We start from the raw sequence: 54,757 nt of genomic DNA, 5'->3' as shown, positions 1-54,757 counted from the left end.
TGCAGGGGCCCGCCGCGAGCCTGCGAGTGGTGGGGGGCAACGAGGTCCTTCACCAGGCCTGCGGCCTCGATGAGGCGGGCCTGCTCGCGGCACCACGGGGACCAGTCGTCGTGCTGCTGGGTCTCCTGCCGGTCGCGGAAGGTGGCCCAGTCCAGCACCTCCCACTCGCCGACCTCGCTCGGGTCGGGGGTGGGCGTGCCGGTGAACCGTCCCAGGTAGACCGGGCAGATCTCGTTCTCCACCACGCCGCGGAACTCCGCGCGGTAGCGGTAGGAGGGCACCGCGGGCCGGAGGTCGGCCACGCCGAGGCCCAGCTCGAAGTCGGCCCGCCGGGCGATCGCCTCGGCGTCGACCTCCCCCGGCCCGGGGTGCCCGCACACCGTGTTGGTCCACATGCCGGGGAACGTCGCCTTCGTCTGCGCCCGGCGGGTGACCAGCAGCCGGCCCTCGTCGTCGAAGAGGTAGGCGGAGAAGGCCCGGTGCAGCGGCGTCTCGCCGTGGTGGACCAGCGGCTTGGGCATCGTGCCGATCGCCGTCCCCTGCTCGTCGACGAGGACGATCAGCTCTGCCGTCGGAGATGCCACCACGCCCTCCATCGTCCCCGACGCGCGCACGACGTGCGCGGACGGCCCCGACCGCCGGGTGCGCGGGTCCGACGCAGCGGGCACTGTGGGCTCCATGGACAGCTTCTCCCGCGGCGACCTCGTCTTCGACGTCCGTGACTCCGGCCCGGCCGACGGCGTCCCCGTCGTCCTGCTGCACGGCTTCCCGCAGGACGCCGGGGCGTTCGACCGGCTGAGCCCGGTGCTGCACTCTGCCGGGCTGCGCACGCTCGCCCCCGACCAGCGCGGCTACTCCCCCGGCGCCCGGCCGGAGGGGCGGTCTGCCTACGTCATGCGCGAGGTGGTGGACGACGTGCTGGCCCTGCTGGACGCCGCCGGCCTGCAGAGCGCCCACGTCGTCGGGCACGACTGGGGCGGGATCGCGGCCTGGGCGCTGGCGGCCTGGCACCCGTGGCGGGTGCGCACGCTGACCGCGCTCTCGGTGCCGCACCCCGCCGCGATGGGGCAGGCGATGGTGCACAGCGACCAGGCGCTCCGCTCGGCCTACATCGGCTTCTTCCAGCTGCCCCTCGTGCCGGAGCGCGTGCTGCTGGCCGGTGGGGGCGCGTTGCTGCGGCGGATGCTGCGGCAGGGCGGGCTGCCGGCCGACCTCGTCGAGGAGTACGCGACCCGGATGCAGCAGCCGGGCGCGCTGACCGCCGCACTGAACTGGTACCGCGCGATGCCGTTGGCCGCCCGCACCCCGGTGGGCGCGGTGCGGGTGCCGACGCTGCACGTGTGGGGCGCGGGCGATGCCTTCCTCGGCCGGGCGGCGACCGAGGCGACCGCCGAGTTCGTCGACGCGCCGTACGCGCTGGAGGTCCTCGACGACGTCGACCACTGGATCCCCGAGCTGGCCGCCGAGCGCACCGGGGAGCTGATCACCGCCCACGTCCGCACCCGTGCCTGATGGTCGGGAGCCGGCCCCTACGGTGACCGGGTGACCCTGGAGCTGACCCGAGCGGACGTGCTCGGCTTCCGCGTGCGCGCCCAGCAGCTGGACCGGCCGGCGGGCACGCTCGCCGACACCGCCGTCCTCGACCTGGGCGTGCAGGACACCGGCGCCGACGCCGGCCGGTGGGCGCTGGCGGTCCGGGGCGTCGAGGACGCCGACCCCGCCGACCTCGCGCTGGTGTGGACGATCCGGGGCGCCCCGCACCTCTACCGCCGGGCCGACCTCCCCGGGGTGGCCGCGGCGACGGCGCCGTTCTCCGACGCCGACGCGGGCAAGCGGATCTTCGACGCGGCCAGGCCGCTCAAGGCCGCCGGCATCCCGAACCTGTCCGCGCTGGACGAGGTCGCGGCCGCGATGCGGGCGGTGGTCACCGCCCCGACGATCAAGGGCGAGATGTCCCGGCAGCTCACCGAGCGACTGGACCGGCCGTACCTGCGCGACTGCCGCCCCTGCAACGCCGTCCACGTGCACGAGCAGACCTTCCGGCTCGCCGCCCTGCGCGCCGGGCTGGAGCTGCAGCCGGACACCTCTCCCCCGGTGCTGCAGCCCGTCCCCGGCCTCACCGCCGCCGACACCGTGCCCGCGCACCTCGACGTGGTCCGGGGCTACCTGCGGCTGCACGGCCCGGCCACCCGCCAGCAGGTCGCCGGCTACCTGGACGCGCCGGTGGCGGACGTGGCGGCGCACTGGCCCGAGGACGCCGTCGAGGTCACCGTCGAGGGCCAGCGCCGGTGGGTGGTCGCCGCCGACGTCGACCGGCTGCACGCCGGCCCGACCCGCAGCACCCGGCTGCTCGGCCCGTTCGACCCGTACCTGCAGACCCGCGACCGGTCGCTGCTGGTGTCCGACGGGGCGCGGGCCAAGGACCTGTGGCGCACGCTCGGCCGCCCCGGCGCGGTGCTCGTGGACGGGGAGGTCGCCGGCACCTGGCGGCCGCGCAAGCGCGGTGCGCAGCTGACCGTGCAGGTCGAGCCGTGGTCCCCCGTCCCGCGCACCGCGCTGGAGGAGCAGGCCGCCCGATTGGCCGCCGTCCGCGGGTGCCGGCTGGCCGGGGTGGAGGTCAGCGGTTGAGCGGTGCACGTGTCCGGGTAGCGGTCCTGCATGGCTGAGCTGACCAGCGGACTCCTCCCGGGCATGACCGTGGCGATCACCGGCGCCAGCGGCAACGTGGGCACGGCGCTGCTGCGCGCCCTCGCCGACGCCGGGGTGGGTGAGGTGCGCGGGCTGGCCCGGCGCCGTCCGCCGGAGACCGAGCCCTACGCGGGGGTGCGGTGGTTCTCCGCCGACCTCGGCTCCCCGGACAGCGAACCGGTGCTCGCCGAGTTCCTCGCCGGGGCCGACGCCGTCGTCCACCTCGCCTGGGCGCTGATCCCCGACCGGCGGCCCGACGTCCTGCAGGCGGTGAACATCGAGGGCACCCGGCGGGTCCTGGCCGCGGCCGGGGCGGCCGGGGTGCCGCACGTGGTGCACATGTCCTCGATCGGCACCTACGCCGCCGGGCCGCAGGTGCACCCGGTCCGCGAGGACTGGCCCGCCACCGGCGTGCCCAGCTCGCAGTACAGCCGGCAGAAGGTCGAGTGCGAGCAGATGGTCGCCGCGTTCGACGCGGAGCACCCCACCACGACCGTCTCGGTGACCCGGCCGACCCTGGTGCTGCAGCCCGACGCCGCCAGCGAGATCGGCCGGTACTTCCTCGGGCCGCTGCTGTTCCCCGCGGCCCGGGCGGTGCCGGGGGCGGTGGCCAAGCTGCTCCCCCTGCCGCTGCCCAGCTCCCTGCACCTGGGCTTCGTGCACAGCGACGACGTCGCCGACGGGATCGCCCGCATCCTCGACCGGCAGGCGCCGGGACCGTTCAACCTGTCCGCGCCTCCGGACCTCGACGCCGACGGGATCGCGCACGCGCTGGGGGTCCGCCGGGTGCCGGTGCCCGCCGTCGTGCTGCGCACCGGGATGCAGGCCGCGTTCCTGGCCCACGTGCTGCAGATCGAGCCCGGCTGGCTGGACCTCGGCATCGGGGTGCCGCCGCTGGACACCACCCGGGCGCGCTCGCTGCTCGGCTGGCGGGCCACGCACAGCGGCGGTGACCTGCTGCGGGAGTTCGTCGCGGCGCTGGGCAGCGGCGCGGGCCACACCGGCCCGCTGCTGCACCCGGGCACCGGTCCCGAGCACACCCCGGCCTAGTAAAGGACCCCCTCGCCCCCCACCGCTCGCAAGCTCACGGCGGGCCCCTGCGAGGGGGCCGGCTGATTCGCATGACCTATCCCCGGGGCATGCCGGCGGCGCGCAGCAGGGCGCCGCCGATGATCACCTTCTGCACCTCGCTGGTGCCCTCGTAGAGGCGGTACAGCCGGGCGTCGCGATAGAAGCGCTCGACCGGCGTGGTCCGCAGGTAGCCCAGCCCGCCGTGCACCTGGACGGCGCGGTCGGTGGCCCGGCCGACCATCTCGCTGCAGAAGAGCTTGGCCGACGACGGGCCCACCGAGGTGTCCTCGCCCGAGTCGTACCGGGCGGCGACGTCGATGACCATGCTCCGGGCCGCGAGCAGCTCGGCATGGGTCTCCGCGATCATCGCCTGCACCAGCTGGAACCGGCCGATCGGGGCGCCGCCCTGCTTGGCGGTGGCGGCGTAGGCGACGGACTCGTCGAGCACCCGCTGCGCCATCCCCACGCAGAGCGCGGCGATGTGCAGCCGGCCGCGGGAGAGCACGGTCAGCGCCTTGGCGTAGCCGCGGCCCTCCTCCCCGATCAGGGCGTCGGCAGGCACCCGGACGTCGTCGAAGAAGACCTCGGCGGTCCAGGCGCCGGACTGGCCCATCTTCTTGTCGTGCGGGCCGACCGAGACCCCCCGGGCGGTGGCATCGACGACGAAGCTGGAGATGCCGCGCCCGCCCCGCTCCGCGGGGTCGCTGCGGGCGAAGACGACGAAGAGGTCGGCGATCGGCGCGTTGGTGATGTACCGCTTGCCGCCGGAGATCACCCAGCCGTCGCCGTCCCGCCGGGCGGTGGTGCGCAGGCCGGCCGGGTCCGAGCCCGCCTCGGCCTCGGTGAGCGCGAAGGACCCGATCAGCTCCCCGGCGGCCAGCCGCGGCAGGTAGGCCTTCTTCTGCTCGTCGCTGCCGAACCGGGCGATCACCTGACCGGCGATGCCGTTGTTGGTGCCGAACAGCGAGCGGAAGGCCGGCGTCGTGTAGCCGAACTCGAAGGCCAGCTGCACGTCCTCGCTCATCGTGACGCCGAGGCCGCCGTGCTCCTCGGGCAGGGCGTAGCCGAACAGCCCCATGTCGGCGGCCGCGCCGCGCAGCTCCTCGGGGATGCGATCGGAGAGGTCGATCTCCTCCTCGCGGGGCACCACGACCTCGCGGACCAGCTGCCGAACGGCGTCCTTGACCTGGGCGAAGACATCAGCGTCCATGCCGGACATGCTGGACCCCCGGCCGCGACGATCGCGACCGGGGGTCCAGGACGGCAGAAGTGGCCACTTCTGCCCTCAGGGCATCACGCCAGGGCGTCGAGCTTGGCCATCTCGTCGGCCGTCAGGGTGAGCTGGGCGGCGCCCAGGTTCTCCGTCAGGTGGTCGACGGACTTGGTGCCCGGGATGGGCAGGATGACCGGCGACTTCTGCAGCAGCCAGGCCAGCGCGACCTGGGACGGCGTCGCGTCGAGCTCCGCAGCCACCGCCGCGACAGGGCTGTCGGGCTTGGCCAGGTCACCGGTGGCGATCGGGAACCACGGGATGAAGGCGATGCCCTGCGCCTCGGCGTACTCGAGCACGTCCTGGGACTGCCGGTTGGTCAGGTTGTAGAGGTTCTGCACGCTGGCGATCGGGGTGATCTCCTGCGCCGCCCTCAGCTCGTCGACGGAGACCTCGGAGACGCCGATGTGCCGGACCTTGCCCTGCTCCTTGAGGTCGGCGAAGGCGCCGAGCTGGTCGGCCAGCGGCACCTGGGGGTCGATGCGGTGCAGCTGGATGAGGTCGATCCGGTCGACCTGGAGGTTCCGCAGCGACAGCTCGACCTGCTGGGTGAGGTACTCGGGCCGACCGCACGGCGGCCACACGCCCGGGCCGGTGCGGGTGAGGCCGGCCTTGGTGGCGATGACCAGTCCGTCGGGGTACGGGAAGGCGGCCTCGGCGATGATCTGCTCGCTGACCTGCGGGCCGTAGGAGTCCGCGGTGTCGATGAAGTCGACGCCCTGCTCGAGGGCGGCCTTCACGACGGCGAGAGCACCTGCGCGGTCGGCCGGCTCACCCCAGACGCCGGGACCGGTGAGCTGCATGGCGCCGTAACCCAGGCGGTGGACGGTGAGGTCGCCGCCGAGGTCGAAGGTGAGCTGCGTGGTGGACGTGGTCATGGGGGTCCTCCTGGTGTCGTCGTCGCCCCGGGTCGGTGCCACCGGGGTCCCGTTGCGCACAAGCGGGTGAGGACGCCGACCCTTCCCGCACCACCGCGATGTGATCGGCGACACGACCCGGTGATGGTGCAGGGTGGGAGCGGTTGGGCCGGCCCGCCGCTGGACATGTCCGGAGGCGTCGGCCGGTCGGGAGCAGGCACAGGGCGGGACCGGGGACGGTCGCCGCGGGAGAGGATCGACGTGGGTGAGCTGGTGGTCGTCCGGCACGGGCAGACCGAGTGGAGCACGAGTGGGCAGCACACCGGCCTCACCGACCTGCCGTTGCTGCCCGGAGGTGAGGACGACGCCCGCCGGTTGCGCCCGGTCCTGGCCCAGCGGCACATCACGCACGCCTTCGTCAGCCCGCTGACCCGGGCCCGGCGCACCGCCGAGCTCGCCGGGCTGTTCGACGACGGCATCGAGACCGCGGTGGACCCGCACCTGGTCGAGGTCGACTACGGCCGCTGGGAGGGCCGGACGACCCCCGAGATCCGCGCCGAGCTCGGACACCCGTGGTCGCTGTGGGAGGACGGCACCGAGCCCGGCGACACCCCCGGCGAGAGCCTGGACCAGGTCGCCGAGCGGGTCGACCGGGTGCTGGGGCGGGCCCGCCCGCTGCTGGCCGACGGCGACGTCGCCCTGGTCGCGCACGGGCACGTGCTGCGCATCCTCACCGCCCGCTACCTGGGCCTCGGGCCGGAGAAGGGCGCCCTGTTCCCGCTGGCCACCGGGCGCTACGGCGTCCTCGGCTCCGAGCACGACTGGCCCGCGCTGACCGGCTGGAACACCGGCTGCCCGTGACCGAGGAGCCGCTGCCCACCCACGCGAGCAGCGGCGTCGTCCGCGTCGGCGACACGGTCCGCCGCCCCTCCGGCCCGTGGACCGACTCCGTGGACGCCCTGCTGGCGCACCTGCACGGCGTCGGGTTCCGCGGCGCGCCCCGGCCGCTCGGTCGCGACGGTCAGGGGCGCCAGGTGCTGGAGTACCTGCCCGGTGTGGCGGGGTCCCCCGACCCGGACTGGACCGACGCGGATCTCCGGGAGCTCGGCGGTTTCCTGCGTCAGCTGCACGAGGCGACAGCGTCGTTCCCGCCACCCGCAGGAGCCGTCTGGCAGCGCGCCATCGCCCCCGATCGGGAGGACCTCGTCGTCCACAACGACCCGGCGCCGTGGAACCTGGTGCGCAGCCCAGCAGGTTGGGCGCTGATCGACTGGGACTTCGCCGGCCCCGGGTCGCGGCTCTGGGACCTCTCTTACGCCGTGCAGACGGCCGTCCCGCTGCATGCCGGCCGGCCGGTGTCGGCCTCGTTGCCCGGGCTGCGTGCGATGGCCGAGGGCTACGGCCTGGACGGCGCCGGACGCGCCGGCCTCGTCCCGTTGCTGCACCGCCGGGTCGCCGCCATGGTCGAGCTGCTCCGCGACGGTGCCGCCTCGGGCGAGCAGCCGTGGGCCCGCATCTGGACCGAGGACGGCAGCTACTGGCAGCGGACCGCCGACCACCTGGCCGAGCACCGCGACGACTGGGCCGCGGCGCTGGGCTGCTGAGTCCGGCCCGCTGGGTCCAGGGTCAGGCGAGGACGAGCTCCGGCTCGGACTCCGGCTCGGGCCGCACCGGCCGGCCGAACAGCCAGCCCTGCCCGAGGTCGGCGCCCACGGCCCGCGCCTGCTCCGCCGTCCGCTCGCTCTCGATCCCCTCGGCGACGACCAGGCCGCCCTGCACGTGGGTCAGCTCGATGAGCGCCCGGGCGATCGCGTTGGGGCCCGGCTCGTGCAGCCGGGCGACCAGGGTCTTGCTCAGCTTCAGCACGTCGGGCCGGACGACGGAGACCAGCGCGAGGCTCGACCAGCCGACGTGCACGTCGTCCAGCGCGATCCGCCAGCCCAGCGAGCGGTGGTGCTCCAGCACCGACAGCAGGTGCTCCCGGTCGGTGACCGCGTGCGAGGCGACGACCTCGAACACCAGCTGCCGGGGGTCGATGCCGCTGTCGTGCACCACCGCCTCGGTGCTGGCCAGGCAGACCGACGGCCGGTGGACGGCGGCGGGGTTGGAGTTCACGTACAGGTCCGCGCCGCCCAGCCAGCCGGCGGCGCCGGTGATCGCGGCCTCCCGGGCCAGCCGGTCCAGCCGGCGCAGCCAGCCGGCCCGCTCGGCCAGGAAGAACAGGTCTCCGCCGCCGACCTCGCGGCCGTCGACCCGGCCGCGGAGCAGCGCCTCGTGCCCGACCATCCCGCCGCTGGCCAGCGACATGATCGGCTGGTACACCGGCCACAGCACCGCGTCGGTGAGCAGCGACATCTCCACGGTGACGCCGCGGCGGGCGAGCTCCACCGCCAGGGTCGGCGCGGTGAGCAGCCGGGTGGCGAGGGCGACGCCGTCGGCGGGCGGGTCGGTGGTCACCCGCACGGCCTCGGTCTCCGCGGTGGTGAGCTCACGCGCCAGCCGCTGCAGCAGCCGGTCGATCCGCCGGCCGCCCTCGTCGTCGACGATGTCGAGCAGCCCCGGTGCGGTGCCGATCCGCAGGCCCATCGCCCCGGCGACCCGGGAGATGCTGGGCAGCACGTGGCTGAGCGTGCTGGCAAGCAGCAGCCGGCGGGCACGCTGGGGGGTCTCCCACGAGGGACGCACGACGTCGACAGGACCGGTCACCGCAGCAGGATGACCGACCGCCGAGCCGCCGCCCGGCAGGCGCGCGGGCGGGACCGTGCAGCGTTGCGCTCACTGGTCGGGACCTGAGATGAGACATGAAGATCAACACGTCTACTGTTCAGCTGTGCCCAACCAGAACGCCTCCGACGGTGGACGACCGGGTCGCGGAGGCCGCCCTCGTGACCCGTCCCGGGACGGCGCCATCCGGGCGGCGATCCTGCAGGTGCTGGCCGAGTCCGGCTACGCGGGCCTGACCATGGACGCGGTGGCCGCCGCGGCCGGCGTGGGCAAGGCGACGATCTACCGCCGCTGGCGCACCAAGTCCGACCTGGTCACCGATGCCGTCGCCGAGCTGAGCTCGATGTCGATCGACACCCCGGACACCGGGTCGCTTGAGGGGGACCTGCGGGTGCTGCTGCACTCGCTGGTCGGCGCGGTCAACGGCCCGCTCGGGGCGGCCACCCTGTCCCTGCTGTCGGCCCTGCCGCACGAGCCGGGGCTGCGCGAGGCGTTCCACAGCGGCCCGATGGGCGTCTGGAGCACGACGTTCCGCGAGGTCTGGGAGCGGGCCGAGGCCCGCGGCGAGGTCCACCAGCCGATCGCCGGGACGGCGGTCTCCTCGACAGCCAGCGCACCGATCCTGCAGCGCTGGCTGTTCAGCGGCGAGCCGGTGCCGGAGGCCTTCGCCGACGAGCTGCTCGCCGACGTCGTCATGCCGCTGATCACCGCGCGCAACGCCGCCTGAGGCTCAGACCGCCTCGACCGCCGACCGGAAGCCGCGCAGCCGCAGGCTGTTGGCGACCACCAGCACCGAGGACGCCGCCATCGCCAGCCCGGCCAGCACCGGGTTGAGGAAGCCGAGCGCGGCCAGCGGCACCAGGGCGACGTTGTAGGCGAACGCCCAGAACAGGTTGCCGCGGATCACCGCGAGCGTCCGCCGGGACAGCCGGACCGCGTCGACCGCGGCGTCCAGGTCGGACCGCACCAGGGTCAGGTCGCTGGCCTCGATCGCCACGTCGGTGCCCGAGCCCATCGCCAGCCCGAGGTCGGCCTGGGCCAGCGCCGGCGCGTCGTTCACGCCGTCCCCCACCATGGCGACGACCCGGCCCTCGGCCTGCAGCCGGCGGACCACGTCCACCTTGCCGGCCGGCAGCACCCCGGCCACCACCTCGCCGGCGTCCAGCCCGACGGCCCGGGCCACCGCTGCGGCGGCGCCGGCGTTGTCCCCGGTGACCAGCACCGGGGACAGCCCGAGCGCGCGCAGCCGGCCGATCGCCGCGGCGCTGCTGGGCTTCACGGTGTCGGCGACGACGAGCACGCCGCGCACCTCGCCGTCCCAGGCCACCCGCACGGCGGTGCGGCCCGCGGCCTCGGCGGCGTCGACCACGGCGGCCAGCCCGGCGGGGAGCGCCTCCCGGCCGCCGACGACCACCGGACGCCCCTCGACGGTGCCGCTGACGCCCAGCCCCGGCCGGCTGACGAACGCCTCGACCGGCGGGAGCGGGCCTCCGGCCGCGGCGACGATCGCGCGGGCGATCGGGTGCTCGGAGCCGGCCTCGACGGCGGCGGCCAGCCGCAGCGTGTCCGGGGAGCCGGCGGCGTCCACCAGGCTCATCTGCCCGGTGGTGACCGTGCCGGTCTTGTCCAGCAGCACGGTGTCGACCCGACGGGTGCTCTCCAGCACCTCCGGGCCCTTGATCAGCACGCCGAGCTGGGCGCCGCGGCCGGTGCCGACCAGCAGCGCCGTGGGGGTGGCCAGGCCCAGCGCGCACGGGCAGGCGATGACCAGGACGGCGACGGCCGCGGTGAACGCCGCCGTGGCGTCGCCGGTGGTCAGCAGCCAGCCGAGCAGGGTGCCGAGCGCGACGAGCAGGACGACCGGGACGAAGACCGCGGAGACCCGGTCGGCCAGCCGCTGGACCGGCGCCTTGCCGCTCTGCGCGGCGGTGACCAGGCGCCCCAGCTGGGCCAGCGTGGTGGCGTCGCCGACCCGGGTCGCCTCGACCACGAGCCGGCCGCCGACGTTGACGGTGGCACCGGTGACCCGGTCGCCGACGGAGACCTCCACCGGGACGCTCTCGCCGGTCAGCATCGACAGGTCGACGGCGGACGTGCCGGTGACCACGACACCGTCGGTGGCCACCTTCTCCCCCGGCCGGACGACGAACCGGTCGCCCACGACGAGCTGACCGATCGGCACCCGGTGTTCGGTTCCGTCGCGCAGCACGGCGGCGTCCCGGGCACCCAGCTCCAGCAGCGCGGTCAGCGCGGCACCGGAGCGGCGCTTGGCCCGCGCCTCGGCGTACCGGCCGGCGAGCAGGAAGACGGTGACGGCGGAGGCGACCTCGAGGTACAGCTCGTCGCTCCCCGTGCCCCGCTCGGGCAGCAGCTGGAAGGTCATCGTCATGCCGGTCATCCCGGCGTCGCCGAGGAACAGTGCCCACAGCGACCACAGGTAGGCGGCGGTGATCCCGATCGAGACAAGGGTGTCCATCGTGCTGGCGCCGTGCCGGGCGTTCAGCACGGCGGCGCGGTGGAAGGGCCAGGCGCCCCACACCGCGACCGGGCTGGCCAGCGTCAGCGCCAGCCACTGCCAGTCGTCGAACTGCAGCGCGGGCACCATCGACAGCAGCAGCACCGGCAGCGCCAGCGCCGCGCTGACTGCCAGCCGCTGCCGCAGCGCCGCCTCCGGGTCCGCGGCGACGGGCTCGTCCTCGACCGTCGGCGGCGCCGGGAGGGCGGCGGCGTAGCCCGCGGCCGCGACGGTCTCCAGCAGCCGGTCGGTGCCGACCCGCGCCGGGTCGAACCGGACGGTGGCCGCCTCGGTGGCGTAGTTGACGCTGGCCTGGACGCCGTCGAGCTTGTTGAGCTTGCGCTCGATCCGGTTCGCGCAGCTGGCGCAGGTCATGCCGGTGATGTCCAGGCGGACCTCGTCCAGCGGCGTGGAGCTCTCGGACGGGGCCGCCTCGGGGCCGGCAGTCACGCGGGCTGGGCGGTGTAGCTGCCGGCCTCGGCGACGGCCGCCTGCACCTGCTCGGCGGTCACGTCGCCCACCACCTGGAGGCGTCCGGTGGCCAGGTCGACGTCGACCCCGCTGACGCCGGGGAGCTCGGTGACCTCCTCGGTCACGGAGGCGACGCAGTGCTGGCAGGTCATGCCGCTGACGGTGAAGTCCAGGGTGGACACGGGGGTGCTCCTCTTCGGTGGGGTTCAGGACCGGACGAGCCGGGCGATGGCGGCCGAGGCCTCGGCGATCTTCGCCTCGGCGGCCGCGCCGTCGTCGTCGGCGCTGCTGGTCACCGCGTCCCGGACGCAGTGCCCGAGGTGGTCGTCGAGCAGGCCGAGGGCGACCGCCTGCAGGGCCTTGGTCGCCGCGGAGACCTGGGTGAGGACGTCGATGCAGTAGGTGTCCTCCTCCACCATCCGCGCGATGCCCCGGACCTGGCCCTCGACGCGCTTGAGGCGGGCGAGGACCTGCTCCTTGTTGTCGGCGTAGCCGGTCATGCCTGCAAGGGTACCCCCCAGGGGTACCTATCACCAGCCGCGGGTGCCGGGCTCCCCCTTGAACGGGCCGACCACCTCGGCGGTGATCCAGCCGCCGTAGAAGTCGCCGGCCTGGGCGCGCACGGGCTCCCCGTCGACGCTCGCCCCGTCGACCCGGCTGGGGTAGAACGCCAGCGCGCCGCGCAGCTGCTCGTAACCGGCGGTGGGCTGCTCGTAGGACCAGGCGACCGAGGAGTGCCGGACGCCGTCGACGACGGCGTCCCAGTAGGTCGCGGTCCCCTTGAACTCGCACCACGACGAGCCCGCGGCGCGCTCGAGGACGCCGGGGGCGACGTCGTCCCGGGGCACGTAGAACACCGGGGGGTGGCTGGTCTCGCAGACGCGGACGGCGCGGTCGGTGGTGGCGACGACGCGGCCGCCGAGGACGACCTCGATCCGCCGCCGGGTCACCTCGGCCGACGGCGGGCGCGGGTAGTCCCAGACGGACTCCTGACCGGGGCCGGTCGGGTCGGGCTGTGGGTGGCGCACTCCCCGATCGTGCGCCACCGAGAGCGCTCGGGTCAGCGGCGGACGCGCCGGACGATCTTCCGGGTGACGACGAAGGTGACGGTCAGGCCGACCGCGCCCATGATCGCCATGCCGGGCGGGCTCTGCAGGAACGCCTGCGCCTTCTCCTTGGCCTGGTCGCTCAGGCGCTTGGGGCTGGTTCGGAACGCCAGCTCGTCCAAGGTGGCCGCCAGCGACTCGCGGGCGGCGTCGATCTCGTTCTGGATCTGCTCAGGGCTGCGCGGCACGCGCGACAGCCTGCCAGATCGTGTGCCGAGCGGCCCGGTCAGCGGTCCACGAGCACCCGATGGGGTGCACCGGGGCGCCTCCTCGGCGTGCTCAGCCGCCCCGCCGCGGGGACCGCCGTCCGCAGCCGGCCGCCGGCCACTCGACCACCTGGACCTCCCCCGGTCGCAACGCGGCCCACGCTCGCTGCGCCTCCCGCAGCGCCGCGGCCGCGGCGGTGAGCTGATCGGGCCGGTGACCCGTGGCCCCGATCTCCGCGGGGAGCACCTCGGCGCCGCGGGCCAGCCGGGCGACGACGTCCGCCAGCCCCTCCGCGTGCTGGACCCGTGCCGCCCGTTCCCGCTTGAGCGCGGCGGACCGCTCCCCCGCGTGCGGCGGCTGACGGCCGGACACGTGCCGCATGCTGTTCCAGACCACGCCGTCGGCGACGCAGCCCCAGATGCCGTCGGTCACCCGCAGCTCGGTCTCGACGAGCGCGTGGACCAGGTCGTGCGGCAGGTCGGCGCCGCCGCCGGCCCCGCGCATCTCGAACACCACGCCGTCGTCCCGCTCGACCGACGTCTCGACGGGACGGCGGTCGGCCAGCCGCCGGACGGTCAGGCGCACACCTCGAGGCTGCGCGGACGGTCAACCGGTTTCCCGCGCCCGCCTCCTAGACTCCCGGCCACGCGGGAGTGGTGTAACGGCAGCCACGCCAGACTTAGGATCTGGTGCCTTCGGGCGTAGGGGTTCGACTCCCCTCTCCCGCACGCGAGGTCTTGCCCGCCCCGGGCGTCCCGGAGGACCCTGCGTCCGCATGGGCGTCTACAGCCGGCACCTCCGGCCGCGGCTGCACGACCGGCTCCTCGCCGACACGGCCACGTCCGACGTGCGGGAACGCGTCTGCGCCGGGCTGTCCGGGGACGTGCTGGAGATCGGGTTCGGCTCGGGGCTCAACCTCCCCCACCTGCCGCCGGCGGTCACCGGCGTGTGGGCGGTCGAGCCGTCGGCCACCGCGGTGCGGCTCTCCGCTCCCCGCCGGGACGCCTCGCCGGTCCGCGTCGAGGTCGCCGGCGACGACGCCCAGGCGTTGCCCTTCCCCGACCACCGGTTCGACGCGGCACTGTGCACCTGGGTGCTGTGCAGCGTCCCCGACCGCCGTCGGGCGCTGGCCGAGGTGGCCCGCGTCCTCCGCCCCGGCGGCCGCCTGCACTTCGTCGAGCACGGGCTGGCCCCGGACCCGCAGGTCGTCCGGTGGCAGCGGCGAGCCAACCCGCTCAGCCGCGCGCTGTCCGGGTGCGAGCTGGACGTCGACGTCGCCGGGCTGCTCGCCGTCTCCCCGCTGACGGTGACCGAGCTGACCAGCTGGTACCTGCCGGGCGCACCGCGGTCCACCGGCTTCCTGTCCGCGGGCCGGGCGACCGCCTGAGCTCAGCCGAGGTCGACCCGCAGGTCCAGCTGGACCGACGGCGCCTCGGGGTCGTCGGCGTCCACGACCCCCAGCAGGTGCACCGCGCCGTCGCGGGCACCGCGCAGCGCCAGGCCCTCGACCTTCTGCACCCGGCCGTGCACCTCCGGGATCGCGGCGACGGCCACGACCGCGTCGCCGTCGACCAGCACCAGCGCGGTGCCGACCACCGGACCGTCGTCGACGGCGTTGGGGGTGTCCTCGGCAGCGGCGCTGAGCAGCAGCCGCCCGTCGGGCAGCGCGACGGCGTCGGTGACGGCCAGGCCGACGCCACCGACCTCCCCGAGGTCGTACGTCCGCGGGGCCGCCACGGCCACCGCGTCCGGGTCGGCCCGGCCGAGAACGACCTCGACCAGGTCCGCGACGGCCACGTCGATGCTGGCCGAGGGCAGCCCGGCGGCCAGGTTGCCGCGCTGGAACCAGCGCAGCGTCGCCCCGGACCGGCCGGCCCCCTCCAGGTTCAGCTGGTCGAGAGGGACGCCCAGCCGCGCGGCGACCCGGGCGTAGAGCGGGTCCAGGTCGGCAGCGGAGACCACCGGCCGGCCGTCGACGAGGCGGACGAGCACCCCGCGCATGCGCCGCCCGGTGGAGCCGGAGCCCAGCAGCAGGACGGCCGGGAGCCCGTCCACCTCCGCCGGGCACGCGACCTCGAGGTCCGGCTTCAGGGGCTTGGTCCCGGCCGCCTCGGTGAACCGGTCGTGCCCCTCGACGGCGGGCAGCAGCCGCAGCGGGTCGACCCGGCCGGCGTGCTGCCAGGCGGCCGAGGTCGCGTCGTCCTGCGCGATGAGCCAGCCCGCGCCCAGCGGTGCGAGGGCCGACGCCGCGGTCACCGGCGAGCCGTCGTCGAACCACAGCGCCCGGACGTCGTCCACGAAGACCTGCACCCGGTCCACTGTGCCGGGCCCGGCGGCCGGTCGCGCGCCCAGCTCAGTCCAGGTCGTCGTCCGCCCAGCCCTGCATCGCCTCGGCGCGGAACTGCGCCATGAACTGGTCCCGGGTGATCCCCCGCCGCTCCGCCTCGCGCTCGCACAGCATGGCGATCACCAGGGACGCGTGCCGGACGACGTCGGCGCGGGTGTCCTGGTCCAGGCCGGCGAACACGGTCGTCCACGCGCGCCAGTCGCCGTCCCCGGCCGCCTCGGCCATCTCCAGGACGAGGCCGAACCGGCGCAACGCCTCCAGGTCGGCCATCAGCTGCGGTCCAGCACCTCGGCGACCACCGGCAGCAGCGCGGTGAACGCCTGTCCCCGGTGGCTGACCGCGTCCTTCTCGGCGGGCTCCAGCTCCGCCGCGGTGCGCGCCGAGCCGGCGGGCAGGAACACCGGGTCGTAGCCGAAGCCGTGGGTGCCCCGCGCCTCCCGCAGCACGGCGCCGCGCCACTCCGCCCGCAGCACGTGCTCGGCCCCCTCGGGCGTCACCAGGGCCGCGGCGCAGACGAACGCGCCACCCCGGCGCTCGTCCGGGACGTCGCCGAGCTGGCCGAGCAGCAGCGCGGTGTTCGCGCCGTCGTCCCCGTGCCGGCCCGACCAGCGCGCCGAGAAGATCCCGGGCATGCCGTTCAGCGCGTCGACGGCCAGGCCGGAGTCGTCGGCGACCGCCGGCAGGCCGGTGTACCGCACCGCCTCGCGCGCCTTGAGCAGCGCGTTCTCCTCGAAGGTCGCGCCGGTCTCGGGCGCCTCGGGGTACTCGGCCACGTCGCGCAGGCCGATCACCTCGACGCCCGGGACGGCGCTGGCCAGCAGCCGCTGGAGCTCGGCGAGCTTGCCGGCGTTGCGGGTGGCCAGCAGCAGCCGGGTCATGCCGACAGCGCTTGCTGCTGAGCCCGGGTCAGCTCGGCGCAGCCGGTGACGGCGAGGTCGAGGAGCTGGTCGAGGGTCGCCCGGTCGAAGACGGCACCCTCCGCCGTCCCCTGCACCTCGACGAAGTCCCCGGCACCGGTGCAGACGACGTTCATGTCGGTGCCGGCCTTCACGTCCTCCTCGTAGGCGAGGTCCAGCCGGGGCTCACCGTCGACGACCCCCACGCTGACCGCGGCGACCGACTGGGCGATCGCGGCGGGCTTGGCGAGCTTCCCGCGGCCCTCGAGCCAGCTGACCGCGTCGGCCAGGGCGACGTAGGCGCCGGTGATGGCGGCGGTCCGGGTACCGCCGTCAGCCTGCAGCACGTCGCAGTCCAGGGCGATGCTGTTCTCCCCCAGCGCGGCCAGGTCGATCGAGGCGCGCAGCGAGCGGCCGATGAGCCGGCTGATCTCGTGGGTGCGGCCGCCGATCTTGCCCTTGACCGACTCGCGGTCGCTGCGGGTGTGGGTGGCCCGCGGGAGCATCGAGTACTCGGCGGTGACCCAGCCCAGCCCCGAGCCGCGGCGCCAGCGCGGCACGCCCTCGGTGACGCTGGCCGCGACCAGCACCCGGGTGCGGCCGAACTCGACGAGCACCGAGCCCTCGGCGTGGTCGAGCCAGTTGCGGGTGATGGTCACCGGGCGGAGCTGGTCGGCCGCGCGGCCGTCGGGGCGGGTCACGTGGACCGAGGGTAGTGCGGCTCTGCGAGGCTCTCCCCATGCGTTCGGAGCTGCGTGCGGTCCGCACCGGAGGAGTGCCCTCGATCGTCGACCTGACCGACGAGTGCGCGGAGTTCGTCCGCGGGGAGGGCGACGGCCTGTTCCAGGTGTTCGTGCCGCACGCGACCGCCGGCATCGCGGTCATCGAGACCGGCGCGGGCAGCGACGACGACCTGCTCGCCCAGCTCGACGTGCTGCTCCCCCGCGACGACCGGTGGCGGCATCGGCACGGGGCGGCCGGCCACGGGCGCGACCACGTGCTGCCGGCGTTCGTCCCGCCGCACGCCAGCGTGCCGGTGCTGGAGGGGCGGCTCACCTTGGGCACCTGGCAGCGGATCTGCTTCGTCGACACCAACATCGACAACCCGTCACGGCACGTGCGGTTCACCTTCCTGCGCGGGTGACACCGCCCGGGTGGGGAACCGTTCCCCGGGTGTAGGACGATGCGGGCCATGACCGAGACCGACAGCGGCATCAACACCGCGCCCGTCCGCCTCGCCCCCGGCGACCCCGCGCCGGCGTTCACCCTGCCCGACGCCGACGGCACGCCGGTGTCCCTCGCCGACCACCTGGGCCGGCGGGTCATCGTCTACTGCTACCCGGCGGCGCTGACCCCGGGCTGCACCACCCAGGCGGTCGACTTCACCGCCGCGGCCGGCGACCTCGCCGAGGCCGGGCTGGAGATCATCGGCATCTCCCCCGACGCCCCGGAGAAGCTGCACCGCTTCCGGGAGCAGGAGCAGCTGTCCATCACCCTGGTCTCCGACGAGGACAAGCAGGTGCTCACCGCCTACGGCGCCTACGGCCCGAAGAAGCTGTACGGCAAGGAGGTCGTCGGGGTGATCCGCTCGACCTTCGTCATCGACGGCGAGGGTCACGTGGAGAAGGCCGCCTACAACGTCAAGGCCACCGGGCACGTCGCCAAGCTCCGCCGGGACCTCGGCCTCGCCTGAGGAAGGACCCTCCTGCCCCCCACCACTCGCAAGCTCGCGGCGGGCCCCTGCAGAAGGGCCGGAGGCCTGGCAGTGGCTGGCCTGATCGGGCAGGGTCGGGGCATGAGTGATCAGATCGGCGTCACCGGGCTCGCTGTCATGGGCGCCAACCTCTCCCGCAACCTGGCCCGGCACGGCCACCAGGTGGTGCTGCACAACCGCAGCAGGGGGCGCACCGACGCCCTGGTCGACCAGCACGGCAGCGACGGCGACTTCGTGCCGACCGGCACGGTGGAGGAGTTCGTCACCGCGCTGCAGCGGCCGCGCAAGATCATCATCATGGTGCAGGCCGGCGCGGCCACCGACGCCGTCATCGACGAGATCGCTCCCCTCCTCGCGGAGGGCGACGTGCTGATGGACGGCGGCAACGCCCGCTACACCGACACCATCCGGCGGACCGAGGCGCTCACCGCGCAGGGCCTGCACTTCGTCGGCACCGGGATCAGCGGTGGCGAGGAGGGCGCGCTCAACGGGCCGAGCATCATGCCGGGCGGGTCGAAGGAGGCCTACGCGCTGGTCGGCCCGCTGCTCGAGTCGATCTCTGCCTTCGTCGACGGCGAGCCCTGCTGCACCCACGTCGGAGCCAGCGGCGCGGGGCACTTCGTGAAGATGGTGCACAACGGCATCGAGTACGCCGACATGCAGCTCATCGCCGAGGCCTACGACCTGCTGCGGCAGGGGCTGCAGCTCACCCCCGCCGAGATCGGTGACGTCTTCGCGAGCTGGAACGAAGGCGACCTGGACAGCTACCTGATAGAGATCACCGCCCAGGTGCTCCGGCACACCGACGCCGAGACCGGCAAGCCCTTCGTGGACGTGGTGGTGGACGAGGCCGAGCAGAAGGGCACCGGCCGTTGGACCGTGCAGTCCGCGCTCGACCTGGGGGTGCCGGTCAGCGGCATCGCCGAGGCCGTCTTCGCCCGGGCGCTGTCCGGCCACCGCGAGCAGCGCCGGGCCGCCCAGGCTGTGCTGCCGGGTCCGGGCCGCGAGTGGGACGAGCAGGTGTCCGACCGCGACGCGTTCATCGAGTCGGTGCGCCAGGCGCTCTACGCCTCGAAGGTCGTGGCCTACGCGCAGGGGTTCGACCAGATCACCCAGGGCGCCGACCAGTACGGCTGGGACATCGACCGGGCCGCGCTGGCGAAGATCTGGCGCGGCGGCTGCATCATCCGGGCCAAGTTCCTGGACCGGATCGCCCAGGTCTTCACCGACGAGCCCGACGTCACCACGCTGCTGACCAACGACTACTTCCGCGGTGCGGTGAGCGAGGGCCAGGAGGGCTGGCGCCAGGTGGTCGCCGGCGCAGCCCGGCACGGCGTCCCGGTGCCCGGCTTCGCCAGTGCGCTGGCCTACTACGACGGGCTGCGGGCCGAGCGGCTGCCCGCCGCGCTCATCCAGGGGCTGCGCGACCTCTTCGGCGCGCACACCTACCTGCGCACCGACAAGGAGGGCGCGTTCCACACGATGTGGGGCGAGGACGGCCGCGAGATCACGGCCTGAGGGGGCGGCCGGCGGCGGTGGACGGCATGACCGCGCCGCCGCTGCCGCCCTGGCCGACCGTCCCGCCGGCGTCCGGGCCGGTGCTGCTGCGTGCGTTCGAGGCCGCGGACCTGCCGATGGCCCTCGACCTGTCGACCGACCCCTACGCCCCGTTGATCGGCACCATGCCGGCGCACGCCACGGTCGACGACGCCGCGGAGTGGATCGTGCGTCAGCAGCGGCGGTGGGCCGAGGGCGCCGGGTTCTCCTTCGCGGTCGCGGAGGCGGCGACCGGCCGGGCGGTCGGCACGGTCGGCCTGTGGCTGCGCCAGCTCCCCGAGGGCCGGGCGACCGCGGGCTACTTCGTCGCACCGGGTGACCGCGGCCGCGGACTCGCCGCCGCCGCGCTGACCGCCGTCACCACCTTCGGCTGGACGATCCCCGCACTGCACCGCATCGAGCTGCTCATCGAGCCGTGGAACACCGCCTCGGTGCGCACCGCCCGGAACGCCGGCTACGTGCGGGAAGGGCTGCTGCGCAGCCACACCGAGATCGGCGGGCGACGCCGGGACATGGTGCTGTTCGCGTCGATCAGGGGCGGCTGAACCCGGGCGGGTCCCTCGCCGGGGGCCGCCGTGCTCGCTCGCACGGGTGACCATTCCGTCAGGCCTCGTGACACGTAGAGTTGCGGATGCGCTACTCAGCGTGCTGTCACATCCTCGTGCGGCACCTCGTGATCACTCACCGTGCAGTAAGGACGTCGCCTTGTCATCGAACCGCTCCCTCGGAGCCCCGTCATGACCCCGCGGTCGCCGGGCCGCAGCCGCCGGGCGGGTGCCGCGGTCGTCGCCTCCTCCGCGCTCGCCGCGGTGGTCCTCACTGCGGCACCGGCCAGCGCCGCCGGGAGCCTCGGTTACGACGCTGCCGGGGACAAGGGCTCGCTGAACAACATCGCCCGCGTGGTCGGCGCGCAGGACGCCTACGCCGCCGGGGTCACCGGCAAGGGCGTCGGCGTGGCCCTGATCGACACCGGTGTCACCCCGGTCGCCGGGCTCACCAGCGGCAACCTGGTCAACGGGCCGGACCTGTCCTTCGACAGCCAGAACCCGGACACCGCCCACGTCGACGGGTTCGGCCACGGCACCCACCTGGCGTCGATCATCGCCGGGCGTGACGTCGCCGGCAGCCCGACGTCCTACCTCGACCCCACCCGGTTCAACGGTGTCGCGCCGGACGCCACCCTGGTCAACGTGAAGGTCGGCGCCGGCAACGGCGCGGTCGACGTGTCCCAGGTGATCGCCGGCATCGACTGGGTCGTCGAGCACGCCGACGACAAGGGCCTGAACATCCGGGTCATCAACCTCTCCTACGGCACCGACTCCACCCAGAGCAGCGCCGTGGACCCACTGGCCTACGCGGTCGAGAACGCCTGGAAGCACGGCATCGTGGTCGTGGTGTCCGGCGGCAACGAGGGCGACAGCACCAAGAACCTCGCCAACCCGGCCAGCGACCCGAACGTGCTCGCGGTCGGTGCGATGGACGACGCCGGCACGGTCGGCCGCGACGACGACACCGTGCCCAGCTGGTCGACCAAGGGCACCGACGCCAGGCACGTCGACGTGGTCGCTCCCGGTGTCTCGGTGCTCGGACTGCGCAACCCCGGCGGCTACGCCGACGTCCGCAACCCGCAGGCCGTGGTCGGGGACCGGTTCGCCCGGGCCTCGGGCACCTCGCAGGCCGCCGCCGTGGTGAGCGGCGAGGTCGCGCTGCTGCTCCAGGCGTTCCCGAAGCTCACGCCCGACCAGGTGAAGCTCGTGATCACCCAGTCCGCCAGTGGGGTCACCACCTCCTCGGCCGTGATGAGCGGCTCCGGGCTGATCGACGTCAAGAAGGCGCAGAAGCTGCCGAAGGGCACCGTGCCGCTGGCCGGCGCAGCGGCGTGGGGCAACGGCAGCGGGTCCCTCGAGGCGTCCCGCGGGTCGTCCCACGTCTCCACCGGCACGACCGAGCTGACGGGCGAGGTCGACGTCTTCGGCCGGGCCTGGGACGGCGCCGCCTGGGCGAGGGCGACGAAGGACGCCAAGGCCTGGGTCGACGGGAACTGGCGCGGGCTGACGCTGACCGGCGCCGGCTGGAGCGGGAGCACCTGGCCGACCGCCCCGTGGACGGGCTCGGACTGGACCGGGGTGTCCTACGCCTCCGAGCAGTGGTCTGCCCGTACCTGGCGGGACGAGTCCTGGGCGGCCCGCACCTGGCGCGACGACTCGTGGTCGGCGCGCACCTGGCGGAGCGAGGGGTGGGCCTGACCATGTCGACGACCTGGGGCGGCCGGTCCAACCGGGTCCGCACGACGCACAGCTGACGTTCCGACCAGCTGACCCGCGCGGGTGAGACAGGGCGGGGTGGGCCTCAACGGCCCACCCCGCCCTGCCGTTGTCCAGGGAGGAGGTGGGGCCGCGATGGTCGATCGAGCAGAACCCGGGACGGCGTCGTCGCGGCTGCCGTGGCTGCGCACGCACCAGCAGAGCTGTCTGGTCGTGCTGCAGAGCGTCGTGCTGGTGGCAGCAGCGGCCGCCGCCGGGTCCTCCCTCCCCACGGCCGGCCCGCTCCGCACCTCGGTGACGCTGCCGTGGTGGCTCATCGCCGTCGCGTTCGCCGCGACCGAGGCCTGCGTGTTCCACCTGCAGACCAAGCGCGAGGCGCGCACCGTCTCGGTCAGCGAGCTGCCCCTGGTACTCGGACTGGTCTTCGCCGGGCCGCTGGCCCTCCTGGTCGGCAGGCTGGTCGGCTCCGGCGCCGTCTTCGTCTTCCAGCGCCGCTCGTCACCGCTGAAGACGAGCTGGAACCTCGCGCTGATCAGCCTGCAGACCGTCATCGCCGTGCTGCTGTTCCGGCTGGTCGCCACCGGGCACCCCGACGTCCCGTGGCTGTGGGTGGGCGCCTACCTGGGGCCCATCGCGGCCAACTGCCTGGGCAGCATCGCCCTCACCCTCGTCATCGCCGTCTACGAACGCGACATCGACCTGCGCGAACTGGCACGTGACCTGGTCCGGGGAGAGCCCGCCGCCCCGGTGGTGATCACCCTCGCCCTGGTGGCCGTCACCAGTCTCCAGGCCGCCGCGGCCAACGCCTGGCTGCTCGTGCCCACCCTGGCCGGCCTGCTGCTGGGCTACCGGGCCTACGCGTCGCTCACCGACCGGCACCTGAACCTGGAACGGCTGTTCCGGTTCACCCAGGCGGTGAGCAGCTCGCCCGAGGTCGACCAGGTGCTGGGCAGCGTGCTGGGCGAGGCCAAGGAGCTGCTGCACTCCGAGCGTGCCGAGGTCGCGTTCCTCGCGTCCTCGCAGGGCGACGTCGCCACCGTCCGGCTGGGCGCGACCGACCGGCTCACCCGCACCGAGGCCCCGCAGAGCCCCGAGGACGAGTGGCTGCTCTCCCAGGTGGTCGGGGACGGCAGCACGCTGCTGCTGCCTCGCGGCACCCGGGACCCGGAGATGCGCCAGTGGCTGGACAGGCACTCCGCCCGGGAGGCGCTGGCCGTTCCGCTGCGCGGCGGCGCCGGTGTGCTCGGGGCGCTCATCGTGACCGACCGGCTCGGGGACGTGCGCACGTACGACCAGGACGACGTGCTGCTGATGGAGACCGTCGCCAACCACGCCAGCGTGGCGCTGCAGAACGGTGAACTCGTCGACCGGCTGCGGCACGAGGCGCTGCACGACGCGCTGACCGGCCTGCCCAACCGGGCGTTCCTGCAGCGCCGGCTGTCCACCGCGCTCACCGGGGTGGCCGACGGGGTCTCCCCCGGTGCCGCCGTGATGATCCTCGACCTGGACGGGTTCAAGGAGATCAACGACACCCTCGGACACGCCCAGGGGGACCAGCTGCTCATCGAGGTCGGCGAGCGGCTGACCACCGCCCTCGGGGCCGGTGGCCTGGTCGCGCGGCTCGGCGGCGACGAGTTCGCCGTCCTGGTCGACGGCACCACCGACGAGGACCAGGTGATCCGGGTCGCCCGGCGCGCGCTCCGCTCCCTGGAGAACCCGGTCGTGCTGGACGGCATGGAGGTCGAGGTCGGGGGCTCGATGGGCATCGCCCTGGCACCGCTGCACGCCACCGACCCGGCCGGGCTGCTCAAGCAGGCCGACCTGGCCATGTACGACGCCAAGGCCTCCGGCCGCGGGCTGCGGGTGTACGAGGCGGACCTCGACTCCACCGACCCCCGCCGCCTGACCCTGGTGGCCGAGCTCCGCGCGGCGCTGACCCGTGGCGACATCACCGTGCACGTCCAGCCGCAGGCCCGGCCGGACACCGGCCAGACCGTCGCCGTCGAGGCTCTGGTCCGGTGGGAGCACGCGGAACTGGGCTGGATCTCCCCGGTCGAGTTCATCCCGATCGCCGAGCGCAGCGGCTTGATCGGGCCGCTGACCACCCACGTCCTCGACCAGTCGCTGGCCGCGGTCGCGAGCTGGCAGCGGCAGGGACTCGAGCTGAGCATCGCGGTCAACCTGTCCACCCGCAGCCTGCACGACGCCGATCTGGTCGACACCGTGCGGCGACTGCTGCGCCGGCACGGCGTACCGGCCTCCCGGCTCACCCTCGAGGTGACCGAGGGCTCGGTCATGGCCGATCCCGCGCGGGCCATCGGTCTGCTGCACGAGCTGCGCGACCTGGGCTGCCGGCTCTCGGTGGACGACTTCGGGACGGGCTACTCCTCCCTCTCCTACCTCAAGCGGCTGCCGGTGCACGAGGTGAAGATCGACCAGAGCTTCGTGACCGGGCTGCGGGACACCGGCGAGGACATCGCGATCGTCCGCGCGATCGTCGACCTGGGCCGCCACCTCGGTCTGGAGGTGGTCGCCGAGGGCGTGGAGGACCGGCGCACCTGGGAGCTCATCGCGAGCACCGGCTGCGACCTCGTGCAGGGCTGGTACGTCAGCCGGCCGATGCCCGCCGGGGACCTCGGCGCGTGGATGCGCGGCCCGGGCCGCCCCGACCAGCGGTCGGTGCTGCACGCGCTCTGACCGACCCCGGGCCCCGTCGGACCACGGTCCCCGTCAGCCCGGCGGGACGGGCACCTGCTCGGCGGCGGCCGTCCGCCGCAGCCGAGCTCGCGCCGAGGTGCTGCCGGCCAGCGGGACGACACGGCCGGCGACCGCCAGGCCCGACTCCGGCACGCTGTCGTAGATCGCCTCGTACTCCCCGGCCCGCACGAGGAAGGTCTCGTGCCAGATGCCGGTGCGGCCCTTCGGGTCGCGGCGGAACCACTCCAGCCAGGTGGGCCGGTGCAGGTCGCCGGGGTCGCGGGCGAATGCCTCCAGGTGCTCGAAGCTCCGCCAGTACTGGACGATGACCGGGAACCCCATGCGGTAGCCGAGCAGGCCCTTCTCCGGGTCGGCCACCAGGGCTGCCAGCATCGCCTGCATCCCCCGGCGCCGTCCGCCGAGGTCGCGGACGCTGGCGAGCAGGTGCTGCGGCTTGTTGAGCCGGGCGCCGATCAGGAACACGACGAAGTCCCCGTCGATCTCGGCGCCGTAGCGCCCGGTGCGGATCTCGGCCATGCGACCTCCTCGGTGTGGACCCCGCCGCCGCCCATGGTGGCCCGGCCGGCGCTGCGGCGACAGCCCTGCTCACGCGCGCCAGGTCCCCGGCCGGGGCTGGCACGCCGGACCGCACGGGTAGGCCGGGTCCCACGGCCACGTGCCGTCGCGGTGCTGCCAGGTGAGCTGGAACGCCGGCACCGAGTGCTCGTCGGGGCGCCGGTAGTGGCGGTTGGCCCCGAACAGCACCTCTCCGGGGTTGGCGAGCTCCTCCACGACCAGCCCGTCGGGTCGGTCGTGGAAGGTCAGCAGCTCGCCGGGCACCAGGTCGCGGCCGCCGGCCACCAGGCCCGCCACCCGCTGCAGGACGGCGTGGCTGTTGTCGTGCCCCAGGCCCACCACGACGAGCTCGGGGTGCCCGAGCCCGAACAGACCGACGGTGTAGCCGAACGGCGGTCCACCATCGTCGTCGCACTCGTCGTCAGCCTCGTCGGCGCAGTCGCCGGGGAAGACGTACTGCACCGCCCACCGGTGGGCGCGGATGAGCTGGGCGAGATGGGTGTCCTCCTGGTCGAGCCAGGCCGTCGTCTGCGGGTCCGTCATGACCGGGACGCTGCCGGGTGGCACCGACACGACCGGGGTGGCTGGACGTGCCTGTGGACGGACCCCCCGTCCGGGGACGACGGCCAGCAACCGGGGACCGGCCGTGCTACGCCCTCAGCCGGCGTCCTCCGCCGCCCGCGCCCGGGCGCGGCGCTTGCCCTCGTGCATCGCCTGCACGCGGGCGATCGGGATCGTGTGCCCCTCGGCGACCAGGTCGGCGGGCAGCTCCTGCGGCTCGGGCAGCGCCGCAGCCCAGGGATCGCCGTTCCCGAACCGCCCGGCCGCGGTCTGCACGGTGACGTCGCCGGGCCGGACGTCTGCGAGGGCCTCCCAGCTCACCGGCGCGGACACCGGCAGCCCGGGCCGCACCCGGGGGCTGTACGCAGCGGCGATCGTGCCCCGCCCGGAACGGGTCGAGTCCACGAACACCCGCTCCCCCCGCTCGGCGACGACGTAGACCGTGGTCGCGAGCTCGGGGTCCAGCCGCTCGGTGCGCGCGGCGAGGGCACGGGTGGCCGCCGCGACGTCCTCCGCCGACGAGCCGTGCACCGGGACGACGACGTGCACCCCGGTCGACCCGCTGGTCTTCACCGCCGCCGTGAGCCCGGCATCTGCCAGCGCCTGCCGGCACAGCAGGGCGGTGCGGACCACGACGTCGAAGGCGGCGCCGTCGGGCGGGTCGAGGTCCAGCACCAGGCCGGTGGGCTGGGTCTCCCCCACCCGGCTGAACGGCACGTGGAACTCCACGGCCCGCTGGTTGGCCAGCCACAGCAGCGTGCGCCGGTCGTCGGCGAGCACCTGGTGCACCTCACGCCGGGCCCGGTCGGACCAGGTGGCGACGGTCCGCACCCACTCCGGTGCGCCCTTGGGGACGTCGCGCTGGATGAACGGCGCCGCGCCCGGCCGCACCCGCTTGACCGTCAGCGGCCGGTCGGCCAGCAGCGGCACCAGCCGGTCGGCGAAGGCGTCCACGTGGTCGACCAGGTCGCGCTTGGTCACCTCCAGCCCGTCGCCCAGCGGCGAGTCCAGGCTGGTCAGCCGGACGCCGTCCCGTTCCTCGGTCTCGGCCACCCCGTCACCATGCCGCGCCGGAGGGCACCCAGCAAGCGCTCCCGGCCTGCCCGCTAGACCTCGTGGACGGCCGTGTGCCGGGCGAGCTCGGTGTCGGCGAAGACCTCGCGTGCGGCCGCCAGCTGAGCCGCGGCGTCGACCCAGGCGGGTACGTGGGTGACCAGCAGCCGTCCCACCCCTGCCTTGGCGGCCAGCTCCCCGGCCTGCCGGCCGGTGAGGTGCAGCCCGGGCGGGAGGTCCGGGCCCTCCGGGAAGGCGGCCTCGGCGAGCAGCACGTCGGCGCCACGGGCCAGCTCCACCACCGCATCGCTCGGGCCGGTGTCACCGGTGTAGACCAGCGACCGCCCGCCGACGGTCAGCCGCACGGCGTAGCACTCGACGGGGTGCGCAGTCCGCGCGGTCGTCACCTCGAACGGCCCGAGCGTCCAGCTGCCCGGGCCGATGGGGGTCACGTCGAACACGTCGTCGATCGGTCCGCCCGCGGGGTCGTAGGCGGTCGCCAGCCGGCGGTCGGCGCCGACCGGGGCGTACAGCGGCACCGCCCGGCCGTCGGACCGCCCGGAGTAGCGGTGCCAGACGATGAACGGTGCGGCGTCCAGGCAGTGGTCGGCGTGCAGGTGGCTGAGGTAGACCGCGTCCACGTCCGTGGGGTCGATCAGCCCCTGCAGGGCACCGAAGGAGCCGTTGCCCAGGTCGAGCACGAGGCAGAACTCCCCGTGCTGGACGAGGTAGCACGACGCCGGGGACGTCGGCCCGGGCGCACTGCCCGCGCAGCCGATGACGGTCAGCCTCACGCCGCGGCCCCGACCTGGGTCACCACGTCGACCTCGGGGCCCAGGAAGCGGCGGCCGAGCCGGGCGAACGGCTCGGGGTCGCCGGTGGCCAGGAAGCGGTGCACCGGCGGGGGTCCGTCGGGGTCGCGCAGCAGGTCGGCGCGGGTGAGCACGCGGTAGACGTCCTTCGCCGTCTCCTCCGCGCTGGACACCAGCGTCACCTCCTCGCCGAGCACCAGCGACAGCACCCCGGTGAGCAGCGGGTAGTGCGTGCAACCGAGCACGACCGTGTCGACCCCGGCGGCCAGCAGCGGGTCGAGGTAGGACTGCGCGAGCCCCACCAGCTGACGCCCGCTGGTGGTCCCGCGCTCGACGAAGTCCACGAAGCTGGGGCAGGCGGCGCTGGTGACGGTGATCTGCGGGGCGGCGGCGAACGCGTCCTCGTAGGCCCCGCTGGTGATCGTCGCCTGGGTGCCGATCACCCCGACCCGCCCGTTGCGGGTGGCGGCGGTGGCCCGGCGCACGGCGGGCAGCACGACCTCGACCACGGGGACGTCGTAGCGCTCGCGGGCGTCGCGCAGGCAGGCGGCGCTGGCGGAGTTGCAGGCGACGACGAGCATCTTGACGCCCGCGGCGACCAGGTCGTCCATCACCGCGAGGGAGTGCCGGCGGACCTCGGCGATCGGGAGCGGACCGTAGGGCCCGTTGGCCGTGTCACCGACGTAGCGGACCGACTCGGTCGGCAGCTGGTCGAGGACCGCGCGGGCCACCGTCAGCCCGCCGACGCCGGAGTCGAAGATCCCGATGGGCGCGTCGGCCCCAGCAGCAGTCGTCATCTCGCGGGTCAGGCTAACCGGCGGTGCTGACATCCCGGAGCAGCGCCGCGGCCGGCAGCACCAGGCCGCCGCCGGTCCACCGAGCACCGGTGAGGTCACGCACCACCACGTCGGCCGTCGTCCGCAGCGCGTCCGGCCTGACGCCGACGACCCGGCAGCCGGCGGTCTGACCGGCGGCGATGCCGCTGGCGCTGTCCTCCAGGACCAGCATGTCCGCGGGGAGCAGCCCCAGCCGGCGGGCGCCGGCGATGTAGCCCTCCGGGTCCGGCTTGCCGGCGCTGACGTCCTCGGCCGTGACCAGCATCTCCGGCAGCGGGACGCCGGCGGCGCGCAGCCGCGCGGTGGCCAGCTCCCGGACGCCTGAGGTCACGACGGCCCACGGCACCCCGGTGAGCTGCGGGACGAGGTCCAGCACCCCCGGGACGGCGGTGGTCCCGGCGACGTCCTCGAGCTCGTAGCGGGTGATCTTCTCGGTCGACGCCGGGACGTCGGACGCCGGGACGAACAACGCGACGGTGTCCGCGGCCCGGCGGCCGGGCACGGCTGCCATGACCTCCGCCGGGTCCAGGTCGTGGTCGACGGCCCAGCGGCTCCACGAGGAGACCACGCTGGCCTCGGAGTCGACCAGCACGCCGTCGTTGTCGAACAGCAGCCCGCGAGCAGGCAGGAAGACGTCCTCCATCAGGCCCAGAGCTGACCCTCCAACGCCGACGACGCCTCCTCCAGGGTGCCCGCGTAGGCGCCGGTGGACAGGTACTTCCACCCGCCGTCGCAGACGATGAAGACGATGTCGGCCTTGCGACCGGCCGCCACCTCCTTGTCCGCGATGCCCAGCGCAGCGTGCAGGATCGCCCCGGTCGAGATGCCGGCGAAGATCCCCTCGCGTTCCACCAGCTGGCGGGTGCGGTGGATGGCGTCGTCCGGGCCGACCGAGAAGCGGGAGTCGAGCAGGTCGGCGTCGTACAGCTCGGGGATGAAGCCCTCGTCGATGTTGCGCAGCCCGTAGACGAGCTCGCCGTAGCGGGGCTCCGCCGCGATCACCTGGACGCCGGGCTTGTGCTCCCGCAGGTACCGGGAGACGCCCATCAGCGTGCCGGTGGTGCCCAGCCCGGCCACGAAGTGGGTGATGGAGGGCATGTCCGCGAGGATCTCCGGACCGGTGCCGGTGTAGTGCGCGTCGGCGTTGGCCGGGTTGCCGTACTGGTACAGCATCACCCAGTCCTCGTGCTCGGCGGCGAGGCCCTTGGCGACGGCGACGGCCTGGTTGCTGCCGCCCGCCGCCGGGGAGCTGATGATCTTCGCGCCGTACATCTCCAGCAGCTGGCGCCGCTCGATCGAGGTGTTCTCCGGCATCACGCAGATCAGCTCGTACCCGCGCTGCCGGGCGACCATCGCCAGCGAGATGCCGGTGTTGCCGCTGGTCGGCTCGAGGATCGTGCTGCCCGGCTGCAGCGTCCCCTCCTTCTCCGCCGCCTCGATCATCGAGATGGCGGCGCGGTCCTTGATCGACCCGGTGGGGTTGTGGTCCTCGAGCTTGGCCCACAGCCGGACGTCCGGGGTCGGTGACAGCGCCGGCAGCCCCACGAGCGGGGTGTTGCCGAGCGAGTCGATGAGCGAGGCGAAGCGGGCCATGACGGTCTCCTGGGGGTGCTGCGGTACCGGGGCGGGGTGGCCCGGTCAGCAGCCGCCGGCGACGGCCGGGAGGATGGTGACCGAGTCGCCGTCCTTGACGGCGGTGTCCAGCGCACCGGTGAACCGCACGTCCTCGTCGTTGACGTAGACGTTGACGAAGCGGTGCAGCTTGCCCTCCTCGGTGACGAGGCGGTTCTTGATGCCGGGGTGCTGGCTGTCGATGTCGTCGACCAGGGCGCCCAGGGTGGCGCCGCTGCCCTCGACGGTCTTGTTGCCGCCCGTGTGGGTGCGCAGGATGGTCGGGATGCGGACCTCGATGGCCATTGCGGGAGAACTCCTCGTACCGGGGTGATGGGGAACCGCGTGCGAGCACGCGGGAGATGCGACTCCTGCGGGGAACGCCACGGACCGGACGACGATTCCGCCCGGCCCGTCGGCCCCGCTGCAGGGCCCCGCGCCGAGGTACGAGGCGTGGGGGGCAGCGGGGTCCTTCGTCAGTCGTAGACGACGGTGGTCGGCGAGTGGCCGAACAGGTAGGACTCGACGACCTCGACGTCCTCCTCGCTCACCTCGCCGTCGACGATCCGGAAGCTGCGGAACTCCACGGTGTCCCCGGACAGGCCGGTCTGCGCGCCGTGCTCCCGGGTCGAGACCAGCACGTAGTGCGCCTCGGGCTCGGAGGCGTAGCTGATGTCGGTGCGCGAGGGACGGGCCTCGGTGGCGGTGTGCGAGTGGTAGACGACCACCGGCACCTCGTCGCGGGCGTCCATGTCCCGGTAGAGCCTGAGCAGGTCGGCGCTGTCGAACTCGTAGAAGGTGGGCGACCGGGCCGCGTTGAGCATCGGGAGGAAGCGCTCGGGGCGGTCGCTGCCCTCGGGACCGGCGACGACGCCACAGGCCTCGTCCGGGTGGTCCTCCCGGGCGTGGGCCACGATGGCGTCGTAGGTCGCGCGGTCGATGCGCAGCACACGGTCAGTCTAGGCGCCGCCGCACGTACCGTCCGCCTCGCCCTCCCGCTGGACCGCCTGCAGGACGGCGACCGGAACGGACTGTGTCGATCAGGTGTCCTACCGATAACGTCGCCGACCGTGGTGGTCGAGGTGCTCATGATCGTCGGCGTGGTGGCGCTGCCACTGCCGGCGCTCGTCATCGGCTCCCGGCGGCTGCTGCACCGCACCGGCCGGGCCAGCACCGACGAGCGCACCGACCGGATGGAACTGGTGCTGCTGGTCACCGGCCGGCTGATCGGCCTGCTGCTGCTGTTCGCGCTCTCGGCCGTCACCCTGGTGTCCTGCATCGGCGGGCTGGTCAAGGGCCTGCCCGTGCCCAGCCTGGTCTACGTGTTCTTCGTCGCCGACCTGCTGGTGGCCACCCTGGTGTTCCTCACCGTCGGCCGCCTCCGCCCGCCACCAGCGCGTCGACGAGCGACCCCTGCACGGCGGTGAGCCAGTAGTAGACCGCCAGCTGGGAGCCCTCCTCCTCGGTCGGGTCTTCTGGCGGCTCGGTGTCCGCGGTCACCCCGAGCCGGGTGCCCAGCGCCAGGCGCAGGTCGTTGGTGGTGCGCAGCCAGGCCCGGGCCTGGTCGTCGTCCAGCCGGACCTCGCCGCCGTCCGGGGGCAGCGTGGCCCGGACGATCGCCAGGTCGTCGGCCTTGCCGCTGCGCAGCGCCGCCTCGGTCAGGTCCCGGTAGTCGGCGGCGATCTCCGGGTCGCTGGCGTGCCCGGGGGGCAGCAGCCGCTCCACCACCGGGTCGCCTCCGGAGTCATCCGGGTCGGCGGCCAGCAGCTGCTCGAGCTGGTCCACCAGCAGGCCGACGATGCTGGCCTCGGCGTCGACGAGCCGGGCGACGAGCTCGTCGCCACGGCGGCGGAAGGGCCTCATGAGTCCCTCTGGTAGCTGGCCCAGAGGCCGTAGGCGTGCAGCCGGCTCGTGTCGTGCTCCATCCGCTCACGCGGGCCGGAGCTGACGATCGCCTTGCCCTCGTGGTGCACCTGCAGCATCAGCTCGGTCGCGGTCTGCTCGTCGTAGCCGAACAGCTCCTGCAGCACGAAGGTCACATAGGTCATCAGGTTGACGGGGTCGTCCCAGACGACGGTCACCCACGGACGGTCGAGGTCGAAGTCCTCCCCCGGCGTCGTGTCGGGCGTCCGTTCGGGCGCGAGCGGTCCGGCCACGTGATCACTCTAGGACGGCCGCCCGGGCGGTGCAGCCAGCGGCCACCTATCGTGATGGTCCATGCCGAGCCCGTCCCCGCTGAGCCCCGCACTGCTCACCGACCGCTACGAGCTGACCATGCTGGCCGCCGCCCTGGCCGACGGCACCGCCGACCGGGACTGCGTCTTCGAGGTGTTCGCCCGCCGGCTCCCGCACGGCCGTCGCTACGGCGTGCTGGCCGGCACCGGGCGCCTGCTGGAGGCGCTGGCCGACTTCCGGTTCGGCGACGCGGAGCTGGACTCGCTGCGCGCGCAGGGCCTCGACGACCCCTCCCTGCTGGACCACCTGGCCGGGTTCCGGTTCACCGGCGACGTCGACGGCTACGCCGAGGGCGACTTCTACTTCCCCGGTTCTCCGGTGCTCACCGTGCGGGCACCGTTCGGCCAGGCCGTGCTGCTGGAGACGCTGGCGCTGTCGGTCCTCAACCACGACAGCGCGATCGCCGCCGCCGGTGCCCGGATGGTCGGCGCCGCCTGCGGCCGGCCGTGCATCGAGATGGGCTCACGCCGCACCCACGAGGAGGCCGCCGTGGCCGCCGCCCGGGCCGCGGCGCTGGTCGGTTTCGCCGCGACGTCGAACCTGGCCGCCGGGGCCCGCTACGGCGTCCCGACGACCGGCACCAGTGCGCACGCGTTCACGCTGCTGCACGACGACGAGGCCGCCGCGTTCCGCGCCCAGCTGGACACCCTCGGCGTGGACACCACGCTGCTGGTCGACACCTACGACACCGAGCAGGGCATCCGGACGGCGGTGGAGGTGGCCGGCCCCGGGCTCGGCGCCGTCCGGCTGGACTCCGGCGACCTGACGGTGCAGGCCACCCGCGCCCGGGAGCTGCTGGACTCCCTCGGGGCGACGAAGACCAAGGTGATCGTGACCAGCGACCTCGACGAGTACGCGATCGCGGCGCTCGCCGCCGCTCCCGTCGACGGGTACGGCGTGGGCACCTCGCTGGTCACCGGGTCGGGGGCGCCGACGGTGGGCATGGTCTACAAGCTGGTGGAGCGGGACGGCGTGCCGGTGGCCAAGAACTCCGAGGGCAAGCGCTCGGTCGGTGGCCGCAAGCACGCGGTGCGCCGGCACGACGCCGCCGGGACGGCCACCGCCGAGGTGGTCAGCGCCGCGCCGATCACCGCCGCCGAGCACGACCGGGAGCTGATCGTGCCGCTGGTCCGCGGCGGCGAGCCGGTGGACCGCCGCACCCCGGCCGAGGCGCTGGTCGCGGCACGGGAGCTGCACGAGCGGGTCCGCGCCACCCTGCCTGCGGAGGCGTGGTCGCTGATGCGCGGCGAACCGGTGCTGGAGACCCTCGACTCCTGAGGGAGCACCACCTGCCCCCCAGCACTCGCGAGCTCGCGGCAGGCCCCTGCACCGGGGCCGTGCCAGCACGTCACCATGGGGGCATGAGCCGAGCCCTGGTGATCGTCGACGTCCAGAACGACTTCTGCGAGGGCGGCAGCCTCGCCGTGTCCGGCGGTACGGCGGTCGCCCGGGCGATCAGCGCACACGTCGGGGCCGCGGGGTACGCCCACGTCGTCGCCACCCGCGACCACCACGTCAACCCCGGCGCCCACTTCTCCGACCAGCCCGACTTCTCCGACACCTGGCCGGCGCACTGCGTGGTCGGCACCTCCGGCGTCGAGCTGCACAGCGACCTGGACCGCCGGCCGATCGAGGCCGTCTTCGACAAGGGCGAGTACGCCGCGGCCTACTCCGGCTTCGAGGGCTCGTTCGCCGGCCAGCCCCTGGCGGACTGGCTGCGGGCCCGGGACGTCGACGCGGTGGACGTCGTGGGCATCGCCACCGACCACTGCGTGCGGGCCACCGCCCTGGACGCGGTCGGCGCCGGTCTCTCGACCCGGGTGCTGCTGCACCTGACGGCCGGGGTGGCGCAGGCCAGCACCGACGCCGCCCTCGACCAGCTCCGTGCTGCCGGCGTCGAGCTGGTGGGGGAGGTCACCCAGGCCGCCTAGGGTGCCGCGTCGAGGACCTCGTCGCGGGTGAACCCGAGCACCTGCAGGACGGCGTCCAGGTAGGGCTGGTTGAGCGCCGCGTGCGCCTGCTCCCGGACGATCGGCTTGGCGTTGAAGGCGATGCCCAGCCCGGCGGCGTTCAGCATGTCCAGGTCGTTGGCGCCGTCCCCGACCGCGACCGTCTGCTCCAGCGGGATGCCGTGCTCAGCGGCGAAGCGGGCGAGCGCGCGGGCCTTGCCGGCCCGGTCCACGACCTCGCCGACCAGCCCTCCGGTGAGCCGGCCGTCGGCGACCTCGAGGGTGTTGGCGGCGGCGAAGTCCAGTCCGAGGGCAGCGGCCAGCGGATCGGTGATCTGGGTGAACCCCCCGCTGACGATGCCGCAGCGGAAGCCCAGCCGCTGCAGCGTGCGGATCAGGGTGCGCGCCCCCGGGGTGAGCACCAGGTGCTCGCGCACCTCGTCGAGCACGCTCACCGGCAGCCCGGCGAGCACCGCCACCCGGGCCCGCAGCGACTGCTCGAAGTCCAGCTCGCCGTTCATGGCGGCGGCGGTGATCCGGGCGACCTCTGCGGCGCGGCCGGCCCGGGCGGCCAGCTCGTCGATGACCTCCCCGCGGACGAGCGTGGAGTCCACGTCCAGCACGATCAGCCGTTTGCTGCGTCGGGCCAGCCCGGCCTGCTCGACCGCGACGTCGGTGCCGGTCTCGGCCGCGACGGTGGCCAGAGCGGTGCGCAGCTCGGTCGAGCCGGCCCCGGAGACGGTGAGCTCGAAGCTGGTGACCGGGTAGTCCGACAGCCGGCGGATCGCCTCGATGTTGCCGCCGACGCCGGCGATGGCCCGGGCCGCACCGGCGACCGCCGCAGGGGGAACCGGCCGGCCCAGCACGATGACCTGGTGCCGGACCGTGCGCTCGGGGCCTGCGGCGACCTCGGCCGCCGCCTGCGCGGTGCGCTCGACGGTCACCTGCATGCCGGTGCGCTCGGCGACGTCGGCCGCGACCGGTCCCAGCCGGTCGGCGAGCGTCGCGGCACCGGGGGGTGCGGTGCCCCGCACCACGACCCCCAGAACCAGCTGCCCGTGCACGATCACCTGCTCGACGTCGACCACCTCCACCGGGCCACCGGCCGCGGACTCCAGGGCGGCGAAGAGGGTGGCGGTGACCCCGGGGCGGTCGGCTCCGGTGACGGTCAGCAGGGCACCGGCCGACGCGGGCGTCGGGAGCAGGTCGATCGGCGCGGGGTGGGCAGCGTCGGTCACGACGTCATCGTGCCGGACCGCCGTCCGCCGTCCTCGGGAACCCCCGTCCGGGCCCGGACATGCCGACGCCCCGCCGACCAGTGGCTGACGGGGCGTCGGTACCGGCCCCGTCCAGAGGCTCGCCCCGAGCTTGCGAGGGGTGAGGAGGACGGGGTCCTTCTACTTCGTCTACGTCGGGTCGGGGTCGTTCGCCCCGGCCCGGCCTCCGCCGGTGAGGCCGGCCTCCTGGGCGTAGGGCTCGTGGCGCTTGCCGGCGTGCGCCTCGACCTGCAGCCGGTCCTTCAGGTGCGGGTAGTGCAGCTCGAACGCGGGGCGCTCGGAGCGGATCCGCGGGATCTCGGTGAAGTTGTGCCGCGGCGGCGGGGAGGAGGTGGCCCACTCCAGCGAGTTGCCGTGGCCCCAGGGGTCGTCACGCAGCGCGAGCTTCCCGTGCTTCCAGGACTTGACCACGTTGTAGACGAAGGGGATCACCGAGGCGCCCAGGATGAACGACCCGATCGTCGAGATCGTGTGCAGCGTGGTGAACCCGTCGGTGGCCAGGTAGTCGGCGTACCGGCGGGGCATGCCCTCGTTGCCCAGCCAGTGCTGGATGAGGAAGGTGGCGTGGAAGCCGATGAAGGTCAGCCAGAAGTGCAGCTTGCCGACCCTCTCGTCCATCATCCGGCCGCACAGCTTCGGGAACCAGAAGTACAGCCCGGCGTAGGCGGCGAACACCACGGTGCCGAAGACGACGTAGTGGAAGTGCGCGACGACGAAGTAGCTGTCGTTGACGTGCCAGTCCAGCGGCGGGCTGGCCAGCAGGACGCCGGTCAGGCCACCGAGCAGGAAGGTGATCAGGAAGCCGATCGCGAACAGCATCGGCGTCTCGAACGTCAACTGGCCGCGCCACATGGTGCCGATCCAGTTGAAGAACTTGATGCCGGTGGGGACGGCGATCAGATAGGTGAGGAACGCGAAGAACGGCAGCAGCACCGCGCCGGTGGCGAACATGTGGTGCGCCCACACCGCCAGCGACAGGGCGGTGATCGCGATCAGCGCGAACACCATGCCCTTGTAGCCGAACAGCGGCTTGCGGCTGAACACCGGGATGACCTCGGAGATGATCCCGAAGAACGGCAACGCGATGATGTAGACCTCGGGATGGCCGAAGAACCAGAACAGGTGCTGCCACAGCATCGGCCCGCCGTTGGCCGCGGTGTAGACCTGCGCACCCAGGTGCCGGTCGGCCAGCAGGCCCATCAGCGCCGCGGTCAGGATCGGGAAGGCCAGCAGCACCAGGATGCTGGTGACCAGCGTCGCCCAGGTGAAGATCGACATCCGGAACATCGTCATGCCGGGCGCGCGCAGGCAGACGATCGTGGCGACGAAGTTCACGCCACCGAGGATCGTGCCCAGACCGCTGACGGCCAGGCCGGCGATCCACAGGTCACCGCCCGCACCGGGGCTGTGCGCGCCGGTGGACAGCGGGGTGTAGGCGTACCAGCCGAAGTCGGCCGCACCGCCGGGGGTCAGGAAGCCCGAGACCGCCAGGGAGGAGCCGAAGAAGAACAGCCAGAAGGAGAAGGCGTTCAGCCGCGGGAACGCGACGTCGGGCGACCCGATCTGCAGCGGCATGATCAGGTTGGAGAACGCGAAGAACATCGGCGTCGCGAAGAACAGCAGCATGATCGTGCCGTGCATCGTGACCAGCTGGTTGTACTGCTCGGGTGAGAGGAACTGCAGCTCCGGGCGGGCCAGCTCACCACGCATCAGCAGCGCCATGAAGCCACCGACGAAGAACCAGATGAAGGCCGCCGTGGTGTACATGAGGCCGATGGTCTTGTGGTCGGTGGTGCGCAGCAGACCGAGGAGCCGCGACCCCTTCTCGGCTTCGTGTGCCGGACTCGGCCGACTCACGATCGGTGCGGGTGCGATCGTCACGCCCGGAGCTTAGACCGTGCTCAGCCGCCTCACGCGGCGGGAGAGGCAGCCGGTGCGCCGCGCGGTCGGGGCACCCTCCGAGGGCGTGTCCACCGGCACACCGACCGTGCCGGCGGGCCGTCGCACCGACGGACGGACGTGCAGGTGGGAGGCCTGTCGCACGTCACCCGATCGGGTGCAGTCCATGAAACCTGCTGGTTCCGGAAGTTTGGCAGCGATCATGACGGGGCACATTTGATCTTGCGCTGGACGGCCCAGCGCACGACGGCGCTGCCGTCATGCGTAGGAGGCTCACATGGACGTTCTCTGGAACATCATCGTCTTGATCGTCATCGGCGCGATCGCCGGCTTCATCGCCCGCGCGGTCATCCCGGGCAAGCAGGACATCGGCATCGGCCTGACCATCGTGCTCGGCATCGTCGGCTCCGTGGTGGGCAACCTCCTCGGCAGCCTGATCTTCGAGCCCCACCGGTTCGAGCTGGGCACCTCCGGCATCATCGGGTCGATCATCGGCGCCATCGTCGTGCTGGGCATCTACGTGATGGCCACCAACAAGCGCCGCATCACCCGCTGACGCACCGCCCGCGTCAGCGGGCACCACTCCCCCACGAGGGCCCGGCCACTGCGGCCGGGCCCTCGTGCGTTCGGCCCCCTTAGGGACCCGCCCTGAGCGGGCGAAGGGTGGGGGGAAGGGGGTCCTTCGACCAGGTGCCGACGTCGACGGCCACCGTCACCTCGACCTCCGGCGGCAGTGCGCCGACCCGCGCGGCCAGCTCCGCACCGGTGAGGTGCCGCGCGTGCGGCCCCATCCCGACCAGGGTGCGGACCGCGGCGTGGTCGAGGGCGAGCCGCTCCCGGTGGGGCGAGGTCCCGACCGGGACCAGGTGCGGTCCGAGGCTCGCCGCGAGCCGGGCGGCCTTCGCAGGGTCCACGCTGAGCAGGCCCAGCGGACCGACCAGCTCGGTCAGGTGGTCGGCGGCCGGGGTGACGACGACGAGCCGCCCGCCCGGTCGGAGCACGCGGGCGGTCTCGGCCCCGTTGCGCGGGGCGAACACCACCAGCACCCGGTCCAGCACCGCGTCGCGCACCGGCCAGCGGGCCCAGGTGTCGGCGACCACCGCCATCGCGCGCGGGTGCGCCCGGGCCGCTCGCCGCGCCGCGTACCGGGAGGCGTCGAGCACCACCCCGACCGCGCCCGGCGTCCGGTCCAGCACGCCGGCGAGGTGGGCTCCGGTCCCGCCTCCGGCGTCCAGCAGCGTGCGCGGCGATCCGTCGGCGAGGACGGCGTCGGCCAGCGCGGCGGTGATGCCGGCGTAGTGCCCGGCCGCCAGGAACCCGGCGCGGTCGGCCACCATGGCCGCGGAGTCACCGTCGTGCGGCGAGCCGCCCGGCGGCAGCAGCGTCAGGTGACCCTGCCGCGCCCGGTCGAACCCGTGGCCCACGGCGCACCGCAGCCCGGCGACGTCGGCGGCGACCGCCGCGCCGCAGACGGGGCAGGCGAGCACGGCGACCGCCGCCTCCGGGAGCGGTGGCGCGCTCACCGGCGGGGTGGTCGCACGGGCAACCGGTGCAGCGTCACGTCAGAGAGCACGCCGGCCCCGACGGTGCCGGTCAGGTAGGTGGCGAAGGGCTGCCGCCGGCGGTCGGTGGGCGAGCCGGGGTTGAGCAGCCGCAGCCCGGTCGCCGCCGTCGTGTCCCAGGGGATGTGGCTGTGCCCGAACACCAGCACGTCGGCGTCGGGGAACCGCGCCGCGCACCGCGCCTCCCGCCCCTGGGCGGTGCCGGTCTCGTGCACGACGGCGAACCGCACGCCCTCCAGCTCGACCCGGGCGATCTCCGGCAACCGCTGCCGCAGCGCGCCGTGGTCGTTGTTGCCGTACACCCCGACCAGCCGGCGCGCCCGCCGCTCGAGCTCGTCGAGCAGCGCCACGTCCACCCAGTCCCCTGCGTGCACCACGACGTCGCAGTTCTCGATCCGTTCCCAGAGCGGACCCGGTAGGTCTCGGGCCCGGGTGGGCAGATGGGTGTCAGAGGTGAACACCACGGAAACCGGCACGACGACATCGTCCCAGCCCGCTACCTTCACCTCTTGGTCGACGAACCGGCCGACCGGAACCGACGAACGAGGACCCATTGAGCGACGCCGCCCCCACCACCCAGGCCGGGGACACCGCAGCGACCGAGCCCTACCCCAAGCGCTGGCTGGCACTGGCGGTCATCGCCGTCACCGTGCTGATGGTCATCCTGGACGCGACCATCGTGAACATCGCGCTGCCGGCGGTGTCGACGGACCTGGACATCTCTGCCGCCACGCAGCAGTGGATCGTCACCGCCTACACCCTCACCTTCGGCGGCTTCCTGCTGCTGGGCGGGCGCATCGCGGACTTCTGGGGCCGCAAGCGCACCTACCTGGTCGGCGCCGTCGGCTTCGCCATCGCCTCCGCGCTCGGCGGCCTGGCGCAGAACGAGGCGATGCTGTTCGGCGCCCGCGCGCTGCAGGGCGTCTTCGGTGCCCTGCTGGCCCCGGCCTCGCTGGCGCTGCTGACCGTGCTCTTCACCGACGCCAAGGAGCGGGCCAAGGCCTTCGCCGTCTACGGCGCCATCGCCGGTGGCGGCTCGGCCGTCGGCCTGCTGCTCGGCGGCGTGCTCACCGAGTACGCCGACTGGCGCTGGTGCTTCTGGGTCAACGTGCCGGTGGCCGTCATCGCCGTCGCCGCGGCCATCCCGATCGTGCCGGAGAGCAAGGCCCCCGGGGACGCGAAGTACGACATCCCGGGCGCTGTGCTGATCACCTTGGGGCTGGCGTCGCTGGTGTACGGCTTCACCGAGGTGGCACAGGCCTCGCAGGAGGACCCGCAGGCCAACGCCTGGGCCAACGCCGCCGCGCTGACCTTCATCGCGGTCGGCCTGCTGCTGGTGGTGGCCTTCGTCGTCGTGGAGCTCCGGGTCAGGAACCCGCTGCTGCCCATGCGGCTGGTCCTCGACCGCAACCGCGGGGGCGCGTACCTCACCTCCACCCTGGTGGGCGCCGGGCTGATCGGGGCGTTCTTCTTCCTCAGCCTGTACTTCCAGCAGGTGCTGGCCTACAAGCCGGTCGAGGCCGGCTTCGCCTCCCTGCCGACCACGCTGGGCGTGCTCGTCTCGGCGGGTGCGGCCAGCGCCCTGGTGCCGAAGCTCGGGCCGCGGCCGCTGATGGTGGTCGGTGCGCTGCTGGCCGCGGCGGGGCTGTTCCTGCTGTCCTTCCTGGACGTCGACACCTCGTTCTGGACGCTGGCGTTCCCCGGCCAGCTGATCCTGGGCCTGGGTCTGGGCTTCACGTTCGTGCCGCTGTCCAACCTCGCGCTGATCGGCGCGGGTGAGCGGGACGCCGGCGCGGCCAGCGCGATGCTGAACGCCACCCAGCAGGTCGGCGCCTCGATCGGCACCGCCCTGCTGGCCACCCTCTCGGTCGGGGCGATCACCGACGCGATCACCTCGAAGGTGGCCGCCGGCGCCGACCCGAACGACCCCGCGGTCGGCCTGGCCGCCCAGGTCGAGGGCTACACCACCGCCTTCACCTGGGCCGCCGCCCTGCTGGTGGTCGGCGCGGTGGTCGCCGGCGTGCTGATCAAGGCCTCGAAGGACGACCTCCCCGCCGACACGGCCCCCGTCCACGCCGGCTGAGGAAGGATCCCCGTGCCCCCCACCCTGCACGGGGGCCGGACTGAGGGTGCACGGCCTACCGCCGTGCACCCTCAGTCGTGGACGGGTGACTCGTGGCCGCGGTGGCTCGGGGACTCCAGCTGGAACGTGCAGTGCTCCAGGTCGAAGTGGGCCCCCAGGCAGCTGCACAGGGCGTCGAGCACCCGCCCGCCGTGCCCCTCGGCCAGCACCTCCTCGCGCACCACGACGTGCGCGGAGAGCACCGGCTGGCCCGAGGTGATGGTCCAGGCGTGCAGGTCGTGGACGTCGAGCACGCCCTCGACGCCGAGCACGTGGGCGCGCACGTCGTCGAGGTCCACGCCCTTGGGGGCGGCCTCGAGCAGGACGTCGAACGCCTCTCGCAGCAGCGTCCAGGCGCGCGGCAGCACCAGCGCGCCGACGGCGAGGGAGGCGACGACGTCGGCCGCGGTCCAGCCGGTGGTGGCGATGACCACGGCCGCGACGATGACCGCCAGCGAGCCCAGCGCGTCGCCGACGACCTCCAGGTAGGCGCCGCGGGTGTTCAGCGACTCCCCCTGGCCGGCGTGCAGCAGGGTCAGCGACCCGACGTTGACGGCCAACCCCAGGACGGCGACCCCGAGCATCCAGCCGGCGTGGATGTCCGGCGGGTCACCGATGCGGCGCACCGCCTCGATGACGACGTAGGCGCCGACCCCGATCAGCAGCAGGCCGTTGGCGACCGCCGCGAGCACCTCGATCCGCTGCCAGCCGAAGGTCCGGCGTCCGCGGGCGGGCCGCTGGGCCAGGGTGACCGCGCCGAGGGCCATCCCGATGCCGAGGGCGTCGGTGGCCATGTGCGCGGCATCGGCGAGCAGCGCCAGCGACCCGGACACCAACGCGCCGATCACCTCGACGACGAAGACCCCGCCGGTGAGCGCCAGGACGACGGCCAGCCGGCCCCGGTGCGCGGCCGCGGCGGTGCCGTGCGCCGTCCCGTGGTCGTGCCCCATCGACGTCCTCCTCCGGCCGTTCCTGACATGCAGGATGCCGCATGTCAGACCGGGATGCCAGGAATCCCGCCCGGCCGAGCAGGCGACCTGCTGGAACGGCCCCGGTGACGTGCTGGAACGGCCCCCTCGCAGGGTCCCGCCGCGAGCGTGGTGACGTGCTGGAACGGCCCCCTTCCAGGGGCCCGCCCTGAGCTTGCGAAGGGTGGGGAGGAAGGGGGTCCTTTCTCAGACCTGGACGCCGCGGTCCCGCAGCCACGGGAGCGGGTCGACCTTCAGCCCGTCGATCCCGCCCAGGTGCACCTCGAAGTGCAGGTGCGGGCCGGTGGACTGCCCCTGGTTGCCCAGCAGCGCGATCGTGTCGCCGGCCCGGACGACCTGCCCCTCCTCGACGAGGATCTCCTGCATGTGGCCGTAGACGGTCACGTCGCCGTTCGCGTGCTGGACGTACACGGCCAGGCCGAAGCCGCTCGCCGCGCCGGCGCGGACGACGACGCCGTCCATGGCCGCGTACTCCGGCGTGCCGAGCGGGGCAGCGAAGTCGATGCCGGCGTGCAGCGTGCCCCACCGGTAGCCGAACCCGCTGGACAGCCGCGCGCCCTGCACGGGCAGCACGGCCTGAGGCCGGGCGGCCTCCGCGGCGGCGGCCACCGCCGCTGCGTCGGCGTCGGCCTGGACCTGCGCGGCGGCGGCCTCGGCGTCCTCCCGCTCGGCCCGGCTGGCGACCATCTGCTGCAGCCGCGAGGTGGCGTCGTCCGCGCCGGCGGGCTGCTCGGCCTGCACCATGCCGAGCTCCTCGGCGACGCTGACCGGCTCGTCGGCCTGCGCGACGGCCGGGGAGGAGTCGGTGGCCATGACCGTGCCGGCGATGCCGGCGGCGCCGATGAACGCCGCGGCCAGGTAGAGCGCCGGGCGGCGGGTGCGGGTGGAGGGGCGGCGGTGCCGGGGCCCCTGGCCGGCAGCGACGGCAGCGACCACCGCCTCGGCGCTGAACGCCGGGCGGAGCGGCGCGACGTCCCCGCCGGCGACCGGGGACAGGTCGGCGGCCGGCAGCGGCCAGACGTCCGGGAGCGCGGGGCCGTCACCCCCGACCGGCAACGGCCAGGAGGCGAGCGCGGGCGCGGGCGCCGGCACCTCGGGGGCTTGCGGCGACACGGTGGTGGTCGAGCCACCTGCCGTACCGGTGCGGATGCGACACACCGGTCCGTCGTCGTCGAGCCGGGCGAGATGTTGCGGGTCCATGCACCTGTCTTCCGTCGGGCGGTCTGGCTCGGGCGGGGCCCATGTAAACACGCCGTGACCGCTTCGTGATGTGGGCGAGAGGGCACGCACATGGGGTCAAGTGGGCGAGGTCACAACACTTCCTGCCAAATGCGCACCCTGCGTGACGGCACAGTTCCTGGCAGGTCGTGACTGCAACGCGCCGTCACGGGTAGGAGCGAGGAACGTCACGCCTAGGAGAACGGCCTGCTGAGGAAGTCGCGGCCGTCTCGAGCCCCCGAGAACGAGGAGCACCACCCATGCGCGCAGTGACCTGGCACGGCCGCGACGACGTCCGTGTGGACACCGTCCCGGACCCCTCCATCACCGACCCGACGGACGTGATCGTCGAGATCACCTCCAGCGGCATCTGCGGCTCGGACCTCCACCTGATCGAGGTCATGGCGCCGTTCATGACCGTCGGCGACGTCATGGGCCACGAGCCGATGGGGATCGTGCGCGAGGTCGGTCCCGGCGTGACCGAGCTGCGGGCCGGCGACCGCGTCGTCGTACCGTTCAACATCTCCTGCGGCACCTGCTGGATGTGCGACCAGGGGCTGCAGAGCCAGTGCGAGACGACGCAGAACCGCGAGCAGGGCTTCGGCGCCTCGCTGTTCGGCTACACCAAGCTCTACGGGCAGGTGCCCGGTGGGCAGGCGCAGTACCTGCGGGTGCCCTTCGGCAACACGCTGCCGATCAAGGTGCCCGAGGGCCCGGCCGACGACCGGTTCGTCTACCTCTCCGACGTCCTGCCGACCGCCTGGCAGGCCGTGCAGTACGCCAACGTGAAGCCGGGCAGCACGGTGCTGGTGCTGGGTCTGGGCCCGATCGGCGACATGGCCACCCGGATCGCCAAGCACCTGGGTGCGGCGCAGGTGCTGGCGTCGGACACCGTGCCCGAGCGGCTCGCCCGAGCGCGCGCCAACGGCATCGACGTGCTGGACACCACCGCCCAGGCCGACGTGGTCGCCTGGGTGCGGGACAAGACCGACGGCCGCGGGCCGGACGCGGTCATCGACGCCGTGGGCATGGAGGCGCACGGCTCACCGGGCGCCAAGTTCGCGCAGAAGGCGACCGCGCTGGTCCCGGACGCGGTGATGGAGAAGGTCATGCAGGTGGTCGGCATCGACCGGATGGCCGCGCTCAACACCGCGATCGAGGCCGTCCGGCGCGGCGGGACCATCTCGCTGTCCGGCGTCTACGGCGGGGCGACGGACCCGATGCCCCTGATGCGGATGTTCGACAAGCAGATCGAGCTGCGGATGGGCCAGGCCAACGTCTGGCGCTGGGTGCCGGACATCTTGCCGCTGCTCACCGACGCCGACCCGCTGGGCGTGGACACCTTCGCCACACACCACGTCCCGCTGGAGCAGGCGCCGCAGGCCTACGAGACCTTCCGGCAGAAGCAGGACGGCGCGGTCAAGGTGCTGCTCCAGCCCTGATCCCCGTCCCTCGCGGGCCGGGCCGCAGGGTCCCGGCCCGCGACGTGACGAGGTTCATGCCCGTCGGAGGCAAGGATCCGGGGCGCACTGCTCTTGGCTAGGAGAGGACGCCGACGTCCGCGTCCCCCTTCGTCCCACGCTCCAGGAGTTCCGCCTTGCCCCGCGCCCTGCTCGCGCTCGCCATCGGTGCCTTCGGCATCGGCACCACCGAGTTCGTGGTGATGGGCATGCTGCCCCAGATCGCCGACGGGCTGGACGTCTCCGTCTCCGCGGTCGGGCTGCTGATCTCCGCCTACGCCATCGGCGTCGTCATCGGTGCCCCCACGCTGACCGCGCTGGGCGTGCGGTTCACCCCGCGGCAGACGCTGGTCGCGCTGATGGTGCTGTTCACCGTCGGCAACCTGCTGTCGGCGCTGGCGCCCAGCTACGGCTGGCTGATCGCCGCCCGGGTGTTCGCCGCCCTGGCGCACGGGTCGTTCTTCGGCGTCGGCGCGGTCGCCGCCCGCCGCCTCGTGCCCAAGGAGAAGGCCACCCAGGCGATCTCCTTGATGATCACCGGGTTGACGGTGGCGAACGTGATCGGCGTCCCGCTGGGCACCTTCGTCGCCCAGCAGCTCAGCTGGCGGCTGGTCTTCGCCGCGGTGGCGGGGATCGGCCTGGTCACCATCGCCGGGCTGCTGGCCTGGATGCCGACGGTCGCCGGGGAGCCCACCGACCTGCGCAGCGAGCTGGGCGCGTTCCGCCGGCGCGGCGTGTGGCTGGTGCTCAGCACGACCATGATCGGCTTCGCGGCGCTGTTCTCGGTCTACAGCTACGTCAGCCCGATCCTCACCGAGCTGGGCGGCATCCCGGAGGCGTGGGTCACCCCGGTGCTGGGCCTGTTCGGCGCCGGCACCACGATCGGCACGCTGGTCGGTGGCCGGCTGGGTGACCGCTGGGGCATGTCGTTCGTGGCCGTCGGGCTGCTGGGCACCGCCGGCGCGCTCGCCGTCCTGGCGCTGGTGGCGCGCACCCCGGTCGCGGCGATCACCGTGCTGGTCTTCTTCGGCATGCTCGCCTTCGCCCTGGGCCCGGTCGTGCAGAACCGGGTGATCGAGGCGGCCCGCGTGCCCGGCGGCAGCCTCGTGTCCGCGGCCAACCAGGCGGCGTTCAACGTGGCCAACGCCCTGGGGGCCGCGCTCGGCGCCGCTGCCCTCTCGGCGGGGTTCGGCTACACCGCACCCATCTGGGTCGGGGCCTCCCTGGCCCTGCTCGGCACGGGGATCGCCGTGGCGACCATCCGCTCCGAGCGCCGCGAGCGCGCCGCGCTGGCCTTCGCCGCCCGCGCCGACGTCGACGCCTGGCAGCGGACCCTCGCCCCCGTCGCCGACGCCACACCCGCCACCGCCCGCTGACCGTTTGACCGCCCCCGGGGGCGGGGGTAAGCCCCGGTCATGACGACGACGGCGGAGAAGTCCGGCCAGTTCACGCTCGGCGACCGCGCGGTGCACCGCATCGGCTACGGCGCCATGCAGCTCGCCGGTCCCCACGTGATGGGCCCGCCGGCCGACCGGGACGGCGCCGTCGCAGTGCTGCGCCGTGCGGTCGAGCTGGGTGTGGACCACATCGACACCAGCGACTACTACGGCCCGCACGTGACCAACGAGATCATCCGCGAGGCCCTGCACCCCTACCCCGAGCAGCTGACCATCGTCACCAAGATCGGCGCCCGCCGGACGCCGGAGGGCGAGTGGCCGGAGGCGCTGGGCGCCGACGAGCTGCGCCAGGCCGTGCACGACAACCTCGACCACCTCGGCCTCGACGCGATCGACGTGGTCAACCTGCGGATGCCCGGCTTCGCCGAGCCGGTGCAGCGCTCGCTGGCCGAGCCGATGGAGACCCTGGCCGCGCTGCAGCAAGAGGGCCTGGTCAAGCACATCGGCGTCAGCAACGTGACCCCGCAGATGTTCGCCGAGGCCCAGGGCATCGCCCCGGTGGTCTGCGTGCAGAACCACTACAACCTGGTGCACCGGGCCGACGACCCGCTGGTCGACGCGCTGGCCCGGGAGGGCATCGCCTACGTGCCGTTCTTCCCGCTCGGTGGCTTCAGCCCGATTCAGTCCGCCGCGCTGGAGCAGGTGGCCCGGACGCTGGAGACCACGCCGATGGAGGTCGCGCTGGCCTGGCTGCTGGCCCGCTCCCCCAACCTGGTGCTCATCCCCGGCACGCGGTCGATCGAGCACCTGGAGCAGAACCTGGAGTCGGCAGCCCGCGTGCTCGGCCCGGTGGAGATGGCCGAGCTCGACCGCATCGGCGGCACCGGCACCCCCGACCCGGACCTCTGACGACCCGCGGTTTCGCGCGCGGAAGTACGCGTACTTCCGCGCGCGAAACCGCGGACGTCAGCGGACGGTGCGGATGCGGGCGACGCTGAGCGCGCCGAGCACGGTGACGCCGCCGGCCAGCGTGAACAGCACGTCGTAGCCCCCGAGCTCGGCGATCACCAGGCTGGCCAGCAGCGGGGCGAGCGCCTGTGGCACCACGACGGCCACGTTCATCACCCCGAGGTCGCCGGCCACGGTGCGGGCGTCGGGCAGCACCTGGGTGACCAGCGCCTGGTCGACCGAGGTGTAGGCGCCGTACCCGGCGCCGAGCAGCAGCCCGGCGACCAGGGCGCTCGGCCAGCTCGGCACGGCCACCAGCACCGCGCAGGCCAGCGCCTGCAGCACCGCGGCGCCGGCGACGAACACCCGCCGGCGCCCGGTGCGGTCCGACAGCACGCCGCCGCCCCAGGTGGCCGCCAGCGTGGCCAGCAGGTACACCACGGTCAGCACCAGCAGCGAGCCCTCGGGGTCGGCCACCCGCAACCCGTCGGTGAGGAAGTACAGCAGGTACGTCGTCCCGAGGGCGTTGCCCAGGTTGACCAGCAGCCGCCCGCCGAAGGCCCAGGCGTAGTCCGGGTGCCGGGTGGGTGCGGCCCAGGTGGCCCGGACGGCGGCACCCAGCGACGACGGGCGGTGGACCGCCGCGGTGTCGCGGGCCCGGAGCAGCCACGGCAGCGCGGCGAGCGCCAGCAGGACGGCGAGCGCCGGGTACCCGGCGTCCTCCCCCAGCCCGGTGACCAGGACCAGGCCGACCACGATGCCGAGCGCCTGCGGGCCGTAGACGGCGGCCGAGACCGCCCCCCGGTGCTCGGCCGGCACCTGGTCGGCGATGGTGGCGGTCAGCCCGGCCATCGCCGCGTACATCCCCAGCTGCGCGACCAGCCAGCCGCCGGCGACGCCGTGCCAGTCGTCGGCGGCACCGGTGAGCAGCAGCCCGGCGACGTAGACCACCACCCCCGCCGCCACCCACACCCGGCGCCGGCCCAGCGGTGAGCGGGTGCGGTCGCACAGCGCGCCGAACACCGGCAGCGCGACCAGGGCGGCGATCCCGGCCACCCCGTTGACCAGCCCGAAGTCGCGGACCTTGTGCGCGGGGTCCAGGTCCGCCAGCTGCAGGGGCAGCAGCAGCTGCACCGGGGCCAGCTGGGCCGCCCACAGCCCCAGCCAGACCAGCCCGAACCGGGCGGTCCAGGCCACCCCCAGGGACGGCGCCAGCGCTGGGGCGACCGGCTTCACCGGGGCACGTCGGCGTGCTCGGCGACGAAGAGGCCGACGGCGGCGTCCAGCACGGCCCGGGTGGCGGCGGTGTCCCGGTCGACCAGCCAGGTGGTGGTGGCCCCGTCGACGAGCGCGACCAGCAGCCGGGCGAGCTCGGGCACCGGCCGGCGCCACGTCGCCCCGGTCGCCGCGGCCGACTGCTCCAGCAGCCGGGTCGCCGCAGCGGTGTAGGCGCGGTACTGCTGCCGGGCCAGCGGGCGCAGGGCGGGGTCGCGCAGCGAGTGCAGCGCCAGCTCCAGCATCAGCTGCTCGGCGCCCGGCTCGGCCTCGAGGTGCTGCAGGTAGCCCGCCGCGGCCGCGCGCAGGCAGTCGGCCAGGCCGGCTCCCTCGGGGAGCTCGGCTGTCGCGGCCGACAGCTCGTGGCCGACCACCCGGTGCACCAGCTCGCGCAGCAGCTCGTCGCGGGAGGCGAAGGCGTAGTGGAAGCTCGCCAGCGACATCCCCGCCTCGGCGACGACGGCCCGGGTCGTGCCGGCGGCGAGCCCGTCGCGGGACATCACCCGCAGCGCGGCCTCGACCAGCGCGGCCCGCCGTGCGTCCGCCGGCAGCCGGGCCACCTCAGCGGCCGCCGGTGCGCGTCCGGGCCGGGCCGAGCACCCGGTCCAGGTGCGCGTTGCTGAACACACCGGTGGGGTCCAGCCGGTCGCGCAGCGCGGTGAACTCCGCGAAGCGCGGGTACCGGTCGGCGAGCGCGGCGGCGTCCAGGCCGTGCAGCTTGCCCCAGTGCGGGCGGCCGCCGACCGCACCGGCGATCGCCTCGAAGGCGGCGAAGTACGGGCCCGGCTCGCTCCGCGCGGGCACGTGCACCGCGACGTAGGCGGTGTCCCGGCCCGAGGCGGTGGACAGCGGGACGTCGTCGGCGGCGGCCAGCCGCACCTCCACGGGCAACGGGACCCGCCAGTCGCTGCGGTCGACCGCCCGGCGCAGCTCGCCGAGCACCTCGGCTGCCGCGGCTCGCGGGACGGCGTACTCCATCTCGCGGAACCGGACCCGGCGGCGGGAGACGAACACCCGGTGCGCGGCGTCGGTGTAGGTCCGGGGGGACAGCGCACGGGCCGAGGCCCGGGCGAGCGGGCGCACCAGCGGCGGGGCGACCCGACCGGCCGCGACGACCGCGGCGAGGGCACCGTTGGCCACCACCTCGTCGTCCCAGACCGCCCGCCAGCCCGGCAGCGGGTCCTGCTCGCCCACCGGCACCCGGGTGTTCCGCTTGGTCAGGCAGCGATCGGTGTGCGGGAACCAGTAGAACTCGACGTGGTCGGTCGAGGACAGGAATGCGTCGAGGTCGGCGAGCAGACCGGTCAGCGACGCCGACCCCTCCTCGGCCCGCAGCGCGAAGGCGGGCACGGCCTGCAGCGTCACCTCGCTCAGCACGCCGAGGGCACCGAGCCCCACCCTGGCGGCGGAGAAGATCTCGGCGTGCTCGCCGGGTGAGCAGCGCAGCACCGCACCGTCGGCCAGCACCAGCTCGCACGCCCGCACCTGGGTGGCCAGGCCACCGAACGCGGCGCCGGTGCCGTGCGTGCCGGTGGACAGCGCGCCGGCGACCGTCTGCCGGTCGATGTCGCCCAGGTTGGTCAGCGCCCAGCCGCGGGCCGCCAGCTCCGCGGTCAGCCGGTGCAGCGGCATCCCGGCCTGCACGGTGACCAGCCCGGTGCTCATCACCTCGACCAGCCCGGCGTGCCGGTCGAGGACGAGCTGGACGTCCTCGGGCCGGCCGATGGCGGTGAAGGAGTGCCCGCTGCCGATCGGCCGGACGCGCTGCCCGGCCGCGGCGGCCGCGCGCACGGCGGCGGCGATCTCCGCGATCCCCTGGGGGTGGGCCGCGGTGAACCCGGTCGCGGTCTGGTTGCCCGCCCAGTTGCGCCAGCGCTGCTCGTGCGGCACGCGGACCCCCTCGTTCGTCGTCGCGGCAGCGTGCCGCTCGTCGGCGCGCTGGTCAAGCGACTGGGACGCTTGACCCACTCGCCGTCCGACCAGGATGCTGCCGCACCATGACCCTCCCGCCCGTCAGCGACGCACCGGCGGAGCGAGCCCGGCTGGATGCCGCCACGGCCGACCTGGACCCGCCGCTGGCCGTGCTGGACCTCGACGCGCTCGACGCGAACGCCGACGACCTGGTCCGCCGCGCCGCCGGCCGCCCGGTCCGGGTGGCCAGCAAGTCGGTGCGCAACCGGGCCGTGCTGCGCCGGGTGCTCGCCCGGCCGGGGTTCGCCGGCGTGCTCGGCTACAGCCTGGCCGAGGCGCTCTGGCTGACCGGCGGGGACCACCCGGTCAGCACCGACGTGGTGGTCGGCTACCCCACCGTCGACCGGGCGGCCCTCCGCCGGCTGGCCGCCGACGAGCAGGCGGCCGCGCGGGTGACGCTGATGGTCGACTCGACCGACCAGGTCGAGGTCCTGGACGCCGTCGCCCCGCCGGGCTCCCGCCCGCCGGTGCGGGTCTGCCTGGACCTGGACGCCTCGTGGCGGCTGGGCCCGGCGCACGTCGGCGTCCGCCGCTCACCGGTGCACACCGCCGCGCAGGCGGCGGCGCTGGCCGGGGTGCTGGCCGCCCGGCCGGGGGTCGTGCTGGTCGGGGTGATGGCCTACGAGGCGCAGATCGCCGGCGTCGGCGACGCCCCGGCCGGGCGGCCGCTGCGCGGGCTCGCCGTGCGGGGGATGCAGCGGGCCTCGGGCCGGGAACTGGCGGCTCGGCGGGCCGCGGCGGTGGCCGCCGTCCGGGAGGTGGCGGCCCTGGAGTTCGTCAACGGCGGCGGCACCGGCAGCCTGGAGCGGACGGCGACCGACCCCGCCGTCACCGAACTCGCGGCCGGTTCGGGCCTCTACTCCCCCACGCTGTTCGATGCCTACCGCGCGTTCCGCGGCCGGCCCGCGGCGCTGTTCGCGCTGCCGGTCACCCGCCGGCCCGCGCCGGGGACGGTCACCGTGGCCGGTGGTGGCTGGATCGCCTCGGGGCCACCGGGGGCCGACCGGGTGCCGACGCCGACCTACCCGGCCGGGCTGCGGCTGGTCCCGACCGAGGGGGCCGGTGAGGTGCAGACGCCGCTGCGCGGTCCGGGGGCGGCGGGGCTGCGCACCGGTGACCGGGTGTGGTTCCGGCACGCCAAGGCCGGCGAGCTGTGCGAGCGGGTCGACGTGCTGCACGCCGTCCGGGGCGACGCCGTCGTCGACGCCCTGCCGACCTACCGGGGCGAGGGCCGCGTGTTCGGATGAGCAGTCAGCCGCTTCAGCGGGCGCGCTGGACCCGGCCCTCGTCGAACACCGGCTCGGGCGCCTCGTAGACCCGCCCGTCCGAGCCGAAGACCAGGAACCGGTCGAAGGTGCGGGCGAACCAGCGGTCGTGGGTCACCGCGATGACCGTGCCGTCGAACGCGCCGAGCGCCGCCTCCAGCGACTCGGCGCTCAGCACGTCCAGGTTGTCGGTCGGCTCGTCGAGCAGCAGCAGGGTCGAGCCGGACAGCTCCAGCAGCAGCACCTGGAACCTGGCCTGCTGGCCGCCGGACAGCGACCGGAACAGCTGGTCGCCCTGCGCGGCCAGGCCGTAGCGGCGCAGCGTCGCCATCGCTCGGCCCCGGTCCACCCCGGGGCGGCCGGGTTCGCCGTGCCACAGCAGGTCGACCAGCGTCCGGTCCAACCACTCCGGGTGCGCGTGGGTCTGGGCGAAGAAGCCGGGGACGACGCGCGCCCCGAGCCGCCAGTCGCCGCTGTGCGCGACGTCCTGACCGGCCAGCAGCCGCAGGAAGTGCGACTTGCCCGCGCCGTTGGAGCCCAGCACCGCCACCCGGTCGCCGTACTCGACCTCCAGGTCGAAGGCGCGCATCAGCCCGGCGAGCTCCAGCTGCTCGGCGACCACCACCCGCACGCCGGTGCGGCCGCCGCGCAGCCGCATGGTCACCGACTGGTCCGGTGGCCGCTCCGGCGGCGGCCCGGCGGTTTCGTACCTGGCCAGCCGGGTCTGCATGGCGTGGTAGCGGGCGGCCATGTCGGGTGAGTTCTTCGCCTGCTGCTGCAGCGTGCGGACCAGCTCGACCAGCCGGTCGTGTTCCTCGTCCCAGCGCTTGCGCAGCTCGGCCATCCGGTCGTGCCGAGCACTGCGCGCCGCGGGGTAGCCGGCCCAGTCGCCGCCGTGCACCCACGCCGTCCCGCCCTCGACGGTGACCACCCGGTCGGCGACCCGGGAGAGCAGCTCGCGGTCGTGGCTGACGAACAGCACGGTCTTGCGGGTCTCGCGCAGCCGCTCCTCCAGCCACCGCTTGCCCGGGACGTCGAGGTAGTTGTCCGGCTCGTCGAGCAGCAGCACCTGGTCCGGGCCGCGGAGCAGGCACTCCAGGGCGAGCCGCTTCTGCTCGCCACCGGACAGCGACTCCAGCGCGCGGTACTTGCAGCCGTCGTAGGGGACGCCGAGCGCGGCGACGGTCACGGTGTCCCAGGTGACCTCGACGTCGTAGCCGCCGACGTCACCCCAGTGGCCGAGCGCGTTCGCGTAGGCCATCTGGGCCGGCTCGTCGTCGATCTCCATCATCGCGAGCTCGGCGGCCTCGACGGCGTCCCAGGCCTCGCGGACCGCGGGCGGCGCGAGGTCGACGAGGAACCGTTGGACGGTCGTGTCGTCCCGGACCGAGCCGATGAACTGCCGCATCACCCCGAGCCCGCCGGTGCGTGCGACCGAGCCGGCCTCGGGCAGCAGGTCACCGCTGATGATCCGCAGCAGGGTGGTCTTGCCGGCGCCGTTCTCGCCGACCAGCGCGGCGCAGGCCCCCTCACCGACCCGGAAGGCCACGTCGTCGAGCAGCACCCGCCCGTCCGGGAGGGTGAGCCGGATCCCGGTGACGTCGACGTAGCCCATGCGCCCATCATCCGGCAGCGGGCGACCGGGTTCTCAGCCGCTGTAGGCGTTGCGCCCCTCGGCGGTGCTGGCGACGGCGTCCCGGACGAGCTGGTCCAGCGCCACGGCGTCGACCCGGTCCAGCGAGGTGAACCGGATGCAGCTCTTGCCGCAGGAGACCTTCCCGAGCTGTGCGGCCCGGGACTCGGCCAGGTACTCCCCGTCGACCACGGCGCAGACGTAGAGGGAGAGGTGCCGCTTCTGCGCGGCGAGGGCGATCAACGGCCAGGTCGTCGTCTCCTTCGCCGACCTCGGCCGGTAGGGCATGAGCCCGTACCCGAGCATCTGCCCCGACCCGACCGGGACCAGCTGCCGGTCGATCCCGGGCGCTGCGGCCTGCACCAGCGCGTCGACCCGGCGCAGCTCGCCGGCGCGGTCCCCCGCCGCGGCGAACCAGTCGTCCACGTCCACGGTCAGCCGGCCACGGTCAGAGCACCGTGCCCAGGAGCACCGCCCCGGCGGCCAGCAGCATCGCCGCCACGATGATCCCGGCGACCATCCGCTGGCGCCGCCGTCCATCCGGGCCGAGGTTGCCCATCCCCATCATGGGGGCACGGTACGGCGTCAGCCGACGGTCATGGAGTCCGTCCGGCTCCGGCGGAACCGACCGGCGGTCACCGGCTCGTACCGGGTCGGGCCCGCAGCCGCCGTGGGCAGCCGCTCCACCACCGTCCACGGGTCCGCCTCGGCGGAGAACGCCAGTTCGAGGAGTTCCTCGGTCGGGTCCTCCACCGGCGGCGGGAGCACCCGGTGCGGCGTGGAGCGCCACCGGTCGCCGGTCCACCGGGCGAGCAGGTCACCGGCGTTGACCGTCAGCGCCCCCGGTGCGGACGGCACGTCGACCCACCCGCCGTCCAGCGCGCGCACCTGCAGGCCGTCCGTGAGCGGCCGGCGGTCCGACACGGTGAGCGTGCCGACGTCGGTGTGCGGACCGACCCGCAGCTGCCCCGGTGCCACCGTGCCCACCTCCTGCCGGGCGGGGCACCGCTCGAGGTCCACGGTCCAGGTCTCGCCGGAGCAGCGGGCGACGAAGAAGTCGTCCGCCAGGTCCAGCGCGAGGGCCGCCACCCGCAGCAGGTCCTGGGCCAGCGCGGAGCAGGCGGCGGCGAACGCGGACGCCGCCGGTCGCAGGCCGGGCACCTCGACCGGCCAGCTGTTCGGGCCGTACCACTCCTCCTCCGCCGTCCCGGCCACCGCCACCGGCACCCGCTCGGCGCCGAAGGCGAAGGACTCCCGCAGGTCCGGCGGGGTGCCCCGGCCGTCCGGGTCGACGGCCGCCGGGACGCCGGGCGGGACCCAGCCCCGACCGCCCGAGAAGCACGCCAGCCGCGCCCTCCTCGCCGGTGGCAGCGCGAAGAACTGCCGGACCTCCCGACACAGCCGGTCGGCGACACCGGTGCCCACCCGGTGCCCGGTGACCAGCAGGAAGCCGGCCTCGCACAACGCCCGGTCGACGTCGGTCGCCACCTGCCGCCGGCCAGCCGGGCCGCCCGCGTACCAGGGGGTCAGGTCGACCAGCGGGACGGCGGTCATCGGCTTCCTCTCGGGTCGGCTGCCGGAACCGTAGGGAGCCGGCGTTGCCGCCGGGTGACACCGCCGTGACAGTGCCGTTGATGCCCTTCGTCGCCGGGCGCTCTCGCGGCGGTGACCTGTGCCGTTCAGAACGGTGGTGGGGTGGTGACCGCGGTCAGGCCGGTGGGGGT

The 54,757-nt window shown here is 74.3% G+C and carries 59 protein-coding genes and 1 tRNA gene (1 of these 60 cut by a window edge); 23 read left to right on the top strand and 37 right to left on the bottom strand.

Translation table 11 applies throughout. The annotated features are described in order from the left end of the window. Positions 1-584, bottom strand: partial view of an isopentenyl-diphosphate Delta-isomerase gene (gene idi / locus FHL79_RS12745; RefSeq protein ID WP_246080714.1) — the 5' portion only. 13 nt of this gene lie to the left of the window's left edge; the window shows 584 of its 597 coding nt (coding positions 1-584); it begins with the start codon at positions 582-584; its stop codon lies off the left edge, out of view. 94 nt (positions 585-678) lie between these two features. Between idi and FHL79_RS12740 the strand changes: the two genes are divergently transcribed. From FHL79_RS12740 to FHL79_RS12730, 3 genes are read left to right on the top strand one after another with little or no spacing between them, the layout of a single operon-like run. Continuing rightward, positions 679-1,512, top strand: a complete 834-nt coding sequence (locus tag FHL79_RS12740) for an alpha/beta fold hydrolase (RefSeq protein ID WP_138758964.1) — start codon at positions 679-681, stop codon at positions 1,510-1,512. A 30-nt stretch (positions 1,513-1,542) separates the two neighbouring features. Then, positions 1,543-2,628, top strand: coding sequence for a winged helix DNA-binding domain-containing protein (locus FHL79_RS12735; RefSeq protein WP_138758963.1), 1,086 nt, complete (start codon positions 1,543-1,545; stop codon positions 2,626-2,628). Positions 2,629-2,658: 30 nt separating this feature from the next. Next, positions 2,659-3,738, top strand: coding sequence for an NAD-dependent epimerase/dehydratase family protein (locus tag FHL79_RS12730; RefSeq protein ID WP_138758962.1), 1,080 nt, complete (start codon positions 2,659-2,661; stop codon positions 3,736-3,738). A 76-nt stretch (positions 3,739-3,814) separates the two neighbouring features. Here the strand turns inward: FHL79_RS12730 and FHL79_RS12725 are convergent, their stop codons facing one another. Then, positions 3,815-4,969 (bottom strand): acyl-CoA dehydrogenase family protein, encoded by a 1,155-nt coding sequence (locus tag FHL79_RS12725; RefSeq protein ID WP_138758961.1) that lies wholly within the window; start codon positions 4,967-4,969, stop codon positions 3,815-3,817. An 83-nt stretch (positions 4,970-5,052) separates the two neighbouring features. Next, the gene (locus FHL79_RS12720) at positions 5,053-5,907 is read right to left on the bottom strand and encodes an aldo/keto reductase (protein WP_138758960.1); all 855 of its coding nucleotides are present in this window, start codon (positions 5,905-5,907) and stop codon (positions 5,053-5,055) included. Between the two features lie 240 nt (positions 5,908-6,147). Between FHL79_RS12720 and FHL79_RS12715 the strand changes: the two genes are divergently transcribed. Then, the gene (locus FHL79_RS12715; RefSeq protein WP_138758959.1) at positions 6,148-6,747 is read left to right on the top strand and encodes a histidine phosphatase family protein; all 600 of its coding nucleotides are present in this window, start codon (positions 6,148-6,150) and stop codon (positions 6,745-6,747) included. After that, entirely contained in the window at positions 6,744-7,490 is a 747-nt protein-coding gene (locus FHL79_RS12710) for a phosphotransferase enzyme family protein (RefSeq protein WP_218938448.1), read from the top strand. Before FHL79_RS12715 ends, FHL79_RS12710 begins: the two co-directional genes overlap by 4 nt. Positions 7,491-7,512: 22 nt before the next feature. Here FHL79_RS12710 and FHL79_RS12705 read toward each other — a convergent pair whose 3' ends face one another. Next, positions 7,513-8,592, bottom strand: coding sequence for an EAL domain-containing protein (locus FHL79_RS12705; RefSeq protein ID WP_138758958.1), 1,080 nt, complete (start codon positions 8,590-8,592; stop codon positions 7,513-7,515). 124 nt (positions 8,593-8,716) lie between these two features. Here FHL79_RS12705 and FHL79_RS12700 point away from each other — a divergent pair, with 124 nt between their 5' ends. Beyond that, on the top strand, positions 8,717-9,337 hold the full coding sequence (locus FHL79_RS12700) for a TetR-like C-terminal domain-containing protein (protein ID WP_138758957.1): 621 nt from the start codon (positions 8,717-8,719) through the stop codon (positions 9,335-9,337). 3 nt (positions 9,338-9,340) lie between these two features. On the opposite strand, the gene FHL79_RS12695 is transcribed toward FHL79_RS12700, so the two are convergent. The 6 genes from FHL79_RS12695 to FHL79_RS12670 all read right to left on the bottom strand — a co-directional run bounded on the left by FHL79_RS12695 (position 9,341) and on the right by FHL79_RS12670 (position 13,494). After that, positions 9,341-11,575 carry a heavy metal translocating P-type ATPase gene (locus FHL79_RS12695; RefSeq protein WP_281283872.1) on the bottom strand — a complete coding sequence of 745 codons (2,235 nt, stop codon included), beginning with the start codon at positions 11,573-11,575 and terminating at the stop codon, positions 9,341-9,343. After that, positions 11,572-11,778: a heavy-metal-associated domain-containing protein gene (locus FHL79_RS12690; protein WP_218938447.1), complete on the bottom strand. Its 207-nt coding sequence runs from the start codon at positions 11,776-11,778 to the stop codon at positions 11,572-11,574. Before FHL79_RS12690 ends, FHL79_RS12695 begins: the two co-directional genes overlap by 4 nt. 24 nt (positions 11,779-11,802) lie before the next feature. Beyond that, entirely contained in the window at positions 11,803-12,096 is a 294-nt protein-coding gene (locus FHL79_RS12685) for a metal-sensitive transcriptional regulator (protein WP_138758956.1), read from the bottom strand. A 30-nt stretch (positions 12,097-12,126) separates the two neighbouring features. Continuing rightward, positions 12,127-12,624: a DUF427 domain-containing protein gene (locus FHL79_RS12680; protein ID WP_138758955.1), complete on the bottom strand. Its 498-nt coding sequence runs from the start codon at positions 12,622-12,624 to the stop codon at positions 12,127-12,129. 32 nt (positions 12,625-12,656) lie between these two features. Continuing rightward, complete coding sequence (locus FHL79_RS12675; RefSeq protein ID WP_138758954.1) at positions 12,657-12,890, bottom strand: DUF3618 domain-containing protein; 234 nt, start codon at positions 12,888-12,890, stop codon at positions 12,657-12,659. A 91-nt stretch (positions 12,891-12,981) separates the two neighbouring features. Further along, positions 12,982-13,494 (bottom strand): hypothetical protein, encoded by a 513-nt coding sequence (locus FHL79_RS12670; RefSeq protein WP_138758953.1) that lies wholly within the window; start codon positions 13,492-13,494, stop codon positions 12,982-12,984. 62 nt (positions 13,495-13,556) lie between these two features. Between FHL79_RS12670 and FHL79_RS12665 the strand changes: the two genes are divergently transcribed. Both FHL79_RS12665 and FHL79_RS12660 read left to right on the top strand, forming a co-directional pair. After that, positions 13,557-13,637: transfer RNA gene (locus FHL79_RS12665), tRNA-Leu, on the top strand. Positions 13,638-13,684: 47 nt separating this feature from the next. After that, positions 13,685-14,296: a class I SAM-dependent methyltransferase gene (locus FHL79_RS12660; protein WP_138758952.1), complete on the top strand. Its 612-nt coding sequence runs from the start codon at positions 13,685-13,687 to the stop codon at positions 14,294-14,296. Between the two features lie 2 nt (positions 14,297-14,298). On the opposite strand, the gene FHL79_RS12655 is transcribed toward FHL79_RS12660, so the two are convergent. Genes FHL79_RS12655 through rph form a run of 4 tightly spaced genes read right to left on the bottom strand, consistent with a single transcriptional unit; the run spans position 14,299 to position 16,853 of the window. Then, positions 14,299-15,219, bottom strand: coding sequence for a DUF6910 family protein (locus FHL79_RS12655; protein WP_138758951.1), 921 nt, complete (start codon positions 15,217-15,219; stop codon positions 14,299-14,301). A 43-nt stretch (positions 15,220-15,262) separates the two neighbouring features. Continuing rightward, the gene (locus tag FHL79_RS12650; RefSeq protein WP_014739457.1) at positions 15,263-15,526 is read right to left on the bottom strand and encodes a hypothetical protein; all 264 of its coding nucleotides are present in this window, start codon (positions 15,524-15,526) and stop codon (positions 15,263-15,265) included. After that, positions 15,526-16,134: an RdgB/HAM1 family non-canonical purine NTP pyrophosphatase gene (gene rdgB / locus FHL79_RS12645; RefSeq protein ID WP_138758950.1), complete on the bottom strand. Its 609-nt coding sequence runs from the start codon at positions 16,132-16,134 to the stop codon at positions 15,526-15,528. The genes FHL79_RS12650 and rdgB overlap by 1 nt, the downstream gene beginning before the upstream one ends. Further along, complete coding sequence (rph, locus tag FHL79_RS12640) at positions 16,131-16,853, bottom strand: ribonuclease PH (RefSeq protein ID WP_138758949.1); 723 nt, start codon at positions 16,851-16,853, stop codon at positions 16,131-16,133. The genes rdgB and rph overlap by 4 nt, the downstream gene beginning before the upstream one ends. 38 nt (positions 16,854-16,891) lie before the next feature. On the opposite strand from rph, the gene FHL79_RS12635 reads away from it, so the two are divergent. The 6 genes from FHL79_RS12635 to FHL79_RS12610 all read left to right on the top strand — a co-directional run bounded on the left by FHL79_RS12635 (position 16,892) and on the right by FHL79_RS12610 (position 24,384). After that, positions 16,892-17,296 (top strand): YjbQ family protein, encoded by a 405-nt coding sequence (locus FHL79_RS12635; RefSeq protein ID WP_138758948.1) that lies wholly within the window; start codon positions 16,892-16,894, stop codon positions 17,294-17,296. 48 nt (positions 17,297-17,344) lie between these two features. Further along, positions 17,345-17,845 carry a thioredoxin-dependent thiol peroxidase gene (gene bcp / locus FHL79_RS12630; RefSeq protein ID WP_138758947.1) on the top strand — a complete coding sequence of 167 codons (501 nt, stop codon included), beginning with the start codon at positions 17,345-17,347 and terminating at the stop codon, positions 17,843-17,845. A gap of 102 nt (positions 17,846-17,947) precedes the next feature. Beyond that, positions 17,948-19,384 (top strand): NADP-dependent phosphogluconate dehydrogenase, encoded by a 1,437-nt coding sequence (gene gnd / locus FHL79_RS12625; RefSeq protein ID WP_138758946.1) that lies wholly within the window; start codon positions 17,948-17,950, stop codon positions 19,382-19,384. A 26-nt stretch (positions 19,385-19,410) separates the two neighbouring features. Continuing rightward, a complete protein-coding gene (locus FHL79_RS12620; protein WP_138758945.1) occupies positions 19,411-19,968 on the top strand; it encodes a GNAT family N-acetyltransferase in 558 nt (185 codons plus the stop codon). A 192-nt stretch (positions 19,969-20,160) separates the two neighbouring features. Then, the gene (locus tag FHL79_RS12615) at positions 20,161-21,669 is read left to right on the top strand and encodes a S8 family serine peptidase (protein ID WP_138758944.1); all 1,509 of its coding nucleotides are present in this window, start codon (positions 20,161-20,163) and stop codon (positions 21,667-21,669) included. A 153-nt stretch (positions 21,670-21,822) separates the two neighbouring features. Continuing rightward, complete coding sequence (locus FHL79_RS12610) at positions 21,823-24,384, top strand: putative bifunctional diguanylate cyclase/phosphodiesterase (RefSeq protein ID WP_138758943.1); 2,562 nt, start codon at positions 21,823-21,825, stop codon at positions 24,382-24,384. A gap of 33 nt (positions 24,385-24,417) precedes the next feature. Here FHL79_RS12610 and FHL79_RS12605 read toward each other — a convergent pair whose 3' ends face one another. From FHL79_RS12605 to FHL79_RS12565, 9 genes are all read right to left on the bottom strand, one after another. Beyond that, positions 24,418-24,921 carry a monooxygenase family protein gene (locus FHL79_RS12605; protein WP_138758942.1) on the bottom strand — a complete coding sequence of 168 codons (504 nt, stop codon included), beginning with the start codon at positions 24,919-24,921 and terminating at the stop codon, positions 24,418-24,420. 69 nt (positions 24,922-24,990) lie between these two features. Then, complete coding sequence (locus FHL79_RS12600; RefSeq protein WP_138758941.1) at positions 24,991-25,503, bottom strand: DUF4262 domain-containing protein; 513 nt, start codon at positions 25,501-25,503, stop codon at positions 24,991-24,993. Positions 25,504-25,617: 114 nt separating this feature from the next. Further along, positions 25,618-26,574, bottom strand: a complete 957-nt coding sequence (locus tag FHL79_RS12595; RefSeq protein ID WP_138758940.1) for a DNA polymerase domain-containing protein — start codon at positions 26,572-26,574, stop codon at positions 25,618-25,620. 53 nt (positions 26,575-26,627) lie between these two features. Further along, the gene (locus tag FHL79_RS12590; RefSeq protein WP_138758939.1) at positions 26,628-27,368 is read right to left on the bottom strand and encodes an MBL fold metallo-hydrolase; all 741 of its coding nucleotides are present in this window, start codon (positions 27,366-27,368) and stop codon (positions 26,628-26,630) included. Next, positions 27,365-28,183, bottom strand: coding sequence for a glutamate racemase (gene murI / locus FHL79_RS12585; protein WP_138758938.1), 819 nt, complete (start codon positions 28,181-28,183; stop codon positions 27,365-27,367). The genes FHL79_RS12590 and murI overlap by 4 nt, the downstream gene beginning before the upstream one ends. Before the next feature lie 13 nt (positions 28,184-28,196). Then, a complete protein-coding gene (locus FHL79_RS12580; protein ID WP_138758937.1) occupies positions 28,197-28,865 on the bottom strand; it encodes an HAD-IA family hydrolase in 669 nt (222 codons plus the stop codon). Continuing rightward, the gene (locus FHL79_RS12575) at positions 28,865-29,815 is read right to left on the bottom strand and encodes a PLP-dependent cysteine synthase family protein (RefSeq protein ID WP_138758936.1); all 951 of its coding nucleotides are present in this window, start codon (positions 29,813-29,815) and stop codon (positions 28,865-28,867) included. Before FHL79_RS12575 ends, FHL79_RS12580 begins: the two co-directional genes overlap by 1 nt. A gap of 45 nt (positions 29,816-29,860) precedes the next feature. Next, positions 29,861-30,139 (bottom strand): MoaD/ThiS family protein, encoded by a 279-nt coding sequence (locus tag FHL79_RS12570; protein WP_014739444.1) that lies wholly within the window; start codon positions 30,137-30,139, stop codon positions 29,861-29,863. A gap of 170 nt (positions 30,140-30,309) precedes the next feature. Continuing rightward, positions 30,310-30,783, bottom strand: a complete 474-nt coding sequence (locus FHL79_RS12565) for a M67 family metallopeptidase (RefSeq protein WP_138758935.1) — start codon at positions 30,781-30,783, stop codon at positions 30,310-30,312. A 120-nt stretch (positions 30,784-30,903) separates the two neighbouring features. Here FHL79_RS12565 and FHL79_RS12560 point away from each other — a divergent pair, with 120 nt between their 5' ends. Next, positions 30,904-31,260 (top strand): hypothetical protein, encoded by a 357-nt coding sequence (locus FHL79_RS12560; RefSeq protein WP_138758934.1) that lies wholly within the window; start codon positions 30,904-30,906, stop codon positions 31,258-31,260. Here FHL79_RS12560 and FHL79_RS12555 read toward each other — a convergent pair. Further along, entirely contained in the window at positions 31,199-31,696 is a 498-nt protein-coding gene (locus FHL79_RS12555) for a DUF2017 family protein (protein WP_138758933.1), read from the bottom strand. The two genes, FHL79_RS12560 and FHL79_RS12555, sit on opposite strands and share 62 nt — an antisense overlap. Beyond that, complete coding sequence (gene clpS, locus FHL79_RS12550; protein WP_138758932.1) at positions 31,693-31,989, bottom strand: ATP-dependent Clp protease adapter ClpS; 297 nt, start codon at positions 31,987-31,989, stop codon at positions 31,693-31,695. Before clpS ends, FHL79_RS12555 begins: the two co-directional genes overlap by 4 nt. 61 nt (positions 31,990-32,050) lie before the next feature. On the opposite strand from clpS, the gene FHL79_RS12545 reads away from it, so the two are divergent. Beyond that, positions 32,051-33,346 carry a nicotinate phosphoribosyltransferase gene (locus tag FHL79_RS12545; protein ID WP_138758931.1) on the top strand — a complete coding sequence of 432 codons (1,296 nt, stop codon included), beginning with the start codon at positions 32,051-32,053 and terminating at the stop codon, positions 33,344-33,346. A gap of 83 nt (positions 33,347-33,429) precedes the next feature. Then, positions 33,430-33,999, top strand: a complete 570-nt coding sequence (locus tag FHL79_RS12540) for an isochorismatase family protein (RefSeq protein ID WP_138758930.1) — start codon at positions 33,430-33,432, stop codon at positions 33,997-33,999. On the opposite strand, the gene serB is transcribed toward FHL79_RS12540, so the two are convergent. Together serB and ctaD are read right to left on the bottom strand one after the other, a co-directional pair. Then, entirely contained in the window at positions 33,996-35,255 is a 1,260-nt protein-coding gene (gene serB, locus FHL79_RS12535) for a phosphoserine phosphatase SerB (protein ID WP_218938446.1), read from the bottom strand. The two genes, FHL79_RS12540 and serB, sit on opposite strands and share 4 nt — an antisense overlap. Before the next feature lie 168 nt (positions 35,256-35,423). After that, positions 35,424-37,175, bottom strand: a complete 1,752-nt coding sequence (ctaD, locus tag FHL79_RS12530) for an aa3-type cytochrome oxidase subunit I (RefSeq protein ID WP_138758929.1) — start codon at positions 37,173-37,175, stop codon at positions 35,424-35,426. A gap of 295 nt (positions 37,176-37,470) precedes the next feature. Here ctaD and FHL79_RS12525 point away from each other — a divergent pair, with 295 nt between their 5' ends. Then, the gene (locus FHL79_RS12525) at positions 37,471-37,749 is read left to right on the top strand and encodes a GlsB/YeaQ/YmgE family stress response membrane protein (RefSeq protein ID WP_138758928.1); all 279 of its coding nucleotides are present in this window, start codon (positions 37,471-37,473) and stop codon (positions 37,747-37,749) included. Between the two features lie 79 nt (positions 37,750-37,828). Here the strand turns inward: FHL79_RS12525 and FHL79_RS12520 are convergent, their stop codons facing one another. Both FHL79_RS12520 and FHL79_RS12515 read right to left on the bottom strand, forming a co-directional pair. Beyond that, positions 37,829-38,716 carry a putative RNA methyltransferase gene (locus FHL79_RS12520; RefSeq protein WP_246080713.1) on the bottom strand — a complete coding sequence of 296 codons (888 nt, stop codon included), beginning with the start codon at positions 38,714-38,716 and terminating at the stop codon, positions 37,829-37,831. Beyond that, a complete protein-coding gene (locus FHL79_RS12515) occupies positions 38,713-39,231 on the bottom strand; it encodes a metallophosphoesterase family protein (protein WP_218938445.1) in 519 nt (172 codons plus the stop codon). The genes FHL79_RS12520 and FHL79_RS12515 overlap by 4 nt, the downstream gene beginning before the upstream one ends. A gap of 77 nt (positions 39,232-39,308) precedes the next feature. Between FHL79_RS12515 and FHL79_RS12510 the strand changes: the two genes are divergently transcribed. Beyond that, entirely contained in the window at positions 39,309-40,838 is a 1,530-nt protein-coding gene (locus FHL79_RS12510; RefSeq protein ID WP_138758926.1) for an MFS transporter, read from the top strand. Positions 40,839-40,909: 71 nt separating this feature from the next. Here FHL79_RS12510 and FHL79_RS12505 read toward each other — a convergent pair whose 3' ends face one another. Both FHL79_RS12505 and FHL79_RS12500 read right to left on the bottom strand, forming a co-directional pair. After that, entirely contained in the window at positions 40,910-41,827 is a 918-nt protein-coding gene (locus FHL79_RS12505; protein ID WP_138758925.1) for a cation diffusion facilitator family transporter, read from the bottom strand. A 225-nt stretch (positions 41,828-42,052) separates the two neighbouring features. After that, entirely contained in the window at positions 42,053-42,979 is a 927-nt protein-coding gene (locus FHL79_RS12500) for a M23 family metallopeptidase (RefSeq protein WP_246080711.1), read from the bottom strand. A 365-nt stretch (positions 42,980-43,344) separates the two neighbouring features. Between FHL79_RS12500 and FHL79_RS12495 the strand changes: the two genes are divergently transcribed. The 3 genes from FHL79_RS12495 (at position 43,345) to FHL79_RS12485 (ending at position 46,850) form a co-directional block, all read left to right on the top strand. Further along, positions 43,345-44,526 (top strand): zinc-dependent alcohol dehydrogenase, encoded by a 1,182-nt coding sequence (locus FHL79_RS12495; protein WP_138758924.1) that lies wholly within the window; start codon positions 43,345-43,347, stop codon positions 44,524-44,526. Between the two features lie 155 nt (positions 44,527-44,681). Beyond that, the gene (locus FHL79_RS12490; protein WP_138758923.1) at positions 44,682-45,920 is read left to right on the top strand and encodes an MFS transporter; all 1,239 of its coding nucleotides are present in this window, start codon (positions 44,682-44,684) and stop codon (positions 45,918-45,920) included. A 39-nt stretch (positions 45,921-45,959) separates the two neighbouring features. Then, a complete protein-coding gene (locus FHL79_RS12485) occupies positions 45,960-46,850 on the top strand; it encodes an oxidoreductase (protein ID WP_138758922.1) in 891 nt (296 codons plus the stop codon). A gap of 57 nt (positions 46,851-46,907) precedes the next feature. Here FHL79_RS12485 and FHL79_RS12480 read toward each other — a convergent pair whose 3' ends face one another. Genes FHL79_RS12480 through FHL79_RS12470 form a run of 3 tightly spaced genes read right to left on the bottom strand, consistent with a single transcriptional unit; the run spans position 46,908 to position 50,054 of the window. Beyond that, complete coding sequence (locus tag FHL79_RS12480; RefSeq protein ID WP_138758921.1) at positions 46,908-48,125, bottom strand: MFS transporter; 1,218 nt, start codon at positions 48,123-48,125, stop codon at positions 46,908-46,910. After that, positions 48,122-48,724, bottom strand: coding sequence for a TetR/AcrR family transcriptional regulator (locus FHL79_RS12475; RefSeq protein ID WP_138758920.1), 603 nt, complete (start codon positions 48,722-48,724; stop codon positions 48,122-48,124). The genes FHL79_RS12480 and FHL79_RS12475 overlap by 4 nt, the downstream gene beginning before the upstream one ends. Before the next feature lies 1 nt (position 48,725). Continuing rightward, positions 48,726-50,054 carry a D-arabinono-1,4-lactone oxidase gene (locus FHL79_RS12470; protein ID WP_138758919.1) on the bottom strand — a complete coding sequence of 443 codons (1,329 nt, stop codon included), beginning with the start codon at positions 50,052-50,054 and terminating at the stop codon, positions 48,726-48,728. 107 nt (positions 50,055-50,161) lie between these two features. On the opposite strand from FHL79_RS12470, the gene FHL79_RS12465 reads away from it, so the two are divergent. Then, positions 50,162-51,382 (top strand): amino acid deaminase/aldolase, encoded by a 1,221-nt coding sequence (locus FHL79_RS12465; RefSeq protein WP_138758918.1) that lies wholly within the window; start codon positions 50,162-50,164, stop codon positions 51,380-51,382. 13 nt (positions 51,383-51,395) lie between these two features. Here the strand turns inward: FHL79_RS12465 and FHL79_RS12460 are convergent, their stop codons facing one another. From FHL79_RS12460 to FHL79_RS12450, 3 genes are all read right to left on the bottom strand, one after another. Beyond that, positions 51,396-53,015, bottom strand: coding sequence for an ABC-F family ATP-binding cassette domain-containing protein (locus FHL79_RS12460; RefSeq protein ID WP_138758917.1), 1,620 nt, complete (start codon positions 53,013-53,015; stop codon positions 51,396-51,398). Between the two features lie 33 nt (positions 53,016-53,048). After that, positions 53,049-53,459 (bottom strand): DUF1801 domain-containing protein, encoded by a 411-nt coding sequence (locus FHL79_RS12455; RefSeq protein WP_246080709.1) that lies wholly within the window; start codon positions 53,457-53,459, stop codon positions 53,049-53,051. Between the two features lie 159 nt (positions 53,460-53,618). After that, positions 53,619-54,587 (bottom strand): isopenicillin N synthase family dioxygenase, encoded by a 969-nt coding sequence (locus FHL79_RS12450; protein WP_138758915.1) that lies wholly within the window; start codon positions 54,585-54,587, stop codon positions 53,619-53,621. Between the last annotated feature and the right edge of the window lie 170 nt (positions 54,588-54,757).

It is taken from the genome of Modestobacter altitudinis (genome assembly GCF_005930475.1).
Lineage (GTDB): Bacteria > Actinomycetota > Actinomycetes > Mycobacteriales > Geodermatophilaceae > Modestobacter > Modestobacter altitudinis.
The sequence above is the reverse complement of the archived record's forward strand: the minus strand, read 5'-3'. Positions and strand labels throughout refer to the sequence as shown.

Excerpts from the sequence above, each read along its gene's own strand:
- FHL79_RS12600 (WP_138758941.1), bottom strand. The coding sequence starts at position 25,503 with ATGACGGACCCGCAGACGACGGCCTGGCTCGACCAGGAGGACACCCAT.
- FHL79_RS12545 (WP_138758931.1), top strand. The coding sequence starts at position 32,051 with ATGCCGAGCCCGTCCCCGCTGAGCCCCGCACTGCTCACCGACCGCTAC.
- FHL79_RS12635 (WP_138758948.1), top strand. The coding sequence starts at position 16,892 with ATGCGTTCGGAGCTGCGTGCGGTCCGCACCGGAGGAGTGCCCTCGATC.
- FHL79_RS12730 (WP_138758962.1), top strand. The coding sequence starts at position 2,659 with ATGGCTGAGCTGACCAGCGGACTCCTCCCGGGCATGACCGTGGCGATC.
- FHL79_RS12485 (WP_138758922.1), top strand. The coding sequence starts at position 45,960 with ATGACGACGACGGCGGAGAAGTCCGGCCAGTTCACGCTCGGCGACCGC.
- FHL79_RS12725 (WP_138758961.1), bottom strand. The coding sequence starts at position 4,969 with ATGGACGCTGATGTCTTCGCCCAGGTCAAGGACGCCGTTCGGCAGCTG.
- FHL79_RS12720 (WP_138758960.1), bottom strand. The coding sequence starts at position 5,907 with ATGACCACGTCCACCACGCAGCTCACCTTCGACCTCGGCGGCGACCTC.
- FHL79_RS12540 (WP_138758930.1), top strand. The coding sequence starts at position 33,430 with ATGAGCCGAGCCCTGGTGATCGTCGACGTCCAGAACGACTTCTGCGAG.
- FHL79_RS12505 (WP_138758925.1), bottom strand. The coding sequence starts at position 41,827 with ATGGGGCACGACCACGGGACGGCGCACGGCACCGCCGCGGCCGCGCAC.
- FHL79_RS12580 (WP_138758937.1), bottom strand. The coding sequence starts at position 28,865 with ATGGAGGACGTCTTCCTGCCTGCTCGCGGGCTGCTGTTCGACAACGAC.
- FHL79_RS12610 (WP_138758943.1), top strand. The coding sequence starts at position 21,823 with ATGGTCGATCGAGCAGAACCCGGGACGGCGTCGTCGCGGCTGCCGTGG.
- FHL79_RS12570 (WP_014739444.1), bottom strand. The coding sequence starts at position 30,139 with ATGGCCATCGAGGTCCGCATCCCGACCATCCTGCGCACCCACACGGGC.
- FHL79_RS12685 (WP_138758956.1), bottom strand. The coding sequence starts at position 12,096 with ATGACCGGCTACGCCGACAACAAGGAGCAGGTCCTCGCCCGCCTCAAG.
- FHL79_RS12450 (WP_138758915.1), bottom strand. The coding sequence starts at position 54,587 with ATGACCGCCGTCCCGCTGGTCGACCTGACCCCCTGGTACGCGGGCGGC.
- FHL79_RS12460 (WP_138758917.1), bottom strand. The coding sequence starts at position 53,015 with ATGGGCTACGTCGACGTCACCGGGATCCGGCTCACCCTCCCGGACGGG.
- bcp (WP_138758947.1), top strand. The coding sequence starts at position 17,345 with ATGACCGAGACCGACAGCGGCATCAACACCGCGCCCGTCCGCCTCGCC.
- FHL79_RS12495 (WP_138758924.1), top strand. The coding sequence starts at position 43,345 with ATGCGCGCAGTGACCTGGCACGGCCGCGACGACGTCCGTGTGGACACC.
- FHL79_RS12620 (WP_138758945.1), top strand. The coding sequence starts at position 19,411 with ATGACCGCGCCGCCGCTGCCGCCCTGGCCGACCGTCCCGCCGGCGTCC.
- FHL79_RS12660 (WP_138758952.1), top strand. The coding sequence starts at position 13,685 with ATGGGCGTCTACAGCCGGCACCTCCGGCCGCGGCTGCACGACCGGCTC.
- FHL79_RS12605 (WP_138758942.1), bottom strand. The coding sequence starts at position 24,921 with ATGGCCGAGATCCGCACCGGGCGCTACGGCGCCGAGATCGACGGGGAC.
- rdgB (WP_138758950.1), bottom strand. The coding sequence starts at position 16,134 with ATGACCCGGCTGCTGCTGGCCACCCGCAACGCCGGCAAGCTCGCCGAG.
- FHL79_RS12575 (WP_138758936.1), bottom strand. The coding sequence starts at position 29,815 with ATGGCCCGCTTCGCCTCGCTCATCGACTCGCTCGGCAACACCCCGCTC.
- FHL79_RS12465 (WP_138758918.1), top strand. The coding sequence starts at position 50,162 with ATGACCCTCCCGCCCGTCAGCGACGCACCGGCGGAGCGAGCCCGGCTG.
- gnd (WP_138758946.1), top strand. The coding sequence starts at position 17,948 with ATGAGTGATCAGATCGGCGTCACCGGGCTCGCTGTCATGGGCGCCAAC.
- FHL79_RS12555 (WP_138758933.1), bottom strand. The coding sequence starts at position 31,696 with ATGAGGCCCTTCCGCCGCCGTGGCGACGAGCTCGTCGCCCGGCTCGTC.
- FHL79_RS12615 (WP_138758944.1), top strand. The coding sequence starts at position 20,161 with ATGACCCCGCGGTCGCCGGGCCGCAGCCGCCGGGCGGGTGCCGCGGTC.
- FHL79_RS12740 (WP_138758964.1), top strand. The coding sequence starts at position 679 with ATGGACAGCTTCTCCCGCGGCGACCTCGTCTTCGACGTCCGTGACTCC.
- murI (WP_138758938.1), bottom strand. The coding sequence starts at position 28,183 with ATGACGACTGCTGCTGGGGCCGACGCGCCCATCGGGATCTTCGACTCC.
- FHL79_RS12525 (WP_138758928.1), top strand. The coding sequence starts at position 37,471 with ATGGACGTTCTCTGGAACATCATCGTCTTGATCGTCATCGGCGCGATC.
- FHL79_RS12650 (WP_014739457.1), bottom strand. The coding sequence starts at position 15,526 with ATGGCCGACCTGGAGGCGTTGCGCCGGTTCGGCCTCGTCCTGGAGATG.